The following is a 56761-nucleotide window of genomic DNA, read 5'->3' on the forward strand; positions in this document are numbered from 1 at the left end:
GTGCAATGGTTGCTGCTTGCGCTGTTGATCCCGCTCAGCCTGGCCTCCGGGAACGTGTATCGCACGCTGGACTGGCCGCCGGATGCGGCACCGAACGTATTGGCCTTCTGGGGACAGGTTTGCTCAAGCGTGGTGTTCGTGTCTGTACTGATGGCGACCGAAGGACGTATCCCGGTCGCCGACGTGGTGCCGGCCGGGTCTGCCGCCGTTGTTCAGATGGTCGTGGCGGCCATGACTTTTCCGGTGGTCTTTCGTCTCCAGCGGCGCGGCGGGCCGGTGTTGTTCAGCCAGGTCGGGTATGTTGCGGCTGCGGTCGGGCTGATCGTGGCCACGCTCGCGCTTGGCGAGCGCTATGCGCCGCTGACCTGGGTGGGCGCCGGGGTTATCGGTGCGGGCATCGGCATTACGGTGCTGGCGCAATGGAAGGAAGGACGCGTACTCAGGGCTCCCAATACGGTGGGTCCTGGATCTGTTCGGTCATGAATTCGACGAAGGCGCGAATCTTCGGTGACAGGTGCTTGCGTTGCGGGTAGACCGCATATATGGATATCTCCATTGCCGCGTAGTCGGTCAGCACCGCCTTGAGCCGGCCCGCGCGGATGTCGGCGCCAACCACGAAGGTGGGGGTGAGCATGACGCCCGCCCCCTGAAGCACGGCCTCGCGCAAGGCGAGGCTGTTGTTCATGCGCAGCCGGTGGGCGAGGCTCACACGGACTAAACCGCCGTCGGGGGCGGTAAAGCGCCATTCGTCCGGTGAATCGTGGTAGCGGAACACAAGGGCGGCATGGCGGGCCAGGTCCTCCGGGGTCTGCGGAACGCCACGGCGCGCAAAGTAGTCGGGCGTGCCACAGACCACATGCCGGCAGGGGCCAAGGCGACGCGCCACCAGCGACGAATCGGGCAAGTCGCCGATGCGGATGGCCAGGTCGAAGCCTTCTTCCACCAGGTCCACCTTGCGGTCATCGAGCACCATGTCGACCGTCAGTTCCGGATAGCGCAACTGGAAAGCCGACAGTTTCGGCGCGATGTGAAGGATGCCGAACGACATCGGGCTGCTGATGCGCAGTTCGCCCCGCGGCGTGCCCTGCAGACGCGAGACCTCGGCCTCTGCCTCTTCGATCTCCAGCAAGCCACGCTGACTGCGCTCGAAGAATGCGCGCCCGACCTCCGTGAGACTCAGGCGGCGCGTGGTGCGATTGAGCAGGCGCGCGCCGAGACGATCCTCCAAACGGGTGACGTACTTGCTCACCACGGATTTGGACAGGTCGAGCTTGTCGGCGGCGGCGGTAAAACTGCCGCTGTTGACCACCTGAACGAACACGGCGACATCGTTGAGGGCGTCGATGGTGCTCCAGATTGGTGTTTATATGCGAACAATAGTAGTGCTTTTTCTGGAATTGTGACTTCGTGTGAGGGTGACGTGCTCCGGACTTCATAGGTACCTTCTCCCTCACAACGAGTCTTCATGGAGGTCGTGATGGAAACGAAGAAGGCGCAGCCGCGCTTTACCGAAGAGTTCAAGTTCAAAGCGGTCAAGCAGGTGACCGAACGGGGGCATGCGGTCGCTGAAGTGGTGTGTGCCTCGGTGTAAGCGCCCATAGCCTTTACACCGGGATCAAGCGCTATCCTGTTCCTGCACAGCTGCGCGCTCAGTACGACAGCAGGCTGAAAAGATCTGGCGCCTGACAGCCGAACTGCGGCGCGCGGCCTCCGCCCCGCAAGTCGTCAGCTTCCTGGAAACAACGCCCTGTTCGCCTCGACCGTCTGCCGAAACGCGGCAACGATAGGTGAGGTGTCGTCGCGGCGGTAGATGCAGCACAGGTCGACGGAACTGCCCGCGGGGGTGTCGGTGAGCGGTCGGTACACCACGCCGGGCAGTTGCAGGGTGGTCGCCGATTCCGGTACCAGGCAGACACCGAATCCCGCTGCCACCAGCGCGACGCCGGTGACGGCATCGCCGACTTCCTGGGAGATGTGCGGTTCGAAGCCGCTGTCCGTGCACAGCCCGATCACCTTGTCCATGAAGTTGGGCCGTGCGCCGGTGGGGAAGAGCACCATCGGCTGCCCCTCCAGTTCGCGGAAGGGGATGGATTCGCGCTGTGCCAGGGGGTTGCTGGTGGGGACGGCCAGCAGCAGGCGCTCGACCATGACCGGCTGGACGTCGATGTCGTCCTGCGGCGCCAGCATGCGGTTGAAGCCGACCGAGATGCGGCGCTGGCGCAGCGCTTCGATCTGCTCGGCCTTGGTCATCGTGTGCAGCACCACCTTGACCTCCGGGTAGTTGCTGCGGAAGGCGAGCAGCACCTTGGGGATGGCATCGAGGATGGCCGAGCCGAAGATCGCCACATCGAGCCGCCCGAGCTTGCCCTGGCCGGCACGCTGGGTGCGCTCGGTGGCCTGTTCCACCACCGAACGGATATTGCGCGCTTCTTCCAGAAACAGCTGGCCCGCTTCGGTGAGTTCCACGCCGCGCGGCGTGCGGTTGAACAGACGTGCGCCGAGTTCTTCTTCCAGTTGCTGGATCTGGCGGGTGAGCGGGGGTTGCGAGATGTGCAGCCGGGCCGCCGCACGGCCGATGTTCAGCTCCTCGGCGACGGCGATGAAATAGCGCAGATGGCGGAGATCCATGGCGTACTCCTGTGGCGGTGGTTTGCGGTGAAGCATACCTCAAAGGTATCGAGTGGCGTCTTCAATGGTATTGGACGGTAAGGATGCGGCTGGATAAGGTTCGCCCACGCCCCCCGGTCAGTGCGTTGTGCAGGGGGAGACAACAAAACGAAACCGCATCCAGGAATGAGGAGGAAGACATGGATCAAGGATCCCTTTGCCGCGTGGGAGCAGAGGTGCCGAAGCGTTGGCGGCTTGCCGGCGTGCTCGCACTGTCCTGCGTCGGGCTGTCGGCGCCGGGTGTCGCGAGCGCGTTCCAGATCGACACGGACAACCCGGACCTGCGCATCACCTGGGACAACACCTTCAAGTACAGCGCCGCCTGGCGCGTGCGCAAGGTCGACAGCGCCGTGGCCGACAACTCGATCGGTCCGCAGGCGAACACCAACGACGGCGACCTCAACTTTGGCCGCGGGCTGATCTCGAACCGGCTCGACCTGCTGTCCGAACTCGATGTCCGCTACAAGCGTGACTACGGCTTCCGTATCAGCGGGGCGGCGTGGTACGACGACGTCTACAACCGCTCGAACGACAACCCGGGTGCGCTTGGCGGCGCGTTGCTGAACCACCGTTCCACCGACTACGACGAATTCACCCGCGACACCGAGAAGCTGCACGGCCGCAAGGCGGAGTTTCTCGATGCCTTTGTTTACGGCAACTTCGCCCCGGGCGGCAAACGCCTGAACGTGAAGGCAGGCCGCTTCACCCAGCTCTATGGCGAGAGCCTGTTCTTCGGCAGCAACGGTATTGCCGGTGCGCAGACGCCCCTGGACCTTGCGCGCGCACTGTCGGTGCCGAACTCGCAGTTCAAGGAAGTTGCGCGCCCGGTCGGTCAGGTGTCGGCGCAGTTGCAACTCAGCCCGGACGTGACGATCGGCGCGTACTACCAGGTTGAATGGCGCAAGTCCCGTCTGCCGGCAGCCGGCAGCTACTTCAGCTTTGCGGACTTCGTCGATGATGGCGGCGAGACGCTGATTCTCGGACCCGGGGCGGTCGCGTTCCGTGGCAAGGACCTGGAGGCCAAGAACTCCGGTCAGGGTGGTGTTCAGGTTCGCTTCAAGAGCGAGGATGCCGAGTTTGGCCTCTACGCCGCGCAGTACCACGACAAGATGCCGCAGTTCTACGCGCGTCCCGGTGTCAATGTGCGCCCGGGCAGCGTCGGCGACTACGTACAGGTGTTTGCCGAGAACATCCGCACGGTCGGCGCCAGCGTGAGCACGCTGATAGGCGAGACCAACGTGGCGGCCGAACTTTCCTTCCGCGACAACATGCCTTTGGTGGCCAGCGGTAATGCCGTGATCACCGGCGCCTCGTCCGATGGCGACGACAACGCGGCGTTTCCCAAGGGGCGCACGCTGCACCTGAACCTGTCGGCGATCAGTGTGCTTGGTGCCAGTCCGCTGTGGGACGGTGCCTCGTTCATCGGCGAGTTCGCCTACAACCGCCGCCTCAAGGTTACCGACAACCGCGACCAGCTCGACCCGCTGGCGACGCGCGACGCCGGGGCCATCCAGTTTGTGTTCACGCCGGAGTACTTCCAGGTCATGCCGGGTGTCGACCTGCAGGTGCCGATTGGCCTGTCCTACGGCCTGTTCGGGCGCTCTTCGGTCAATGGCGCGCTGTTTCCGGCGCACCACGGCGGCAACTTCAGCATTGGCGTGAAAGCGGACTACCAGAAGACCTGGCAGGCCAGTCTGAACTTCACCCACTACTTTGGCTCGGCCGGGGCGGTGGTCAAGTACGGCACCGCGGTGCCCGAGCTGTCCTACGACAACTTCCACCGCGATCGCGACTTCGTCTCGCTGTCCATCCAGCGCACCTTCTGACGCAGCCGACCGTTCGCGAAAAAGAAAGAGGAGACACCCATGTACAAGCAATCGATTCTGCTGACGGCAATGCTCACCGCGCTTGCCGGCAGTGCCAGTGTTTTCGCCGCCGTGACCGCCGAAGAGGCGGCCGCGCTCAAGACCACGCTCACCCCGCTGGGTGGGGAGCGCGCCGGGAACAAGGACGGCAGCATTCCGGCCTGGGATGGCGGTCTGGTGAAGCCGGTGCAGGGCAAGAAGATGGGCGACATCCCGCTCGAAGTCTTCGCCGGCGACAAAGTGAGCTACCAGGTCACCGCCAAGAACATGGGCGAACATGCCGCCCTGCTGTCCGATGGCACCAAGGCGCTGCTGCAGAAGTACCCGGACAGCTTCCGCCTCGACGTCTATCCGACCCGGCGCACCGGTGCCGCACCGCAGAAGGTTTACGACAACGTGGCGAAGAACGCCACGCGCTGCAAGACGACCGACAACGGCTACTCGCTGGAAGGCTGCATCGGCGGCACGCCTTTCCCGATTCCGAAGAGCGGTGTCGAGGTGATGTGGAACTACCTGCTGCGTACCGAGGCGCCGTCCATCGAGTACCGCTTCAAGAACATCGTGGGCAATGCAGACGGCTCGCACACGCTGGCCACCCGCAACGAAATCGCCTTCCAGTATCCGCCGTACTACGCGGACGCCACCCCTGAGAGCTGGTCCGGCGAGTACGCGATCCTGCGTTTCAACACGCTTGAGCCGCCTTTCAAGGCTGGTGAGTCACTGGTGATCCGCGACAGCATCGACCAGAAGAACGCCCGTCAGGCCTGGCAGTACCTGGTCGGCCAGCGCCGTGTGCGCCGCGCGCCGACGGTGGCCTACGACACGCCGGATTTCGTTGCGTCGGGCGCCAACTACTTTGACGAGGTGCAAGGCCTGTTCGGCTCGCTCGACCGTTACGAGTGGAAGCTGGTCGGCAAGCAGGAAATGCTGGTGCCCTACAACACCAACGGCTTCATTGCTGCCCCGGTCAAGGAGGCGCTTGCTGAGCACCACCTCAACCCGGATCACCTGCGCTGGGAGCGTCACCGCGTGTGGGTCGTCGAGGCCACGGTCGCGTCGGGCAAGCGTCACGCCGTGCCCAAGCGCCGCTATTACGTCGATGAGGACACCTGGCTGGTGGTCCTGATGGACGGCTACGATGCCGAAGGCAAACTGTGGCGCACCACCCAGGTCACGCCCTTTGTCGTGCCCTCGATCCCGGCCACGCTGATCAAGACCGCCACCGTGTTCAACCTGCAGGCGAACACAATGAGTGTGATCCAGGCGCTCAATGAGGAGGACTTCCGCGTCGTGGAGCCCAAGCCGGAGACCTACTTCACCGGCGACGCGGTCGCCGCCGAAGCCTCCCGTTAAGCCGCCACCGGCATCCTCTGTTCCCGCTACCGCGCCGGCTTGCAGTACAGCCGGTGCGGCGGGTGGATTCGCGAGTCAAGACGATGGTCATTACAGTTTCCGGCGCGCGGCGGCTCTTCCGGCTCTCCGCGGTTGCTCTCCTCTCCTGCTGTCTCGGCAGCGCCGTCGCGCAGGCCGGAACCCGTCAGGTACCTGATCTTCTCGATTTGCCCGCACGTGTCGATGCGCGGGCGCAGCATGGACTGCAGCTTGCCGTGGCACGGGCCGGCGACCGCCTGGTCGCGGTCGGTGTGCGAGGCAATGTCGTGCTTTCCGACGATGCCGGGCGCAGCTGGCGTCAGGCGCGTTCGGTGCCGGTCAGCGTCGCGCTGACCAGCGTGCACTTCGTATCGGCCAGCGAAGGCTGGGCGGCCGGACACGGGGGCATCGTGCTGCACAGCGCCGATGGCGGCGAAACCTGGAGCCGCCAGCTCGACGGCCGCCAGGCCGCCGCCCTGGTGCTGGACGAAGCGCGTGCCCGGCTCGCTGCCGGTGAAGAGCGTGCGGCGCGGGCGGTGCGCGACGCCGAGCGCATGGTGGAGGAGGGGCCGGACAAGCCGCTGCTCGGCGTGTATTTCGTCGATACGCAACGCGGCTACGTGGTTGGCGCCTACGGTCTGGCCTTTACCACTGCAGACGGCGGCAAGAGCTGGCAGTCGATTACCGGCCTCATCCCGAACCCGCGTGGCAAGCATCTTTACCAAGTGCAGGTCGAGGGCGACGATGTGCTGATCGCCGGCGAGCAGGGCGCGCTGTTCCGCTCCACCGACGGCGGGACACAGTTCGCCGCACTGCAGACGCCGTATGCCGGCACCTTCTTCGGCGCGGTGATGGTCGATCACGAGCGTTTGCTGGCCTTCGGCTTGCGCGGCAACGCCTGGCTGAGCGAGGACGCCGGCCTGAGCTGGAACCAGGTGCCGATTGACCAGGACATCACCCTGACCACCGGCGCCCGCCTGCCCGACGGCAGCGTGGTTCTCGCCGACGAGAGCGGCCGTCTGCTGCGCAGCACCGACGGTGCGCGCAGCTTCCGCGCCCTGCCGCTGCCTGCGGCCACCGGCCTGACCGGCTTTGTGCCGGCCGCCGACGGCGCGCTGGTGGTGGCCGGGGCGCGCGGTCTGGCGCGCGTCGAGCAAAACCGGATTCTTGCGGAAGCCAAGCAATGAGCCTAGCCCATACCCTTCCCGCCGCGCCGGTCTTCGTGCGCGAGTTGCAGGACTTCGACCCCCGATCGGGATCGCTGCTCGAGCGCCTGCTGTTCAACAACCGCGCCGTGGTGCTCATCTTCTGCGTGCTGGCCACCGTGCTGCTGGGCTACCAGGCGCTCGGACTGCGGCTGAATGCCGCGTTCGAGAAGATGATCCCGACCGGGCATCCCTACATCGTCAACTTCCTTGAGCATCGCAGCCAGCTTGCCGGCATGGGCAACAGTTTGCGCATTGCGGTCGAGGCGACCGATGGCGACATCTTCGATGCGGACTACCTCGACACGGTGCGCAAGCTCAGTGACGAGCTCTTCCTGATGCCCGGCGTCGACCGCCCCTACATGAAGTCGCTGTGGGCGCCCGCGGTGCGCTGGACCGGCGTCACCGAAGAAGGCCTCGACGGTGGGCCGGTGATCCCCGACGACTATGACGGCTCGCCGGAAAGCCTAGAGCAGGTGCGCCTGAACGTGGAGCGTTCCGGTGAAATCGGCCAACTGGTCGCTGCCAACTTCAAGTCCAGCATCGTGCTGGTGCCGCTGCAGGACCGCATCGCCGACACCGGCGAGCGCATTGACTACCACGCGCTGTCCATGCGCCTGGAAGAGCTGCGCGCCAGGTACGAGTCCGAAGGTATCCGCATTCACATCACCGGCTTTGCCAAAGTGGTCGGCGACCTGATCGACGGCCTGCAGCAGGTGATGGTGTTCTTCGCCGCCGCGATCGCCATCTGCACCGGCGTGCTGTTCTGGTACACCCGCTGCCTGCGCAGCACGCTGCTGGTGATGCTGTGTTCGCTGACTGCGGTGGTGTGGCTGTTCGGGCTGTTGCCCACGCTCGGCTACGAGCTTGATCCCTATTCGATCCTGGTGCCCTTCGTGGTGTTCGCCATCGGCATGAGCCACGGTGCGCAGAAGATGAACGGCATCATGCAGGACATCGGCCGCGGCACCCACCGGCTGGTGGCGGCGCGCTATACCTTCCGCCGTCTGTTCCTCACCGGCATGATTGCGCTGATCACCGATGCGGTCGGCTTCGCGGTGCTGATGGTGATCGACATTCCGGTCATCCAGGATCTCGCCGTCACCGCCAGCATTGGCGTCGCGGTGCTGATCTTCACCAACCTGATCGTGCTGCCGGTGCTGCTCTCCTACACCGGGGTGAGCGAGGCCGCCGCGCGCCGCAGCCATGAAGCGGAGCGACTGGAGCGGGGCGACACCGAGCACCGGCGCCACCCCTTCTGGGCCTTCCTCGATCTCTTCACCCAGCGCAAATGGGCCACCATCGGCGTTGCCGTGGGTGTGGCGCTCGGCGCGCTGGGCGTGGTCGGAGGCGCACAACTGCGCATCGGCGACACCGACCCCGGTGCGCCCGAGCTGCGTCCGGACTCGCGCTACAACCGCGACAACGCCTTCATCGGCGCCAACTACGCGGCCAGCAGCGATGTGTTCATCGTCATGGTGAAGACGCCGCAGTACGCCTGCGGGCAGTACGACACGCTGATGGCGGTCGATGCGCTCGAACGCGAATTGCAGCAACTGCCGGGCGTGGAAGGCACGAGCTCGCTGGCAGGGCTGGCCAAGGTCGCCAACGCGGGCATGAACGAAGGTAGCCTGAAGTGGTTCGAGATTCCGCGCTCGCAGGACATGCTGAACGCGATCATCACCCGCGCCCCGCGCGAGATGTTCAACCAGGACTGCAACCTGCTGACGGTGTACGCCTACCTGAAGGACCACAAGGCCGACACCCTGGCCAGCGTGGTTGCCACGGTCGAGGCGTTTGCGGCGCAGTACGGTACGGATGACGTGCGCTTCCTCAACGCGGCGGGCAATGCCGGCATCGAGGCGGCGACCAACATCGTCGTCGAGCGCGCCAACACGCAGATGCTTATCTTCGTGTATGCCGCGGTGATCATCCTGGCCTTCGTCAGTTTCCGCTCCTGGCGTGCGGTGGTGTGCGCGGTGGTGCCGCTGATGATCACCTCGGTGCTGTGCCAGGCGCTGATGGTGTGGCTCAACATCGGCGTCAAGGTGGCGACGCTGCCGGTGATCGCGCTCGGCGTGGGCATCGGCGTCGATTACGCGCTGTACGTGATGACCGTGGTGCTCGCACGCATGAAGGACGGCATGAGCCTGTCCGAGGCCTACTACAAGGCGCTGATCTTCACCGGCAAGGTCGTCGTGCTAACCGGCATCACGCTGGGCATCGCGGTGTCCACCTGGGCGTGGTCGCCGATCAAGTTCCAGGCCGACATGGGCATCCTGCTCGCGTTCATGTTCGTCTGGAACATGCTGGGTGCGCTCATCCTGCTGCCGGCCCTCAGCCACTTCCTGCTGCGGCCCACACGTGCCGCCGCGCTCTGAATCGGGGAACAGGACATGTACCGACATTTGCTGGTGCCGCTGGACGGCTCGGAGCTTGCCACGACCCTGGTGAGCGGCGCGCTGGAACTGGCCTGCGTGTGCGGGGCGCGCATCACCTTCTTCACCATGCGCGACGACTACGGTGCGAGCGACGAGGGCGCGCTGGTTCGCGCCATGGCGCCCGACACATTCAACGAGGTGGCCGCTGGACACGCCAACGCGATCATCGCCAAGGCGATCGCGGCGGCTGAGTCTTACGGCGTGCAGTGCGACGGGCTGGTGCGCACCGGCAGTCGCCCGTATGAGCTGATCGTCCAGGTGGCGCGCGAGCGAAGCTGCGACCTGATCTACATGGGGTCGCACGGTCGCCGCGGGCTGCGTGCCCTCCTGCCCGGCTCGCAGACGCAAAAGGTGATCGCGCATGCGAGTGTTCCGGTACTGGTGGCGACCGTCGAGACCAACAGCGTGGGCAATGCCTGCGATGCAGCGATCGCGATCATTCTTGACGAGCACCGTGCGATCGCAGCCGTTTGCAACGGGCTGCGCGGCATGGCCACGCAACTGCGCACCGGTGCTGCGGTTGATCTCGCCTTCCTCGATGCGATGCTGCACTACCTGCGGAACTTTTCGGACGAACTGCATCATCCGAAGGAGGAGCAGTACCTGTTCGCCCGTCTCGCAGGGCGGAGCGTGGAGCTAGACGACGTGCTGGCCGTACTGGCACGCGAACACAGTGACGGCGCGGCTCAGCTCGCGCAGTTGGAGGAGCGCGTCGGACAGTGCCGCGGCGATGCTACCCGCAGGGCTGCGCAGGCACTCGCAGCGGACCTCGATGACTTCGTCGACGCACAATGGCGCCACCTCAGCGCCGAGGAAAAGATCGTGCTACCTGCCGCGCGGCGTCAGCTCAACGAAGTGGATTGGCAGCAGATCGGCGACGCATTCCGTCTCAATGGAGAGCTCTCGCTCGGCGGCGAGCGAGGTGTCGCCTTCGAGCGCCTGTTTGCCCGGTTGATGAACCAGGCGGCCGACGCGGCTTCCTGCTGACTGATGCGTCGGAGCATGGCGATGCGCCGGTGGACGAGTGGCAGGCTTGCTGTGCCGCTGGCCGTGGCGACGACTTCCGTGGCTGCCGCGCAGGCAGGTGCCGCAAGCGGGCCCGAGCGATGGGTGTGGGGGACGCTCGCTGTGCTGGTAGCGATACTTGCACTATGGCGGGCCTCCTGCGAGGAGCGGGCGGTCGCCGTCGCCATCGAGCGCATTCGAGCACAACTCGACGACCATGTGCAGGTTGGAGGTGGCGTAACAGCGTCAATTGCGCGGCTCGAAACCGTGCTGGCGGAGAAGGTCGCATGCGCCGAACGGATGAGCATATTGGCACGCGAGCTGACCGTTGCCACCGGCAGCCTCGTGTCGAGTTTTACCGACATCGTCGCCGCGGCTGATCGTCAGTCGCTCCTCGTCGGGCAGGCGACGGACGAGGTAAAGGCGATGGCCGTGCGCGCCCAGGGGACGTCGGCGCAGGCACAGGGCCTCGCCGCGTCATCCGCTGCGGCAAGCGAGCGCGCCGCTGACGGCGGCACGCAAGTGCATTTCATATCGGGAGTGATGCACGAACTCGCGAGCGCGGTAGCGGCGGCGGGCACGGAGTTCGACCACGTGAGGGCGCAGGTGTCGCGCATAGGCGAAATCGTGGCGATCATCCGCGAAATCGCCGGACAGACCAATCTGCTGGCCCTCAACGCCGCGATCGAGGCTGCCCGAGCCGGTGAGCAGGGGCGCGGGTTTGCCGTGGTGGCCGACGAGGTGCGCAAGCTCGCCGAGCGCACCGGCGCGGCTACCTTGAGCGTGGGTGAGATCATCGGCGCGATCGGTGAAGGCATTGATCGGCTGCATCACGGGATTGCGGCAGCCGGTGCGGGCACTCAGGACGGTGTCGCCCGAGCGACCGATGCGACGCGTGTGCTCGACGATGTTGCAGATGCCGCGAAAGAGACGGCAGTGGCGGTGCGGCGGATCGCCGAGACCGCGAGTACCGAGGCGCAAAGCGCGGGACGATTCGTCGAGGACACCGGCGGTATCGCGCAACTTGCCGGCGAACTCGACGAGCGAGTGAACCTTTGCAACGGCGGGCTGCGTGAGCTGATGATGGGCTTGGTAGACCTGAAGTGCCTTGCGAGCACGCTCGACGTGGGACGCGACGCCATGGCCGCGATGCTCGACGCCATCGAGGAGACTCGCGCGCACAACATCCTTGTGCTCAACGCACGCGAGTCGGCGCAGGCGATCCCGCACATGGAGCGCATCGCGGCTCTCGACCTGGAGGTCGATGGGCATCTCGACTGTGTACAGGCCTCCGCGGAAGTCGCGCAAGAGCTTCGGGAGCTAAGGCGTGCGCTTGCGGAATACCGTCGAGCGCGCGACGAACTGCTTGGCGCTGTGCGTGGCGGTACGCTGGAGTCGGTGCGCGAAAGCGGCTCGGCTCGCGTTAGACTGGCTTACCGCGCGCTGAAGGAGGCCTATGCGGCGCTCGCTTCGCGAGCCGCGGCTGCGGCAGCGCAGAAAGGCGCGCGGTCGCCGATCGACAAAGACAAGCAGAACCGGACGCGAGTTGCGGCATTGAACATGCCTCGCCAGTGATCCGGGCGGGAGCGAGACGGATGGCAGGGGATGGACTGATCGAGCGCTTCAACCTGCGCTCGCGCTTGCGTTTCAATATCGACGCAGGGCAGATCTGGCTTGACGAGAGCCGCATGTTGCTGATGCATGCGAAGGCAGTCGGCGCGTTGCGCAGTGAGCTCTTCGACACGCTCGGGCCTCGGCGCGCGCAGGGTCTGCTGCTGCGCATGGGTTTTGCGTCCGGCCAGCAGGATGCCGACCTTGCCGCCAAACTCTATGGAGAGGGTGACAACTACGACGTGTTTCGCATCGGCCCGGAGCTGCACGCCTTCGAGGGTTTGGTGAAGGCGACGATCACCGAGGCGGACATAGACTGGGAAAAGGGGATCTTCATCGGCGAAGTCGACTGGGAGGGGTCCTGGGAGGCAGAGGCGCATACGCAGCGTTTCGGCGTCGGTGACGACACCGCTTGCTGGAGTTTGGTGGGCTACGCGTCGGGCTACGCCACACGCTTCTTCAAGCGTCTGATCGTTTTCCGCGAGACGCATTGCGTGTCGCGCGGCGATGAACGCTGCCACATCGTCGGCAAGCCAGCGGAGGCTTGGGGCGACGATCCATATCTTGCCTACTTCAAGCCGGAGAACATCGACGGCCAGATGCGCGAGATGGAAGAGGAACTCCTGCGTCTGCGCGGGCGTCTGCGCGATGAGCTATGCCCAGGCAAGCTGGTCGGCAATTCGCAGGGCTTCCGCGCTGCGTTCGCCCTGCTTTCCAAGGCGGCGGCCAGCCCCATCAACGTGTTGCTGCTCGGCGAGACAGGGGTCGGAAAGGAGGTTTTTGCGCGTTGGTTGCACGAGAATGGGGACCGACGCGAGCAGCCTTTCGTCGCAGTGAACTGCGGGGCGATTCCGCATGAGTTGATCGAATCGGAACTGTTCGGTGTGCAGAAGGGCGCCTACACTGGTGCGCAGCAGTCGCGCCCAGGGCGCTTCGAGCGCGCCGACGGCGGCACGCTCTTCCTTGACGAGGTCGGCGACCTGTCGCCATCCGCGCAGGTGAAGCTGCTGCGGGTGCTGCAGACCGGAGAACTCGAGCGGCTCGGCGATGAGCGCACGCGGCGGGTGAACGTGCGGCTGGTGGCTGCCACCAACGTGAACCTGCAGAAGGCCATCGCCGAAGGCAGTTTTCGCGCCGACCTCTACTACCGGCTGGCGACCTACCCGGTTGTGATTCCGCCGCTGCGTGAGCGCAAGAGCGACATTCCGCTGCTCGTCGCGGCGCTGATCGAGAAGTGTGCGCCAAGCTACCACAAGACCATCAAGGGACTGACAGATCGGGCGCTGCAGGCGCTGATGTCCTACGACTGGCCGGGCAACGTACGTGAACTCGAAAACCTGATCGAGCGCGGTGTGCTGCTCGCGCCAGCGGACGGACTGATCGAGGTCGAGCACCTGTTCGCGGGCGGTGTGGCAGCGCCGCCCGAGGAGGTGCAGATTGATCGCTCCGGCACTGTGTGCAGCGCAGACGAGACGCGGCGTGAGCGCCTGTGTGAGGCCTTGTTGGACGAAGGTTTCGACCTGCATGCCCACGAGGCCCGCCTGCTCGAGCTTGCCGTACGGCGTGCCGGTGGCAACCTCACGCACGCCGCCCGCCTGCTGGGCATCTCACGTCGCCAACTGGCCTACCGCCTCAAGCAGGGTACGTCCGACACTAGCTCTGACTAGGGCGTACAGGGCGCGCGCACGGTATCCGCTCGGATACCGCGCGAACGATTGTCCAGTATCGCTTTTCCCGTTCCACATCCACCGTTGCGAGGACGCCCCTGCGCTTGACCCGTAGGGCGATCCGCGAAGGGCTGCCTGCGCTCGTTGTTCAGTTGCCCCGGATTGCTGCATTGCAGCTTGACCAATTTGTAAGCCAGACAGGGTCGATGGACCAAAACGTCATCCAGGGGCGTAGTACAAGATGGTGGGGGAAATCATTCAAGTAATTGAAAGTTAAAGAATGTTATGAACTGGCACGGTCTCTGCAATAAGTAAAATTGAATCGAGAAGAAAAAATGTTGATGCGCAGGCTGGACGAGCATCGACGGCGATTCATCCACGAACGTGAGGAGACCAAGACAATGGCCATGACAGGTGTGCTTCGACCGGGTCACGCGCAAGTGCGTGTGCTCAATCTTGAAGAGAGCGTGCGTTTCTATCGCGACGTGCTCGGGCTGGTGGAGACAGGGCGCGATGCGCAGGGGCGTGTGTACTTCAAGTGCTGGGACGAGCGCGATCACAACAGTTACATCATTCGCGAAGCGGATAGCGCCGGGCTCGACTTCTTCGGCTTCAAGGTGCTCGATACCGCAACCCTTGATCGTCTGGAGGCCGACCTTCGCGCCTACGGGCTTGCCACGACCCGCATTCCGGCCGGCGACCTGCTGGAGACGGGCGAGCGTGTGCGCTTCGAGCTGCCCTCCGGTCACCTGATCGAGCTGTACGCCGAGAAGACCGCAGTCGGCAACGGGATTGACGAGGTCAATCCGGCGCCGTGGTCGCAACAGCGCGAGCATGGCATCGCTCCGGTGCGTCTGGACCATGCGCTGCTCTACGGCCCGAACGTGGCGGAAGTGCAGAAGATCTTCGTCGATGTGCTGGGCTTCTACCTCGTCGAGCGCGTGCTGACGCCGGACGGGGAGGGCAACGCGGCGATCTGGTTGTCGTGTTCGCACAAGGTGCACGACATCGCCTTCGCCGAGTATCCCGAGAAGGGCAAGCTGCACCACTGCTCCTTCATGATGGAAACCTGGGAGCAGGTGCTGCGCGCCGGCGACATCATGTCGATGAACAAAGTCGCGGTCGACATCGGCCCCACCCGTCATGGCGTGACCCGCGGCTGCACGATCTACGCCTGGGACCCTTCCGGCAACCGCTTCGAGACCTTCATGGGCGGCTATCAACCCTACCCCGACTACAAGCCGCTGACCTGGACCTTCGACAACTTCGGCCAGGGGCTCGACTACCCGCAGCGCAAGCTGCACGAGACCTTCCTCACGGTTGTGACCTGAGGGTCTCGCCATGGAACTGAGTCCCGCGGCTCCCGCCGGCTTCGATCTTAGCCGCCGCTTTGTCCGCGTCACCGGCACACGTCCGAACGGCTTCGTCGAATTCGAGTTTGCGATCGGCGAGCCCGAGCTCTTCGTCGAGATGATCCTCGGCAAGGAAGCTTTCGAGGAGTTCTGCACGGCGAACGCCGTGACGATGCTGGACCCCGACGGGAGCACGGTCGTGGGTGGTGCCGACGAGGACTGGAACTGGCGTCTCGCCGACGCCACCCGCACCCGTTTCCGCTGATACCCAAGCCGGCCTTGTCGCCGGTTCCCCCGAATCCGCGTGCCGCAATAGCGGCACGCCAGGAGAACTGCCATGCAGATCGACTTACGCACGGTCACCATCGACCCGCAGCGCAACACTTTCGACCACCTTGCCCGGCGCTTCGGCGACAAGCCCGCCTCGCGCTACCAGGAGGGTAGCTACGACATCCAGGCTGCTGAAAACCTGCATTACCGCCCCACCTGGGATCCGGAGCAGGCGCTCTACGACACCTCAATCACCCGCATCGTGCTGCAGGACTGGTACGTCCTCAAGGATCCGCGCCAGTACTACTACAGCACCTACACCCTGGCCCGCGCCCGCCAGCAGGAAACCGCGGAGGCGAACTTCGGCTTCGTCGAATCGCGCGGCCTGGGCGACGCGATGGCGGAAGAGCTGCGCGACGCTGCCCTGCGCGTGTTGGTGCCGCTGCGCCACGCCGCCTGGGGGGCGAACCAGAACAACGCCTTCATCTGCGGCTACGGCTACGGCACCGCCTTCACCCAGCCGTGCATGTACCACGCCATGGACAACCTGGGCATCGCCCAGTACCTCTCGCGCCTCGGCCTGCTGCTGGGTGACACGGAAGCGCTGGATGCGGCGAAGCAGGCATGGACCGAGGACCGCTCCTGGCAACCGCTGCGCCGCTACGTCGAGGACAGCATGGCGCTGCGCGATCCCTTCGAGCTCTTCGTTGCGCAGAACCTCGTGCTTGACGGCCTGCTGTACCCGCTGGTCTATGGCCGCATCGTAGATGACGAGTTGTCGCCGCGTGGCGCCAGTGCGGTGGCGATGCTGACCCAGTTCATGAGCGACTGGTTCGACGAGACGCGCAAGTGGGTCGATTCGGTCGTCAAGACTGCCGCCGCCGAGTCGGACGGCAACCGTGCGGTGCTCGCCGAGTGGATTCACGACTGGCGCGAGCGTGCCGCCGCCGCCCTGCTGCCGATCGTCGAGCTCGCCCTCGGTGCACGGGCGGACGAAGCCGTTGCCGAACAACTCACCGCCTTCGACGCCCGGGTCGCCAAGACCGGCGTCACCCTCTGAGGAGCCCTCGATGTCCACCGTATTCATTGCGCTGCAGGCCAACGAAGACACACGCCCGATCATCGATGCGATCGCGCTCGACAACCCGGGCGCGGTGGTGAACCGCCAGCCGGCGATGGTCAAGATCGACGCGCCCAACCGTCTGGTGATCCGCCGCGAGACGATAGAGGAGCAGGTCGGCCGCGCCTTCGATCTGCAGGAACTGCAGGTCAACCTGATCACGCTGTCGGGCAACGTCGACGAGGACGAAGACGAACTGACCCTGACCTGGCACAGCTAAAAGACAGAACGAGGAGACCGCATCATGGACATGAAGGTGCAGAAGAAGAAGCTTGGCATGAAGGAGCGCTACCGCGCGCTGACCCGCGACCTGGGCTGGGAGCCGAGCTATCGCACGAAGGATGAGCTCTACCCCTACGTGAAGTACGAGGGCATCCGCATCCACGACTGGGAGAAGTGGGAAGACCCCTTCCGCCTGACGATGGACGCGTACTGGAAGTACCAGGCGGAGAAGGAGCGCAAGTTCTACGCGATCATCGACGCACACGCGCAGAACAACGGACATCTCCACATCACCGACGCCCGTTACCTCTCCGCGCTGAAGATCTTCCTGCAGGCGATCAGCCCGGGCGAGTACTGCGCGCACAAGGGTTTTGCCCGCGTGGGCCGCGAGTTTGCCGGGGTCGGCACCCAGGTGGCGTGCCAGATGCAGGCCATCGACGAGATCCGCCACGCGCAGACGCAGATCCACGCGATGTCGAACTACAACCGTTACTACGACGGTTTCCACGCCTTTGCCGATGCGCGTGACCGCATCTGGTACACCTCGGTGGCGCGTTCCTTCTTTGACGATGCGATGTCGGCCGGGCCGTTCGAGTTCATGATCGCCATCGGCTTCAGCTTCGAGTACGTGCTGACCAACCTGCTCTTCGTGCCCTTCATGTCGGGCGCCGCCTACAACGGCGACATGGCCACCGTGACCTTCGGCTTCTCGGCGCAGTCCGACGAGGCCCGCCACATGACCCTGGGTCTGGAGTGCATCAAGTTCATGCTGGAGCAGGACCCGGAAAACCTGCCCATCGTGCAGGCCTGGATCGACAAGTGGTTCTGGCGCGGCTTCCGCGTGCTCGGCCTGGTCAGCACGATGATGGACTACATGCTGCCCAAGCGCGTGATGTCCTGGCGCGAGGCTTTCGAGATCTACGGCATCGAGAACGGCGGCGCGCTGTTCCGCGATCTGGCGCGCTACGGCATCCGCCCGCCAAAGGGCTGGGAAGACGCCGGCAAGGCCATCGACCACATGTCGCACCAGCTCATGCTGGGCCTCTACCAGTGGAGCTTCGGCACCGCCTTCCACAGCTGGATTCCGTCCGACGAGGACATGGACTGGTTGTCGGCGAAGTATCCGACCACCTTCGACAAGTACTACCGCCCGCGCTGGAACCACATCAAGAAGCTCGCGGCCGAGGGCAAGCAGTACAAGAACTTCGGCCTCGCCAAGCTGTGCCAGTGCTGCCAGCTGCCGACCGTGTTCACGGAGCCGGACGACCCCACGCTGATCTGCCACCGCGAGACGGTCTACAAGGGCGAGACCTACCACTTCTGTTCTGATGGCTGCCAAAGCGTGTTCGAGGACGAACCGGAGAAGTACATCCAGGCCTGGCTGCCGATGCCGGCGCTGTTCCGCGAGCAGCAGGGCGACATTGCCGCGTGGATGGACTGGGTCAGCCTGCGCGACGGCTTCGACAACGGCGACTACGACGGCTCGCGCGACCAGAAGCACTTCAAAGAGTGGCGCGAGATCGCTACCTCCAACCGCTAAGTACCAGGCGGGCACGCCGCGCGGGAGCGGCGGCCCGACCTCTTCAATGAGGAGACATGAACATGGCAGTCAAGTCCATCAAGGAATACATTGGCGAGCCGCGCGACAGCGTTGGTCATTTTCACGGCAACCAACTGCTCTTCGTCAGCTGGGACCGTCACCTGCTGTTCGCCGCGCCCTTCCTGCTTTATGTGAATCCTGAAACGCGCTTCGGCGACGTGGTGTCCGGCCCGCTGACCGCGCTGCTGCAGCCCGACCCCGATGCCGCCGCCATCGACTGGAACCGCGTCGAGTGGCTGAAGGCCAACCAACCGTGGACGCCGGATTTCGAGCGCACGCTGGCCGAGAACGGCATCAGCCACAAGGACCAGCTGCGCTTCCGCACCCCCGGCCCCAATAGCCTGCTCAACCCGGCCTGACGGAGGCGGCGATGAGCTACGAGCTGACGATCGAGCCGCTGGGACACACGATCCCCATCGAAGACGGCCAGACCATCCTCGACGCTGCACTGCGTGCCGGCGTCTACCTGCCGCATGCCTGCTGTCACGGTCTGTGCGCGACCTGTAAGATCCAGGTCACCGACGGCGAGATCGAGCATGGCGAGGCATCGAGCTTCGCGCTGATGGATTTCGAGCGTGAGGAAGGCAAGTGCCTGGCGTGCTGCGCCACCGCGCAGGGCGACATCACCATCGAAGCCGACATCGAGGAAGACCCGGACGCCGAAAACCTGCCGGTGCGCGACTTTGACGTCACGGTGAGCCGCATCGAAAACCTGACGCCGACCATCAAGGGCGTGTGGCTGAAGCTGGATGCGGCCGAGGGCATGCGCTTTCAGGCCGGGCAGTATGTGAACCTGGCCTTCCCGGGCGGGATCGGCAGCCGGGCGTTTTCGATTGCCGGCCCGCCGTCGGTCGCCGGCGAGGTGGAGCTCAACATCCGCCTGGTGCCTGGCGGAGAAGCTACCGGCTACGTTCACAACACGCTCAAGGTCGGTGAGCGTCTGCGCCTGAGCGGTCCCTACGGACGCTTCTTCGTGAAGAAATCGGCCAAGGTGCCGGTGATTTTCGTGGGCGGCGGCTCGGGGCTGTCCAGCCCGCGTTCGATGATCCTCGACCTGCTGGAAGAGGGCTTCACACTGCCGATCACGCTGGTTTACGGTCAGCGCACGCGCGAGGAGCTTTACTACCACGACGAGTTTCTCGCGCTCGCCGAGAAGCACTCGAACTTCCGTTATGTGCCGGCGCTCTCGCACGAACCCGCCGAGTCGGACTGGCAGGGCTTCCGTGGCTTTGTGCACGATGCCGCCAAGGCCGCCTTCGACAACGACTTCCGCGGTCACAAGGCTTATTTGTGCGGCCCGCCGCTGATGATCGAGGCCTGCATCACCACCCTGATGCAGGGGCGGCTGTTCGAGCGCGACATCTACACCGAGAAGTTCATCTCCGCGGCCGACGCCCAGCAGGTGCGTAGCCCGCTGTTCAAGGCTATTTGAAGTACCACGGCAGCGTTCGGGCCCGGTGGCCCGGCGCCGCCCTTCGGCTATGTCTATGTCGATACTGAAAAGGTATCGAATCCGCGATAACAAAGTATTAGACGGTATTCCGGTGCTTTCCTAGACTCGTCTTCACCAGCATTGGCGCCGGTCCGCCGGCGTGATCGAAGGAAAGCCCATCGGCGTGGCTCCCAAGCCCGACCGATACAACAACAGGCGAGGAGACCATGCGTCTTATTGAGAATTTCATCGGCGGCGAATACGTCGCCGCGGCCAGCGGGCGGCGCTTCGACAAGCGTTCGCCGCTGGATAACCGGATCATTGCCTCGATCAGCGAGGCGGGCCGGCCGGAAGTGGATGCTGCGGTGCAGGCGGCGCGTGCCGCCTTGCGTGGCGAGTGGGGCGGGCTGACCACCGACCAGCGCGTGGAGCTGCTCTACGGCGTCGCCAACGAGATCACCCGCCGCTTCGAGGACTTCGTCGAAGCGGAGATGGCCGACACCGGCCAGCCCTCGCACGTGATGCGGCATGTGTTCATCCCGCGCGGCGCGGCCAACTTCAAGGTCTTCGCAGACGTGGTCAAGAACGTGCCCACCGAGGCCTTCCAGATGGCCACGCCGGACGGCGCCGGGGCGCTGAACTACGGCATCCGCGTGCCCAAGGGGGTGATCGGCGTGATCTGCCCGTGGAACGCGCCTTTCCTGCTGATGACCTGGAAGCTTGGCCCCGCCCTGGCCTGTGGCAACACCGTGGTGGTGAAGCCTTCCGAAGAAACCCCCAACACCGCCGCGCTGCTGGGCGAGGTGATGAACGCGGTGGGCGTGCCCAAGGGCGTGTACAACGTGGTCAACGGCTTCGGGCCGGACTCCGCGGGCGCCTACCTGACCGAGCATCCGGGTGTGGATGCGATCACCTTCACCGGCGAGACGCGCACCGGCGCGGCGATCATGAAGGCGGCCTCCGACGGCATGCGCGACGTGTCCTTCGAACTCGGCGGCAAGAACGCGGGCATCGTGTTTGCCGATGCCGACTTCGACAAGGCGGTCGACGGCATCTTCCGCTCCGCCTTCCTCAACACCGGGCAGGTCTGCCTGGGCACCGAGCGGGTGTATGTGGAACGGCCGATCTTCGAGCGCTTCGTCGCTGCGCTGAAGGCCAAGGCCGAGGCGGTGAAGTACGGCCGTCCGGAAGATCACGACAGCAACTACGGCCCGCTGATCAGCCAGGAACACAAGCAGAAGGTGCTCTCCTACTACGCCAAGGCGGTGGAAGAGGGCGCCACGCTGGTGACCGGGGGCGGCGTGCCCGACATGCCGGGCGAGCTGGCCGAGGGCGCCTGGGTGCAGCCCACCATCTGGACCGGCCTGCCGGAAACCGCCGCCGTGGTGCGCGAGGAAATTTTCGGCCCGTGCTGCCACATCCGGCCCTTCGATAGCGAGGACGAAGTGGCGAATCTCGCCAACGACACCGACTACGGCCTTTCCACCACGATCTGGACCACCAACCTGGCCCGCGCCCACCGCATGGCGGCGCGCATCGAGGTCGGCATCACCTGGATCAACAGCTGGTTCCTGCGCGACCTGCGCACGGCTTTCGGCGGTTCCAAGCAGTCGGGCATCGGGCGCGAGGGCGGCGTGCATTCGCTCGAGTTCTACACCGAAACCCGCAACATCTGCGTGAAGCTGTGAGGGCGGCCATGGACGACAACAAGATCCGTCAGTACGGCGACGAGCTCTACGACGCCTGGCGCGAGCGCCGCATGCTTGCCCCCCTGCGCGAGCGCGAACCCGAGATCACCATCGAAGACGCCTACCGCATCCAGCAGCGCTTCGTCGCGCGCCGGGTGGAGGCGGGCGAGCGCATCGTCGGCAAGAAGATCGGCGCCACCAGCAAGCCGGTGCAGGACTTCCTCGGTGTGTATCAGCCCGACTTCGGCATGCTCACCTCCGGCATGGTGTACCAGGAAGGCGACACCATCGACCTGGGCACGCTGATCCAGCCCAAGGCCGAGGCGGAACTCGCCTTCGTGCTCAAGGAAGACCTCAAGGGGCCGGGCGTGACCGCGATGGACGTGATCCGCGCCACCGACTACGTGCTGCCCTGCTTCGAGATCGTCGATTCGCGCATCCGCGACTGGCAGATCAAGATCCAGGACACCGTCGCCGACAACGCCTCCTGCGGCGTGTATGTGCTCGGCAAGACCAAGGGCGACCCGCGCGCGCTGGATATCACCCTGGCCGGCATGGTGCTGGAAAAGAACGGCGAGCTGTTCTCCACCGGCGTCGGCGCCGCGGTGCAGGGTTCGCCCGCCAACGCGGTGGCCTGGCTGGCCAATACGCTGGGCGAACTGGGCATTCCGTTCCGCGCCGGCGAGGTGATTCTGTCCGGTTCGCAATCGGCCCTGGTGCCGGTGACGGACGGCGACGAACTGGTGTGCACCGTGGGCGGGCTGGGCAGCTGCCGGGTGAAATTCAGCGGAAGGAGCGCGGCATGAGCATGAACATCACCCTGGGCCGCGAAGACATCGTGCGCCTGGCCGAACGCGTGGAGGGCGCACAGACCCGCGCCTACGCCATCCCCAAGCTCACTGACGAATACCCGGCGATGACCATCGGCGACGGCTACGCGGTGCAAAGCGAACTGCGCCGCCGCTTCATCGCCAGCGGCCACCGCCTGGTGGGCTGGAAGGCCGGTCTGACCTCGAAGGCGAAGATGCAGCAGATGGGGGTGAACGTGCCCTCGATCGGCTTCCTCACCGACCGCATGGCGCGCCCGGAAAACGGTGCGATCTCGACCGGTGATCTGGTGCACCCGCGCGTGGAGTGTGAGGTGGCCTTCGTCACCAAGTTAGCTCTTTCCGGGCCGGGCTGCACCTGCGAGGCCGTGCTCGCCGCCACCGACTATGTGCTGCCGGCGGTGGAGATCATTGATTCGCGCTTTGCCGGCTTCAAGTTCGACCTCGCCAGCGTGATCGCGGACAACGGCTCGTCGGCGCGCTTCGTCGGCGGCGGCCGCGCGCGCCGGCCGGAAGAGCTGGACCTGCGCACCCTGGGCGTGGTCATGGAGAGGAACGGCGAGATCGTTGGCACCGGAGCCTCTGCCGCGGTGCTCGGGCACCCGGCCGATGCGGTGGCGATGCTGGTCAACATCCTCGCCGAGATTGGCGAGACCCTGCCGGCGGGCAGCTTCGTCATGAGCGGCGGCATCACCGAAGCGGTTGCCGTGAAGCCGGGAGACAGCGTCGTCGCGCGCTTCCAGGAACTCGGCAGCGTTTCGATGCGCTTCGTCGAATGACCCTCGGCCCCCACGGAGAGACTACATGCCAATCATCGAAATGCATCTGATGAAGGGGCGCAGCGACGAGCTCAAACGCAACGTCGCCGTCGCGGTTACCGAGGCGGTGACGCGTACGCTCGCGTGCAGCCCTGACACCGTGCGCATCCTCATCACCGAACACGGCGCCGACGAGTTCTTCGTCGCCGGACAGACCATGGCCCAACGCGCCGAGCGCTTGCGTGCGGCCACGCTGCAGGAGCAGGGACAATGAAGAAAATCCGTTGTGCATTGATCGGTTCGGGCAACATCGGCACCGACCTGATTTACAAGATCCAGCGCAGCCCGGTGCTGGAGCCCGTGTGGATGGTGGGGATCGACCCGGAATCCGACGGCCTCAAGCGTGCCCGCGACATGGGCCTGAAGACCACCGCCGAAGGCGTGGATGGACTGCTGCCCCACGTGCTGGACGACAACATCCAGATCGCCTTCGACGCCACCTCGGCCTACGTGCATGCGGAGAACAGCCGCAAGCTCAACGAGCTGGGCGTGATGATGATCGACCTGACGCCGGCGGCCATCGGCCCCCTGTGCGTGCCGCCGGTGAATCTGCGCCAGCACGCCGACCGCGTCGAGATGAACGTCAACATGATCTCCTGTGCCGGCCAGGCGACGATTCCGGTCGTGAATGCGGTGGCCCAGGTGCAGGACGTGGCTTACGCCGAGATCATCGCCTCGCTGTCGTCCAAATCCGTCGGCCCGGGCACCCGCGCCAACCTGGACGAATTCACCTACACCACCTCCAACGCCATCGTGAAGGTGGGCGGGGCGAAGAAGGGCAAGGCGCTGTGCATCATCAACCCGGCCGAGCCGCCGATGATCATGCGCAACACCATCTACTGCCTCACCGAGGAAGCGCCGCACCAGGCAAGGATCATCGAGTCCGTGCTGGCCATGATCAAGGAAGTGCAGAAATACGTGCCCGGCTACAAGCTGGTGAACGGCCCGGTGTTCGACGAAGTGCCGCAGGGCCATCGCGTGGCGGTGTTCATGGAAGTGGCAGGCCTGGGCGACTACCTGCCCACCTACGCCGGCAACCTGGACATCATGACCGCGGCCGCCTGCCGTACCGCCGAGATGTTCGCCGAGGAAATCCTTGCTGGAAAGATCCAGTTGAAAGCCGTGGAGACCGCGTGATGAGTGAGATCGATCTGAAGGGCCGCAAGGTCATCCTGCACGACATGTGCCTGCGCGACGGCATGCACGCCAAGCGCGAGCAGATCAGCGTCGAGCAGATGGTGAAGGTCGCCCGCGGACTGGACGAGGCCGGCGTGCCCTACATGCAGGTGACTCACGGTGCCGGCATGGGCGGCAACTCCCTGCAACACGGCTTTGCGCTGGCGAGCAACGAGGAATACATCTCTGCGGTGGCGGCGGTGATCAAGCGGGCGAAGATCTCGGTGCTGCTGATCCCGGGCCTGGGCACCATGAAGGAACTGCAGTCCGCCTATGAGGCGGGTGCGCGCAGCGTGCATGTGGCCACCCATTGCACCGAGGCCGATACCTCGCCCCAGCACATTGCCTTTGCCCGCAAGCTGGGCATGGATACCACCGGCTTCCTGATGATGGCCCACCTCAACGACCCCGCCGGCATTGCCCAGCAGGGCAAGCTGATGGAGTCCTACGGTGCCCACACCGTGTATGTCACCGACTCCGCGGGCTACATGCTGCCCGCGGACGTCAAGGCGCGCATCGGCGCGCTGCGCGAGGTGCTGAAGCCGGAAACCGAGATCGGCTTCCACGGCCACCACAACATGGGCATGGGCATCGCCAACTCCATCGCCGCCATCGAAGCCGGTGCCAGCCGCATCGACGGTTCCGTGGCCGGCCTGGGGGCCGGTGCCGGCAACACGCCGCTGGAAGTCTTCCTGGCCGTGTGCGACCGCATGGGCATCGAGACCGGGGTGGATCTGTTCAAGCTCATGGATCTGGCCGAAGACGTCATCGTGCCGATGATGGACCACATGGTGCGCGTGGATCGGGATTCCCTGACCCTGGGCTTTGCCGGCGTCTATTCCACCTTCCTGCTGCACGCCAAGCGCGCCGCCGAACGCTTTGGCGTGCCTGCTCGTGACGTGCTGGTGGAACTGGGCCGCAAGAAGATGATTGGCGGTCAGGAAGACATGATCATCGACACCGCCATGACCATGGCCAAGGAGCGCGGTCTGCTCAAGAACGTGGCCTGAGCAGGCTGCTGGCGGTACCCCGGGGCGGCCCTCGATGGCCGGCCCGTTTAGAAAAACGCTGGAGACAAAGACAATGGCACAGAGTGGCGAAAGGCGGCTCGACGACTGCTGCGCGTGGCCCTGCGAGGCAGGCGCGTTCTCCCGATCCACGCTGCCGGGCCGGCGGTCATGAGCGCGGGCGGCGAACTGGCCGTGGTCGTCGGCGCAACCGGTGCCTTCGGCGGTGTCATCGTCGAACGCCTGCGCGCCCGCGGGCTCACTGTGCTGGCAGTGGCGCGCAATGCGGCCTCGCTCGATGCGCTGGCGTCTCGTGACCCCGGCGTGCGCGTCTGCGCCGCGGACATCGCCTCCGACGCTGCGATTGCCCACATTGCGGACGCACTCGACCGGCCGGTGCGCATGGTCGTGCATGGCCCGGGCGTTGCGGTCGTGGGAGGCATCACCCGGGCGCCGACCGCGGACGTGGTCGATGCGGTCAACATCAAGGTCGGTGGTCTGCTGCGGCTGGTGCGAGCGGTAGATGAACGGCTGGTCAGCGGTGCGCGTCTGGTGGCGATTGGCGGTCACTACGGCCTGGAGCCCAGCGCCTACGCCGCCGGCCCCGGCATCGCCAATGCGGCGCTGGTGAATGCGGTGCGTCAGCTCAGCCTGGCGTATGGCGCGCGTGGAATCACCGCACACCTGATCGCCCCCGGTCCCGCCGATACCGAACGGCTCCGCAAGGTAGCCGCAGATCGCGCGGCCTTGCGCGGCATCACCGTGGAGGCCGTGCTCGACGAGATGCGTGCCGAATCGTCCATTGGCGCCTTCACCACGCCGCAGCAGGTGGCCTGGGCGGTTGCGCTGTTGCTCGATGCCGAGGCCGACGCGCTCACCGGCAACACCCTGATGCTCGACGCCGGCCGCCGTCGCGGTCTGCCCTGAGGAGGGGGCTATGCCGGTCGTCCATTTCCATCTTGTCGAAGGGCGCACGAGCGCGGCGCAGGATGCCGAGCTGCTGCGCGCGGCCTCGCAGTTCTATGCCGAGGTGCTGGAGGCGCCGCCCGAGCGCATCCGCGCCTTCATCACCACCTACCCGCCGGGTCGTTGCGCGGTGGGCGGGGAAATTGTTGGCGAGTACGGCGCGCATGCGCCGCTGTTCGAGTGCATCGTGCTGGCAGGCAGGCCGGCGGAACTGCGCCAGCGCCTGCTCACCGGTTTTACCGACTTGCTCGAACGCATCTTGGGCGTGCCGCGTGGGCTGATCCGCGGCTGTTGCCACCAGATAGCCCCGGAAGACTGGGCAATCGGCGGTGTGCAGGCCAGCGTGCTGCGTGCGGCGGAGATCGACGCACGCGCCCAAGTGGCGCGCGTCGGGGGCGGACGGTGAGCGCGGCATTGTCGAAGTCGTCCTTCCGCACCGCGGTGCCCAGCCTCACCTGGCAGGGCGCGAGCTTGGCAGTAGAGGCAGCCCTGCGGCGGGCGGAAGAACTGGGTATCCGCGTCAATGCGGCGGTGGTCGATTGCGGCGGCACCACACTGTCTTTTCTGCGCATGACCGGCGCCTTTGCGGCTTCGGCCGACATTGCCGTCGACAAGGCCTGGAATGCCGCGACCTTCGGTTTTGCCACAGACCAATGGATGCAGCTGATCGGCGACAGCGAGCGCCTACGCCTTGGTTTGGCGATGCGTCCGCGCGTCTCGGTGATCGGCGGGGGGCTGCCGATTGTGCTCGATGGCGAGCGTGTCGGCGGCATCGGTGTCTCCGGCGGCACGGAGGCGGAAGACATCGACTGCGCACGTGCGGCGCTCGCCGCGCTGGGCGCTGCGGAGGTCACGGTATGAAGCACTACGTCCTGATTGAAGACACCGGTGAGCGGTACCCCTGTGCGGATTCGGAGTCCGTGCTCGAAGGCATGGCACGTCTCGGCCGCCACGGCATCCCGCTCGGCTGCCGTGGTGGCGGCTGCGGGGTATGCAAGGTGCGCGTGCTGAGCGGCGACTATGAAAGCCGCGTCATGAGCCGCCAGCACGTGTCGGCCGAAGAGGCCGCTTCCGGCTGCGTGCTGGCCTGCCGCATCCTGCCGCAGAGCGATTTGCATCTTCAGGTGATAGGCAAACTGCGCAAAGCGGTGTGCCGCGAGATTGGCGCCGCGGCGCCCGTGAACCAGCCCTAAGCATTGTCGATGCGCCCCGCTGCCAGAGCGGGCAGCGATCCGAGATCACCTCCAGATGAAGCTGCTCGTGCCTTCACCGGCGTGGTCGCGCGGTACGGCGCGCGTGGGCGAGATTGCGCGCGTCGCAGGAGAACGCCGTGCGCCGTGCTATGTTCTTCGCGGCGGTCATGCCGGCTTCCCCGGGACACGAAAGGGAGGCGGGTGACACTTTCGGCGCAGACCGTGACATCCATGACCTTGAGATCGGAGGACGATGTGAGCAAACAGAAAGTGCTGGTGACCGCCGGTGCTGCAGGTATCGGCCGGGCGATAGCGCGTGAGTTCTTCGAGCACGGCGCCCAGGTCGGGGTGATCGATGTCGACGAAGTCGCGCTGCGGGCGCTGGCTGCCGAGCTCCCGGGCGTCGAGACTTTTGGGTGCGACCTGTCGAACCGCCACGACATCGAGCGGATCGTGCCCGCGGCCATCGCCGCGCTGGGCGGGCTCGACGTGCTCGTGAACAATGCCGGCATCGCCGGGCCGACCGCCCCGGTGGAGGCGTTCGATCCCGACGAATGGGATCGGGTCATGCAGATCAATCTGGGCGGCACCTTCAACGTGACCCGGCTCGCCATCCCCCATCTCAAGCGTTCGGCGGCCGGCTCGATCATCGTCATGTCGTCGGTGGCTGGCCGTTACGGCTACCCGAACCGGAGCGCGTACTCGGCAAGCAAGTGGGGGCTCATCGGGTTGACCAAGACCTTGTCGCGCGAACTGGGGGAATACGGCATCCGCGTCAACGCCATCCTGCCCGGCGCGGTTGCCGGCGAGCGGATCGAGAACGTTCTTGCCGGACGTGCCGAGGTGAGCGGGCGCACGGTGGAGGAGGAGCGCCGGCGTGCGATGTCGCTGCAGTCGCTGCAGCGATTCGTCGATCCGCGCGACATCGCCGCACTGGCGCTGTTCATCGCTTCGGATGCGGGCAAGTCGATCTCCGGACAATTGCTTCCGATCGACAACGACATGCAGCAGGCGTCTTGATGAGACGCCCGGAGACCGCTTTGGCGCATCGAGTACCTGGCCGAGCGCTTTTTCACCATGGTTCATCCGGCGAAACGGCCCGAAGGCCGTTGTAAGAGCAGCCGGCGTGAGGAAGGCAGCTTGCTGTGCGCCACGGATGGGCCGGGATCGGGCCAATGGCGCACACCGTCTGGAAAGCAAAAAAGCCAACCACTGGTGAAGTGATTGGCTTTAGAGATGAAACTTGGTTGCGGGGGCAGGATTTGAACCTGCGACCTTCGGGCTGCGAGTGCTCATTTAGCATATTCATAACCCGTTGAGTTGATGAACAACTCGCAACGAATCAAAAACTTACGCGCGGACACCAGAGGACATCAAGCGACTCGAAAACCCTCTGCACCCACCAGCGTTACGCCATTTTAAGCCAGTCCAGAAGAATATCCAGTCCCTGTTGTGGCAGATTTTGTGCCTACTGAGAAATGCTCATGTACCCCTTCCGCTCGCCGACTCAGGCCGCCGGATCCATTCTCCCGAGGTCGAAGGCAAGCTGACGCTGATGGCGGATTGCGAGCAGGTGGATGCTCTCGGGCAGCCGCGCGTACAGGATCAGATAGTGCTTCAGTACGTACTCGCGGATGCAGCCCGAGTCGTCCTGAGCCTTCAGGAGTTCGATTACCGTTTCGCGCTTCAACTGCGCTTCTACCGAGTCCGCGGAACAAGCGAGGTAGTCCCGGCCGATGTCAGGATGGCGCTCCAGCGTCGTGATGACTTGTTCCGACAGCTCGTCCAGCAGCTGATCGAACGCGTCAGGCATCTCTACTTCGGTCAGGAAGGCTTCGATCTCATCCAGATTGCGCTCGAAGTTACGGGTAATCCGCACTGCGATCCGTACACTCATGCCCGTTTGCGCGCCTGCCTGCGCTCCATCAGCGCTTCGCGCGCGTCACGCGTGCGGCCGGCGGCAACATCCTCCAGCCCCTGCCGCACTTCGTCGAGGATCACGAGGTGAAGATGGGCTTGTTCCAGTCGGTGGTAGTAGTCCAGCCGGTGTGCGTCGACCAGGGCCACATAGCCCTCACCGTTCTTGGTGATGATCTTCTCGGCGCCGGCCTTCACCTGCTCGGCCAGCTCGGACAGCTGCGCCCTGGCCGTGGTCAGCGAGACGATATCTTGTGCCGTGATCGGCATGGCAGCACCTTAATGTACGGAATTCAGTCCTGAATTCTAGATCATTCGGATCCCAGCCGCCTGCTGCTGTTGCGTCTGGTTGGCGTACGGGGCGGAGCTCTTGAAGTGAGCAACCAAACAGCGCGTGCTCGCGCGCAGCTATACCTGTGCGCGGCCCTCACGCGGCCCCGCGCAGCACTTCCATACACACTGGATGAAGCGCGGGGTCGCCGCAGGCGAGGATCGCGCCGCCGTGCTGTGCGTCCCCGCCTTCCCAAGTGGTGATGATGCCCCCGGCGCCTTCGATGATCGGGATCAGTGCCTGGACGTCGTAGGGCTGTAGCGCAGCCTCGACGACGATATCCACGTGCCCGGCGGCGAGCATGCAGTAGGCGTAGCAGTCGCCACCGAAGCGCCGCAGGCGGACTCTGGCGGCGAGGTCGTCGAAGGCGGAACGTTGCGCGGGGGTCTGGAACATCTCCGGTGTGGTGCACATCAGGCGGGCCTCATCCAGGCGCTCGCAGGGACGTGTGCGCAACGGGCGGGTGCCGAGGCGGGCACTGGTCGGCGTACCGATGAAGCGCTCGCCGGTGAAGGGTTGGTTCATGACCCCGAGCACCGGACGGCTGCCATCGTTCAGGGCGATGAGGGTTCCCCACAGCGGCATGCCGGTGATGAAGGCGCGCGTGCCGTCGATAGGGTCCAGCACCCAGGTAAGCGGGCTGCGTCCGCCGGACCGGCCTTCTTCTTCGCCGAAGACGCCGTGATCCGGATAGCGCTTCTGGATCATCGTGCGCATGATCCGCTCTGCGTCCCGGTCCGCGACGGTGACCGGATCGAACAGGTTCCCGCCTTTGTCCTCCACCGCAAGCGGGGCGCGGAAGTGCGGGCGGATGACGGCCGCCGCGGCCTCGGCGAGTTCCTCCGCGAAGGAAAGGTATTCGGCTATCAGCGTCTCGTCGATCGACATCAGGTACTCCGGTTCTTTGCAGGGGTTGTCAGGATGAACGGGCCGTCAACTGCGCAGCAAGGCCAGTCCGGCCAGCAGGGCGCAACTGGCCGCCAGTCCTATCGCCAGGCGGCCTTCGCGGAACCACAGGCTGCTGATCAGGACCGCGAAGATCACAGAGCTTTCGCGCAAGGCCGCGACGACGGCGATGGGGGCGCGGGTCATGGCCCAGAGGACGGTGGCGTAGGCGGTGATCGAGCACAGACCGCCAAGCAGTCCGAGCGGCCAATGGTTGCGGAAATACGCGAGCACCGGCGCCGGATGGCGGCGCAATCTCAGGGCAAGGACGATCACGGGCTCCAGCGCGCAGAGCAACAACGCGTAGGCCACCGGGTTGCCTGAAAGCCGCGCGCCTTGACCGTCGATGACCGTGTAGGCGGCGATGGCCAGGGCGTTCATCAGTGCGGCCTGGGTGGCCGGGCTGGCCGTGACGCGCACCAGCGCGCCGCCGCTGGCGAAGCCGATCGCCAGGATGCCGAGGCAGATGCAGGCGATGCCCACGGCGGCGGAGGCGCCGAGTACCTCACCGAGCAGGGGTGCCGAGACCAAGGCGATGAGCAGCGGCGGCAGGCCACGCATCAGGGCGTAGCTGAAGGCGAGGTTCCCGCCTTCATACGCGCGCATCAGCCACAGGATGTAGAAGGTGTGCACCAGTACCGAGGCGAAGAGGTAGGGCAGGCTCGCCGGGGCCGGCAAACCGGTCAGCGTCAGGCCCAGCAGTCCGAGCAAGCCGGTGCACAGGTGCAGCAAGAGGGTGTACAGCGCCTTGTCGCCGGCGCCGCGGATCAGCGCGTTCCAGGAGGCGTGCAACAGTGCCGCGGCGAGGACGGCGAGGGTGACGCCGGTCGACAGGCCGCCTTCAGGCACGGCATTCCACCTGCAGCGCCGCCTCGATGCGGTCGAGTGCCCACCACAGATCGCTTTCAGCGATGTTCAGCGGCGGCGCCAGTACGAGGACGTTGCCCTGGCCGATCTTGAAGGACACCCCGTCGCCCAGGCAGCGGTAAAGCACGGCCTCGGCCAGGTCGGCCGCTGTGCGATCACCGGCGTCGCACAGTTCGACGCCGATCAGCAGTCCGGCACCGCGCACCTCGGCGATGGCGGGGAGGTCCCGCGCGCTTTGCGTCAGGCGCTCGACGGCCTGCTGCCCCAGGAGACGGCTGCGTTCGAGCAGGTTTTCCTGCTCGATGACGTCCAGCACGGCCAGGCCGGCTGCGCAGGCAAGCGGACTTTTCTCGTGGGTGTAGTGGCCGAGCGAGATGTGCTGTCCGACGTCCAGACGGGCGTGGGCGATGAGGGCGGCGAGCGGCATGCTGCCCCCGCCCAGCCCCTTGCCGAGCACGATCATGTCCGGTTCGATGCCGTAGCGTTCGACCGCGAAGAGGTGGCCGGTGCGGCCCAGCGCAACCGGAATCTCATCGAGAATGAGCAATGCCCCGTGGCGGTCGCAGGCTGCTCTCAGGCGCTGGTAGTACTCCGGTGGCGGGACCTGGACGTCGGTGCTGCGGATGGTTTCGACGACGACTGCGGCGACGTCGCCTTCCTTGCGCAACATGTAGTCGATGTAATCGACGCAACGCAGCGCACACTGCCCGCCGCAACCGAATACACATTGGCGCGGATCGCAGGGCGGTGCGTGTTCCGCACCCGCCAGCAGGGGGCCGATGCCGCGGCGGAACACCGCTTCACCGCCCAGAGAGATCGCGTCCAGCGATGCACCGTGGAAGGCGTCCCACAGAGAAATGGTCTTGAAGCGGCCGGTAGCAAGGCGTGCGAGCTTGAGTGCCATGCCGATGGCGGCCGTGCCACCGGGTGCGAACAGCAGCTTGGCCTGTTCGATCGGCGCAGCGGTGCACAGGCGGCGTGCCAGTTCGATCGCCGGACCGTTGGTGTAGCGGCGGGGACTGAAGGGCAGCGTATCGAGTGTGGCGCGCATCGCCGCCATGACCTTGGGGTGACCGTAGCCGGTCTGGTGCAGGCTGTTGCCATGCAGGTCGAGAATGCGCCGGCCGGCGGTGTCGGTGAGCCATGCCCCTTGGGCAGCGGACAGTGCGTTGAGGCACGGGGTGGACATGGACTGGTGCAGGAACCAGCGGGCGTCCTCGTTCAGCATCCGGCGGGTTTCGTCGTCGATATGCGCCGCCTGCCAGGCCGTGCGGCGATCGCCCAGGTTGACGTCGCCTTCGCTGCGATCTGCCTGGATCCTCATTGCCCGGTGTCCGCGAGTTCGCCGTCCATCAGCATGCGCTGGCGACCGCCCTGGGCGTGCTCGAATAATGCCTTTGCACAGCCCTCTGCATCCCTGCGGGCGAGCAGGTCGACGATGGCGCCATGTTCTTCGGCGAAATGCGGGATCGCCCGCGGGGCGAGCAGGTTGCGCCGACGGAAGAGGGTGAGCTGTTTCACCAGCCGGCGGTAGGTTTCCCTGAGGGTGCGATTGCCGGTCATCTCGATGATCCGGTCGTGAAAACCGAGGTTCAGCGCATGAAAGCGCTGGATGTCGTCGGTGCCCGCTGCGTCCCGCATGGCAGCGACGAGCGCGCGCAGGATCGCCAACTGTGCGGGGGTGATGCGCTGTGCGAGCAGGCGTCCGGCCGTCGCATCGAGTCCGGCGCGCACGTCGTAGATGTCGGCCGCCTCGGCCAGGGCGATCTCGCGGACGAAGGCGCCCCGGTTCTTCTCCTGGCGGATCAGCCCGTACTCCTCCAGCGTGCGGAAGGCTTCGCGCAATGGGCCGCGTGAGACACCAAGCCGGTCGGCGAGCGCAACCTCGTTGAGCTTGGCGCCGGGCGAGAGTTCGCCGGAGAGGATGAGGCGTTCCAGTGAGTCGGCGACAAGGCGGGTGAGCGAGGTGCGCTGAACCAGCGCAAGAGCGGTGTCCGCAGGGTCGTCAAGCAGGGCTGCCATGGGTGGGTGCTCGTGATGAGGTGTGGTGAGTATAACGCGGCAAGCTGAATTGTATATTGTCAACAATCTGCAATATGCAAAAACTAGACTGGCGCCAGTCTAGAGCGAGCCGATGACCGTTCGATGAAATCGTCGGTGTCGTCCGGACGAAGTCTCCTCACCTCAAATGGAGTTCGACATGCACCTGAAACGCCTTGCGAAACTCATCGTCGCTGGCAGCGTCGCCCTGGTGGCAGCGCTTCCGGCCCATGCGGAAAAGACGGTCCTCAATGTCTATACAGCGCTCGAGACCGACCAGCTGAAGGCTTACCAGGAGTCCTTCAACAAGTCGCATCCGGACATCGAGATCAAATGGACGCGTGACTCCACCGGCATCATCACCGCCAAGCTGCTCGCCGAGAAGGGCAAACCGGTGGCCGACGTGATCATGGGTGTGGCCGCTTCGAGCATGGTGGTGTTCGACCGCGAAGGCATGCTCCAGCCCTATGCCCCGGCCAACCTCGATGCGATCGAGTCGCGCTTCCGCTCCGCCGCCAATCCGCCGAGCTGGGTCGGCATGGACGTCTGGGGGGCGGCGATCTGCTACAACGTGCCGGAGATGCAGAAGCAGAATCTGCCGCCCATCGAGAGCTGGAAGGACCTTCTCAAGCCCGAGTTCAAGGGCAAGGTGGTGATGCCCAATCCGAACTCGTCCGGGACGGGCTTTCTGGATGTGACCGCCTGGCTGCAGATCTTCGGCGAGCAGGAGGGCTGGGCGTTCATGGACAAGCTGCATGAGAACGTCGCGGTCTACACCCACTCCGGTTCCAAGCCCTGCGTCATGGCAGGCGCTGGGGAGTTCCCGGTGGGCATTTCCTTCGAGTACCGCGCCAACACCGTCCGCGAGAAGGGCGCCCCGGTCGACATCATCTTCCCGAAGGAAGGTCTTGGCTGGGATGTCGAGGCAATCGGCATCGTCAAGGGAACGCCGCGTTTCGAGGCGGCGAAGAAGCTTGCCGACTGGGCGTCGTCGCGTGAAGCGAACGAGCTGTACGCGAAGAACTTCGCGGTGGTGGCCATTCCCGGTATCGCCAGCCGGCTGAAGCACATTCCGGAAGACTACGAGCAGCGTCTGGTCAAGAACGACTTCGAGTGGATGGGCAAGAACCGCGAGGCGATCCTGGCCGAGTGGCAGAAGCGCTACGCGAACAAGTCCGAGCCCAAGAAGTAAGGCGGGACATTGCTTGCCGGGCGCCGCTTCCGCGCGCCCGGCGATTCAACTCATTGCGGGACGCATCATGGCCCACCTCGACATCGCCCGGTTAACGAAACGCTACGGCCACTTCCTCGCCCTGGACGGCATAGACCTGTCCGTGGAACGCGGGGAATTCCTGGTTCTGCTCGGCCCCTCGGGTTGCGGCAAGACGACGCTGCTGCGCGCCATCGCTGGCCTCGATCGCCAGGACAGCGGGCGAATCGTGCATGGCGGACGCGATATCTCCATGCTGTCGCCGGCGCTGCGCGACTACGGCATCGTGTTTCAGTCCTACGCACTGTTTCCCAACCTGACGGTTGCACAGAACATCTCCTACGGGCTCAAGAGCCGGAAGGCGGAGCGCGGCTGGATGCGCCGACGGGTCACGGAAATGCTCGAACTTGTCGGTCTGCCGGGCATCGAGCAGAAGTATCCCGCGCAGCTCTCCGGCGGGCAGCAGCAGCGTGTGGCGCTTGCCCGTGCGCTGGCCACTTCGCCCGATCTGCTGCTGCTCGACGAGCCGCTGTCTGCGCTGGACGCCATCGAGCGTGTCCGCCTGCGTGCCGAGATCCGCCAACTGCAGAAGCGCCTTGGCGTGACCACGATCATGGTCACCCACGATCAGGAGGAAGCCCTTGCGATGGCCGACCGGGTTGTGGTCATGAAGGCCGGTTGCATCCAGCAGGTCGGTGATCCGCAGAGCATCTACCGTGCACCGGGCAACGATTTCGTCGCGGATTTCATCGGGCGGGGAAATCTGCTGGAGGCCGAGGCGATCGGCAGCAGGCATATCCAGCTCGGCGACCATCTGATGCGATGCGCCGAACCGCTGATGGAGGGCATGCGCTACCGCTTTTATGTGCGCCCCGAGGACATCTGCCTGCTGGACGTGCTCGATCAGCGCGAAAACAGTTTCTATGCGCATGTGCTCAAGCAGGAGTTCCTGGGGCCGTACTCGCTGGTGAGCCTGCGCGCGAATACCGGGCAGACCACGCCGCTGGTTGCCCAGTTTTCGAGCAACTATCTGGCCGGGAGACCGCTCAAGTCCGGCGCCACCCTGCGTATCGCGATTCCGCCCGAGCATCTATACCGCATGCCCGAAGCCCCGGCCGGATGCTCGCCGGGGGCTGTCGCTTGTCCCGCCGCGTGGCAGGGGTTGGCCGTAGACGCGAGGGCGGCGCGGTGAGTGCGACTGCCGGCATGTTCGCGGCACGCTGGACCGGTGCGACGGCGGGTGAGCGTGTCTCCGGCGCGCTGCTCGTCCTTGGGGCGCTTGCCTTGTGCGTCTTCCTGCTGCTGCCGCTCGGTACCCTGCTGGCCAACAGCGTGCGGGACGACGAGGGGGCACTGAGCCTGACACGCTTCATCGAGTTTGCCGCCACGCCGGGGATGGGAACGGCGATCTGGAACACGGTCTGGATCGCTGCCGTGGTCACGGCCATCACTGTTCCGCTCGCCTTCCTATATGCCTACGCGATCCAGCGCGCCTGCATTCCCTTGCGGGGGGTGTGGCGGGTGCTGGGGCTCTCTGCTCTGCTGGGGCCGTCCCTGGTGGGAGCTATCTCCTTCATACAGTGGTTCGGCACCCAGGGCGTGCTCAAGTCCTGGTTGGGCGACACCTCGGTCTATGGGCCGGTGGGCATCGTCATGGCCTCCGTCTACGCGAGCTTTCCGCACGCACTGATGATCCTGGTCGTGGCACTGGCGACCGCCGATGCGCGCTTGTTCGAGGCCGCAGACGCGCTATCGGCCTCGCGCTGGCGCAAGTTCCTGACGGTGACCTTGCCGGGGGCGAAGTACGGGTTAATCAGCGCGGCGATGGTGGTGTTCGCCTATTCGGTCAGCGAGTTCGGCATTCCCAAAGTGATCGGCGGAAACTACCCGGTGCTGGCCGTGGAGGTTTACGTCCAGGTGGTCGGCATGCACAACTTTGGCCGTGGCGCCGTGGTGGCGCTGCTGCTGCTCGCACCGGCGCTGGTCGCCTTCTTCGTCGACTGGCATGTCCAGCGTCGCCAGCAGGCAAGCCTGACCGCGCGCGCCGTGCCCTATGTTCCGCGTCCGGACTGGCGGCGCGATCTGCCGCTGTTGATCTACGTGGCCTTGATTGCGCTGGCGATGCTCGGCGTCCTGGGGATGGCGGTATATACCTCGTTGGTCAAGTTCTGGCCTTACAACCTGGAACTCGGCTTCGGGCATTACACCTACGGTCTGGCCGAGGCGGGCGTGCTCGACGCCTATCTGAACAGCCTGCGGATCTCGGTGCTGACCGCGCTGTTCGGCACACCCTTCATCTTCATTACCGCCTACCTGCTGGAGAAGACGCAGGGCGGTCCTGCCGGCCTGCGGCCGGCGGTGCAGGCCCTGGCCGCGCTACCGATGGGCGTGCCCGGACTGGTGCTGGGCATTGGCTACATCCTGTTCTTCAACCACCCGGACAACCCGCTTGGCGGTCTGTATCACACCCTGGCCATCATGGTGATCGCCAACGTCGTGCACTACTACACCGCCTGCCATCTGACGGCGCTGACCGCGCTCAAGAGCATCGACCGGGAGTTCGAGGCCGTGTCCGCCTCGCTGAAGGTTTCGCAGTTCGTCACCTTCTGGCGGGTCACCCTGCCGGTGTGTCTGCCCGCCGTGCTGGAGATCGCCCGCTATCTCTTCGTCAATGCAATGACCACGGTCTCGGCGCTGGTCTTCCTCTATGCCCCGCACACGCTGCCTGCCTCGGTGTCCATCCTCAACCTCGACGAGGCGGGTGAGATCGGTCCGGCGGCCGCCATGGCCACGCTGATCGTGCTGACCACCGCGCTGGCCAGCCTGCTGCATTCGCTTGCCACCCATTTCCTGCTTCGCCGGCATCAAGCCTGGCGTAACCCCAAACGCTGAATCCCGCGAGAAAACATGTATCCGCTCGACCGCGACCCGCTGCTGCTGACGCCGGGGCCGCTCACCACTTCGCTACGTACCAAGCAGGCCATGCTGCACGACTGGGGCTCCTGGGATGCTGCGTTCAACCGCATCACCGGTGAGCTTTGCGAGCAGATCGTCGGCATCGTCAACGCTGCGCAGACCCATGTCTGCGTGCCCTTGCAGGGCTCGGGCACGTTTTCGGTGGAAGCGGCTCTGGGCACTCTGGTTCCGCGCCAGGGCAAGGTACTGGTGCCCAACAATGGCGCATATTGCGCTCGTATCCTGAAGATACTCTCCTATCTCGGGCGCGAGGCGGTCGAGCTCGCGATTCCAGAAGACCGCCCTGCCGACCCGGCGGCGATCGAGGCCGCACTGACGGCCGATCCGTCCATCACCCACGTGGCCCAGGTCCATTGTGAGACCGGAACCGGCATCCTCAACCCCCTGCCGGAAATCGCCGCCGCGGTGGCCCGGCAGGGGCGCGGACTGATCGTGGATGCGATGAGCTCGTTCGGCGCCATCGACATCGATGCGCAACGCATGCCCTTCGATGCCCTGATCGCAGCATCGGGCAAGTGCCTGGAGGGCGTGCCCGGCATGGGGTTCGTCATCGCGCGCCGCGAAGCCCTCGAGGCGTCTGCCGGCAACGCCCACTCGCTCGCCATGGATCTCCACGACCAGTGGGCCTACATGCAGAAGACCACCCAGTGGCGATTCACGCCGCCGACCCATGTGGTGGTGGCACTTTACGAGGCGCTTGCCCAGCACCGTGAGGAAGGTGGCGTTGCCGTGCGCCATGCGCGCTACGCGGCCAATTGCGCCGCTTTGGTGTCCGGCATGCAGGCGCTTGGCCTGCGCCCGTTTCTGGATGCGGGCGTGCAGGCACCGGTGATCGTGACCTTCCATGCCCCCGCGCATCCGGCATATGACTTCAGAACGTTCTACGACGGTGTTCGGGCGCGCGGCTTCATCCTTTATCCCGGCAAGCTGACCCAGGTCGAAACCTTCCGCATCGGCTGCATCGGGGCGCTGACTCCAGCCGATATCGAGAAGGTTGTCGACGCAGCGGGCGCGACGCTGCGGGACATGGGCATTCCGGCAGGGATGCGATGAGCGGCAGGGATGCGGGTGTGCGTGACATCGTCGTCATTGGGGGCGGCGTGCTGGGTGCCGCCGTGGCCTGGGCCTTGAGCCGCCGGGGGCTGGGCGAAAGGGTGCTGGTCCTAGAGCGTTCGCAGCCAGCCAGCGGCGCCACCAGCCGTGCTGCGGCGCTGGTCACGCTGCTGCGCGATGACCCGGCAATGGTCGAACTGGCGCGGGAAACCCTGCGCGCAATCGCCGTGCTCGAGGACGAGGCCGAGGAGGTGGGGCGTCGCCAGGTCGGCTCCCTGCATGTGGGCGCGGCCGGGCAGGGCGAGGCACTCGATGCACTGGCCGCACGCTGTTCGTCGCTGGGAATCGAGGTATGCCGGATCGGGCGCGATCAGGTACTGGCGCGCGCCGGCTGGCTCGAACCCGACGCCATCGAGGGTGGGGTCTTTGTTCCGGACGACTGCTACGTCGAGCCCTATCTGCTGTGCACCGCCTACCTGCGTGCGGCCTCTCGTCGCGGCGTGAGGCTGATGACAGGCGTCGAGGCGCGTGCCATTCATCATGCGGACGGCAAGGTGGAGGGTGTGGAGCTGACCGACGGTAGCCGGATCGCCGCGCGCGTGGTGGTGAACGCGGCCGGCCCCTGGGCCAACCTGTTGAGTGCGGACGCGGGATTGCCGCTACCGATGGCGCCGGTGCGCAGCCATTACTGGATCACCGAGCCCACGTCCGCCGTGGAGCGGGGCGGGCCGATCGTGTTCTTGTCCGAGATCCGTGCCTATGCGCGCCCGGAAGTCGGCGCACTGCTGTTCGGCATCCGTGAGCAACGGCCAGTCGCCGCCGATCCCCGCGGTCTGCCGGCTGATCTTGGTGGTTTCGTCTTCGACGCCCGGGACCCGGAAGGCTGGGAATCCCTGGCCGAAGGGGCTGCGGACCTGGCGCGCTACTTCCCCGGCGTGGAAACCCTGGGCATGGCGCATTACATCAGCGGTCCGAGCAACTACACGCCAGACGGCAAGCTCATTGTCGGGGCCGATCCGGCGCTTGATGGGCTCTACGTGGCCTCCGGCTGCAATGGTTCGGGCATCACTTTTTCCGGCGGCATCGGCCGATTGATCGCCGAGATGGTCTGCCAGGAGCCGACCTTCGTGCCCGCCACCGCATTCGCGCCTGCCCGCCTCGGGATGTTCGACCCATTCTCGCCGCAGTTCCTTGCCGCCTGTGCGGCTGCGCGAGCACGAAAGAGCGCCGGCTAAGTCGGCGGATCACTGGAGAAAAGCTAAATGCAAGCAAAACTTGAGGCAGTCATCTTCGACTGGGCAGGCACTATCGTGGATTTCGGGTCCTTTGCCCCCACACAAATCTTCGTCGACGCCTTTCGGCAAGCCTTCCGTTTCGACCTGAGCCTGGCCGAAGCGCGCGGTCCGATGGGACTGGGCAAGTGGCAGCACATCGAAGCCCTGGGGCGCGACGCACAGATCGATGCACGCTGGCGTGCGCAGTTCGGCCGCGCGATGAGCAACGAGGACATCGATCACATCTATCGAACCTTTCTGCCGCTTCAGGCCGAGCGTGTTGCCGCACATGCGGATCTCATCCCCGGCGCGCTGGAAGCGGTCGACGCCTTGCGCAGGCGAGGGCTCAAGATCGGGTCCACCACCGGCTATCCGCGGCAAGTGATGGAAAAACTGCTCGATGTTGCCGCCCGCAACGGCTACGCGCCCGACTGCGTGGTCTGCGCCGATGACCTGGCCGCCGGTTCGCGCCCTGGGCCGTGGATGGCCCTGCAATGTGTACAGGACCTCGCGATCGGTGCCGTTTCACATTGCGTCAAGGTGGATGACACCGTGCCGGGAATCGCCGAAGGTCTGAACGCCGGCATGTGGACGGTCGGCGTTGCGCTGTCCGGCAGTCCGGCGGGTATGACGCTCGACGAGTACCGCGCGGCATCACCGGAGAAGCTCAACGGCGTGCGCGAACGTGTCGGCACGGAGCTGCGTGCGGCTGGCGCGCATCATGTGGTCGATTCGGTTGCGGACCTGGCACATGTGCTCGACCGGATCGAGCAGCAACTGGCCGCCGGAGTTCGGCCCTGAGGCATGCCCCGGGGCGGGCATCGTGGGAGTGGTGCAGGGCAACATGCGGGGAGTCGTTGCGGCTACAATCCGTTTTCACCAAATAGATCTCGAGATCATGGCGCGAGAAATCGAACGCAGGTTTCTGGTGCGCGATGCCCGGATTCTGGACGGCCGCAAGGGCGAACGGATCGTGCAGGGCTACATCGCCAAGGAGTCGGGGGCGATGTCGACGCGGGTGCGTATCCGCGGAGAGCGGGCGTATCTCACGCTGAAGTCGCCAAAGGAAGGCTTCAGCCGTGACGAGTTCGAGTATCCGATTCCGGTGGCTGATGCCCGCGCGATGCTCGCTCATCACTGCGCCGGCCGCATCGTGCGCAAGACGCGCTACCTGGTCGATCATGCCCATCATCTGTTCGAGGTCGATGTCTTCGAAGGGAGGCATGCGGGCTTGGTCGTTGCCGAAGTCGAGCTGCCCCACGAAGGGACCCCGCTGTGCCTTCCCGAATGGGTCGGTGATGAGATCACCAGCGACTCCCGCTACAGCAACTTCACGCTGGCTCTGGCCGAGAGCGTCGTCACAGGTAGCGCGGTAGCCGACGTACCCATGGTTTCCGAAGTGCCCTTGGGCGATGCTCACGGGCAGTCACCCCACTAAGTTCGGCTACGGTTTCGCCATGCTGCCGGCGGCCTGAACAGCGACCGGCTTGATGCGCTCGATCAGGCGGAAATGCGTCGCTTTGCCGTCGTTTGGCGTTGGAGCGGATCGAGCGGCGGTTTCCTTGCCATCGAGTGCAGGCGATAGCCCCGCTCAGTCATTGCCGCATTGGGAGCCAGACTGATGGTTTCGAGCGCCTTGGAGATCGTCGATGGCTTTGCGCCCCCCATGTGCTGCATGCGGTGATCCGCGAGTCCGCTGGGCACGCCGCAAGGTTCAACTCGGCCGGGGTGTAGTCAATGTCGCCGAGGCAGGAGTTGGAGGAGCGCACTCATGACGAGGGCCGTTTTCAGCTCGTCTCAGGGGTTCTGGGCCACGCTGTTCGGAACAGGTTCTCGATGGATCCGAACGCGCTGCGAGCCGGAGCGCATGGGCTGTATGATTCGCGGTCGGATCAAGGGAGGATCCGTTTCAATCACAAGACCCCAGCGGGGGCATGGAACACAGCATGCGCATCAATCTTGACGGGCTGGGCATCCGGGCGAAGCTCCTCCTGCTTTTCGTCGTTATCAAAGTTGTGCCGCTCGTTCTCCTTGCCGTTCTGGCCTGGGAGGGGGTCACCCATCTCGGCGGGGGGCTGGCCGAGCGCATCTCGACGCTTGCCGAGGAAGTCCGTAGGACGGTGACGGATATGGGGGACACCTTCACCGAGGAGTCGGTGAAGGCTCTCGATGACCGGGCGCGTGAGGAGATCGAGCGCCTGACGACCGACACTGCGCGCGCGATCGCCGATTTCCTTCATGACCGTGACCGTGATGTCCTGCTGGCCGCCCAACTGGAGCCGACGGAGGCGCAGTACCGAGCCTTCGTGGAGAACCGTTCGCGCAGGCTCGTGGCGCGCGGGGAATGGGAATTGTCGGCCGATGGTGCGGGTTGGGTACAGAAGCAGTCTGCGCGGCCTCCTCCCGCCGAGGTGTCGCCGGGCAACGCCGAGAATCAGCAGGATTTTCATTACCGTCCGCCGGAGGAGGTCCTGCGTGCGGTGGAAACCCCTCTTTATCATGAGATCACCTTTGTTGGCCTGGACGGGCGCGAGCGCCTGAAGGTATCGCGTACCGGCATGTTGCCGTCCGATCTGCGCGATGTGTCGGACCCGGCCAATACCTGGAGCAAGGCCGAGACGTATTTCGAAGCGTTACGCGAACTGAAGCCAGGCGAAATATATGTCTCCGAGGTGATCGGTCCCTATGTCTCCTCGCGCATGATCGGCACGGTCACGCCAGACAAGGCCCGCCGCCAGGGCGTGCCCTTCGAGCCCGAAAACGAGGCGTACGCAGGAAGAGAAAACCCGCTAGGAAAACGTTTCCAGGGCATTGTGCGCTGGGCCACGCCCGTGACCCGGAACGGCATCATCATCGGCTATGTGACGCTCGCGCTCGACCATACGCACGTGATGAGCTTTACCGACAACCTGCTGCCGACCGCCGAGCGCTACGCAGCAATCGCCGATGCCGCAGACGGAAACTATGCGTTCATCTGGGACTATCTGGACCGCAACATTGCGCACCCCCGGCACCACTCCATCGCAGGTTTCGACCCGGAGACGGGCGAACGCGCCGTTCCCTGGCTGGAGCAGGGGCTGTATTCGGACTGGCAGCGCAGCGGACTGCCGCTGCGCGCCTTTCTGGACACGGTCAAGCCGTTCGATGCGCAGACGCGCGACAAGAAGCCTGCAGCGGAACTGACACGGGCCGGGATGCTTGGGCTCGAATGCCGTTACCTGAACTTCGCACCTCAGTGTCAGGGCTGGCACGATCTGACCGAACAAGGAGGCTCAGGTTCGTTCCTGATCCTCTGGTCGGGTGTCTGGAAGCTCACCACTGCGGCGGCCATTCCATATCACACCGGGCAATATGCCCGCACGCCCCGCGGCTTCGGTTACGTGACGATCGGCGCTAACGTCGATGATTTCCACGAACCCGCGAGAGCGACGGCGCGGCTCATGGAAGGCAAGGTGGCCGAGTTCGGCGAGCGGATGAAGCAGGCGCAGGCCGGCCTGAAGGCGCTCATCGATGACTCGATGGCGAGGACCGCCTTCAGCCTGAGCGCGTCGACGCTTGTGATGATCGCGTTCGTCGTTGTCGTGGCGATATGGCTGGCGTCGATGCTGACGCGGCGCATCACCGACGTGACGGCCGGCCTGACCCGCATCGAGGCGGGTGATTTCGATTACCGATTCCGGCGTGACGCCAAGGATGAACTGGGCCGCTTGAACGAAGCGCTGAACAAGATGGCTGACAGCGTCAGTGAGTCTTTCCAGCGGCTTGAAGAGGCCCGCCGCCAAGCCGAAGACAACAGCCGCATGAAGAGCGACTTCGTGGCGAGCATGTCGCATGAACTGCGCACGCCGCTCAATGGCATCCTGGGCTTTGCCGAGCTGATCCGCTCGGACGCGCCCAACGACGAGATCCGTGAGCAGGCCGACATCATCTACCAGAGTGGCCAGCATCTGCTGTCGCTGGTGAATGACATTCTCGATATCGCCAAGATCGAGTCCGGGCACATGAGTCTGGAGTCGACCGAGTTTGCCCTGAGGCCGCTGCTGCAACAACTGACCGATCTTCACGGGGAGTCGGCGCGACAGAAAGGACTGACGCTGACGACCGATTTTTCACCGGCCCTTCCGGAGACATTCGTTGGCGACCCGACGCGCCTGCGCCAGGTAATGAACAACCTGCTCGGCAATGCAGTGAAGTTCACTCGCGAGGGTGGTGTCGTCTTTTCGGCCCGGCAGGAGGATGGGCGGCTTGTTGTCGGGGTGCGCGACAGCGGGCCGGGGATCGAACAGGATCTTCAGCCAGTCATCTTCGAACGCTTCCGCCAGGCTTCCTCGTTCATCACCCGCGAACACGGCGGTACTGGCCTGGGGCTGGCACTGGTGCGGGAGGTCGTCGCGCTGATGGGCGGCGAAGTGCGTCTGGAGTCCGCGCCAGGCAAGGGCGCTTACTTCGAGTTCCGGGTGCCGCTCGTCAGTCGGAAAAAACGGCCGTAAGAGCGTTTATCGTGACGGGTTTGACGAGGATGTCGTCGAATCCGGCCTGCATGATGCGCGCTTTCTCGAATTCCATGGCATGTGCGGTGTAGGCGATCACCCGCAGGTTTGCGAGTGCTTCGTCCGCACGGATCCGGCGGCAGACCTCTTCTCCGTCCATTCCCGGCATGCTGATGTCCAGCAGCACACAGTCGAATCTCGCTTCGGTCAGGCGCTCGAAGGCTGCCATGCCACTGTCGGCTTCCTCGGTATGCCAGCCACACTTCTTCAGCAGTGCTGCCGCGAGCCTACGGTTGATCTGATTGTCATCGACGATCAGGACGCGTTTCATGGGTGAGCTGAACGAGGGCTGCAAGGAAGGGTGAGCGGTCCTTATACACCAGAAGCCGGCGTCCGTCGTCCAGCGTCCGCTCGCAGGCAGTTCAGCCGTCTACCAGGCGCAGGAGGTCGGCCACCTGAAAGGGTTTGCTGATGAAAGCGTCCATCCCCGCCTCAAGGCAACGCTGACGATCGGACTCGAAGGCATTGGCGGTCATGGCGACGATCCGGGGCTGCCGATGCAGATTCAGAGCACGAATCCTCCGCGTCGCCTCTACGCCGTCCATCTCCGGCATGAGCATGTCCATCAGGACGACGTCGAACGCATGCTCCGTAACCGTCGCCAGGGCTTCGAGCCCGTTGCGGGCGGTATGCACGACATGGCCGGCACGGGTGAGAATCCGCACTGCCAGCAGTTCGTTGATCGCGTTGTCCTCGACTAGCAGTATGGTGCGAGGGCGTCCAGGGGACGTGAGCGGATCGGCCTTCGCTTGGGGTGCGACGCTTTGCGAAGCTCCGATCGCGTCCTCGAGCGGAACGGAGAAACGGAAGACGCTGCCGCGACCCTCCGACGACTCCACTTCGATCGTGCCCCTCATCGCCTCGACGAGTCGCGCGCAGATGGCCAGGCCCAAACCCGTACCGCCGAAGCGGCGCGTCGTGGAACTGTCGACCTGCGAGAACGCCCGGAACAGCCGGTCCCGGCGTTCGGCCGGAATGCCGATTCCGGTATCCCGTACCTCGACCGTCAACCGCCATTGCCCGTCGTCTCCCCGTCTTGCGGCGGCGGAAACAGTGACCGAACCCGCGTCGGTGAACTTGATTGCGTTGGAAACGAGGTTGGAAAGCACCTGGCGGAACCGGGCGCTGTCACCCATCACAAGTTCAGGGAGCGAAGCGTCCAGATGCAAGTCGAGGCGGATGCCGCGCTCTGCCGCAAGAGGATTGAACAGCGCGGCAATGTCGCGAAACTGTCGGGCCGGATCAAAGGCGCAAGTTTCAAGCTCCAGCTTGCCCGCATCGATCTTGGCGAAGTCGAGGATATCGTTGATCAGCGTAAGAAGATTGTTGCCGCTCTCGCGCAGCAGGCGAACGTACTCGCGCTGCTCGTCCGTCGTGGTCGTCACTGCGAGCAACTGGGCCATACCCAGAATGCCGTTGAGCGGGGTGCGGATCTCGTGACTCATGACCGCGAGAAACTCGCTCTTGGCCCGGTCTGCCGCTTCGGCGCGCTCCACTGCCGCGCTCAAAGCCTGAGTGCGTTCGGCTACCTGTGATTCAAGGCTTTCGGCAAACTCCCGAAGCGCCTCGTTGGACTGGTAAAGCGCGAGACTCTTTTCTTCCAGCAACTGCTCTGCCGCCTTGCGAGCCGCACGCTCGCGTTCGGCCCGGCGGTTGAGGCGGGCGATCTCCTCCCACGGATCGGGCGGGACAGCGGCGTTGCTCATGCCTGACGGGTGAGGATGAAGCGCTCGCGCGATGTCTGTGCAGTGCCGGGCATCGGCTCGCGCGCGATGCGGAGTGGCTCGCGGTAGTGGGCCACGCATCCGCGCATCAGACCTTCTGCGAGGTCCGCGAAGTGGCGGCTGGAGGTATAGATCATGCGCAGTTCCGCGTCGTTGCGGGACTCGACCTCGAAGCGCGGCAACTCCGCGTCGGGGTACAGCTTGTGGACCTCGGCGTGGATCACCTCCTCGATGCTGACGAGGAAGTCGAACGCCCCACCGATGTCGGCAGTGAAGAAACGAGGGTAGAGCACGCTGAATCGGCCGAACAGGTATTCGCCGAAGGCTGTGACCAGTGCGTTGGCAGGCATCTGGACAAGGTTTGAAAGCGTCCCGACCAGTGCCACCATTTCGGCATGGTCGTATGTTCCGACCGACGTATACGCGCCACCGGAGGGGAGGTCGGTGGTGTCGAGCATGCGATCGGCGATCTCGGCCGAGAAACGCTGTTCGACCATCTCGATGAATTCCGTGAATACGATGCCTTTCATGATTTGCTTCCAGAGTGCGTGACGGCTCGCAGCGTCGGTGGGCGCGACAGCAATTCTAGTACGGGCGCGGTGTGCTGATGGCAGAATCCACGTCTCCTTGAGACTGCATGGTTACATGAGCGATACGCGTCCCCCCATGAGTGAATCGTCGCCGGACGAACCGCAGTCGGTCGGAGTGCGTTCGTTCGGACTTGCACTCCCGGCCATTGCCTTGGCACTGCTGGTCGGGGCAACCGGAGTGCTGCTGTACCTCCAGGCCGAGATGCGTGAGCACGAGCGAGTGGTAGCCATCGACGACGCCCGCAGCTTTGCGTCCTCAGTCCTTCGCTTCAGGGATTTCTACAGCCGCGAGATCGTCCCCCGGGCTGAGCAGGCCGGCATGTTCGTGTCCCACAACTATCGGCACATTCCCAATTCACTACCACTGCCGGCAACCTTTACCCTGGAGTTCGGCGATTACCTGTCCGGGCAGTCGGATGGTTTTGCGGTGAATCTATACAGCGACCATCCCTTTCCGTGGCGCGCCGATGATCGCCGGCTGGACGAGTTCCAGCGTGCGGCGCTTGATCATCTTCGCAAGGCACCTGATCAGCCTTACAGCCGCGTCGAAGTTCGCGGGGAGGGGGCCGTGCTGCGGCTGGCGGTGGCTGACAGGATGAAGCCCGACTGCGTTGCATGTCATAACACCTATCGTGGATCGCCCAAATCGGACTGGAAGGTCGGCGACATCCGCGGGGTGATGGAGGTCGTGAGGCCGCTGTCGCGTGCGGACGCAGCGCTGGATTCGGGAGTGCGCAACGCCATCCTGATGACGTTCATGCTGATTGGTGCCGCCGTGGTCGTGCTGTGGCTGGTAATGCGCAGGTTGCACCTGAGTGTTGGGGACAGCCAGCGACACGCCGCGCTTGTGTGGCGAGTGAACGAGCACCTTCGCGAGGAAATCGGGCACAGGCGGAGCGTCGAGTCGGCACTGCGTTTCAACGAAGCGAAACTGCGCGCCATTTTCGATGGCGTGCTCGAAGCGGTAGTGGTCATCGATGAGCATGGCTGCGTGGTCGAAGCCAACCAGGTGGCCGCGCAGATGTTCGGCTATCCGATGGAGGAACTCATCGGCTGCAATGTGGGCGCATTGCTGCCGACAAAGGATGCGGCCGAAATGGATGATGGCGAGGCAAAGCTCTTCTCCGACGGTCCCGGACATCAGGTGGTCGGGCGCCGCCGCAACGGGCAGATCTTCCCGGTTAGCCTTGCAGTCAACGATGTTGCGCTTGGCCAGCAAGGTTTCTTCGTCGGCATCATTTCCGATGTTACCGAGCGCTTGCGTCATGAGTCCGAGATGCAGGCCGCACGGGATGCTGCGCTGGCGTCGGCACGGCTGAAGTCGGAGTTCCTCGCAAACATGAGCCACGAGATCCGAACGCCGATGAACGGCGTCATTGGCATGACCGGTCTGCTGCGTGAGACGCAACTCGATGCGCATCAGCGCGACCTGCTGGAAACAGTGGAGCGCAGTTCCTCGGCCTTGCTCGATATCATCAATGACATTCTCGATCTGTCGAAGATCGAAGCGGGCAAGCTGGAGCTGAAGCGCGCGGAGTTCGACCCGGTTGTAACCGTCAATGATGTCGTGAAACTCTTCGCAGGCAAGGCGCGCGAGAAAGGGATTGAATTGACCTGCAGCTGCGAACCCGGTCTGTCGCGGTGGGTGTCAGGCGACGAAGGGCGTTTCCGGCAGGTTTTGAGTAATCTGGTGGGCAATGCCGTAAAGTTCACCGATGCGGGGAAAGTACACGTCCGAATGACGGCCCTGCCTGGGGATGGTGAATGCGCGATCCATGTCGAAGACACCGGTATCGGCATCCCCGAGGAGCATCGCGATCAGTTGTTCGAGCCCTTCATGCAGGTCGATGGGTCGACCACCCGGCAGTACGGTGGTACCGGCCTGGGCTTGGCGATCAGTCGCGAACTGGTGCACAAGATGGGAGGACGTATCGACTTGGAGAGCCGTGAAGGAGAGGGATCGGTGTTCAGCTTCACAGTGCGCTTCGAAGCGCCTCTCGCGCCGCAGCCTGCCGCGTCGTGCGACGACTTGCCACCGATGCTGCAGGCGCGTCCTGCGCGCATCCTCGTTGCGGAGGATAATGCGGTGAATCAACGGCTGATCCGGATACTGCTCGAAAAGGACGGTCACCAGGTTGATGTTGTCGATAACGGGGTCAAGGCGATCGAGCATCTGGCCGAAGGGCGCTGCGATATGGTGCTGATGGATTGCCAGATGCCCGAAATGGACGGTTTTCAGGCAACCGAAGCCTGGCGCAGTCAGGAAGGGGTGCGCGGAAAGGGGCGGGTGCCCATCGTCGCGCTGACGGCGAATGCCATGGAGGGCGATCGCGAACGCTGCCTGGCCGCGGGTATGGATGACTATCTCACCAAACCGGTCGACCGGCGTCGCCTGGCTGAAGTGATCAGCCGGTTGTTGCGCCGGGACGCGGCGAACGGTCAGGATACTTAAGCATCTGGAGGTGGAGGCGGCCATGACCAGCGTCGTCATCATTGAAGACAACGAAGTGATGCGAATGACCATCCGGTCCTTGCTGCGTCACGCCGGCTACCAGGTGTTGGCCGAAGGTAGGGACGGCCGCGCGGGGATGGAATTGGTCCGGCAATGGACGCCCGATGTGGTCTGCCTCGACATCATGCTGCCGGATATCAGCGGCGTGGAGGTGCTCTGTGAGCTACGCAAGGAGTTCCGTGAGCTACCGGTGGTGATCGTATCCGCTTACGCGGACCGTGCCACCCTGGAAAGGCTGATGAACTGTGCGGCCGATGCAGTGGTGGTCAAACCGTTCACCGAGGGGCGCCTGGTAGATGCCATCGAGAGCGCCCTGCGTACCCGCGGATCCTGCAGTCAATGCCAGCCTTCAGGTGCACCGGAATGATGAATCTCAGTGCCGACAGGCTGCTCGACGTATTGCCGGTTGGGGTGCTGTTGCTGGCCCAGTCCGGCAATAGGTCGTTCGGCGTCGTGCGCTGCAATCCGGTTGCGGCGGCCATGCTGGGCAGGCCGGGCGAGGAACTCTCTGGGGTAGATCTTGCGGCGTTGTGGCCTGCTGCCCAGGCTCATCTGGCTGGCGGAGCCGTGCCAAATGCCTCCGTCGAACTTCTCGCGCCGCATGGCACACAGATGCTGCGGCTTCAGCGCTTCGAGCTATCCGATGGGCTGTCCGGCCTTCTCGTGCAGGCATCGGCGCAGGGTGGTGAAGGAGATTCGAGTCCGGGCATGCACCGGGTTCCGGATACCTCAATGCGGGAGGAAGAGGGCAAGGGTCGGGCCGCTCGGGCGACTCGGACGCAGCGTGTATTGGTGGTGGAGGATCACCCGGTCAACAGGATGCTCGCCATCCGGATTCTGGAAGATGCCGGTTTCGACGTCGTCACGGCGGACGATGGTGTGCAGGCGCTCGAATACCTTGACGGGCACACTGTCGATCTAGTGCTGATGGATTGCCACATGCCTCGTATGGACGGACTGGAGGCGACTCGCCAACTGCGGGAGCGGGAGCGCAAGTCTGGTGCGCGGACGGTGCCGGTTCTTGCGCTGACCGCTCACGGCAGCCATAGCGAACGTGCGGCCTGCCTTGCCGCGGGCATGAACGATTTCATGAGCAAGCCTTATGTCGCGGCGGAGTTGGTTGCGATGGTAGAGCGTCATCTGCTTGCCGGGCCGGCTGAGATGGAATCACCGCTGCCCGACGAGGGTCGTGCGGAGCAGGTGTCTGACGCGCTGCTCGACATGGGAGTGCTGGCTGAGTTGCGGGAGGCTCTGGGTGACGACCTCAAGGAAATCGTCGATCACTTCCTCTTTCAGCTGGACGACCAGCTTCGGGATATCCACGGTGCGCTCGCAAGGGGCGATGCGCAGGCCGTTACCATGCACGCACACACACTGAAGGGCAGTGCGTCAAACCTTGGCGTGACCCGGCTCGCTGCCCTGGCCGCCGAGATCGAACAGGATGGGCGGCGCGGCGACCTCGAGGCGGCAAGGGAGCGATGTGAGGCTTTGCAGGGGTGCGCCGCGGCTACCTGCGAGCAGCTTGGGGTGCTGGGCTACGCAGCCAGGCAAGGGCGCATCTAGGCGCTCTTCCATTGCCCGGCTCTATTGCTCAGGCTCCCTGCCGGGGCGGCGGAAACTGACGATCAGGTGCTCGATCTCGCGTGGCGACATGGGTTTGCCGATCAGATAACCCTGGATCTCACCGATACCCAAGGCTTCGACGAAATCACACTGACGCATCGTTTCGATGCCCTCCGCGATGGTGTTGATGCCCAGGGTACGGGCAATCACCGTGATCGCGCCGACGATGGCCCGGTCGGCTTGCGAATTGGTGATGTTGCGCACGAACGCGCGGTCGACCTTGATGGTGTCGATCGGAAAGCGCAACAGATACTCCAGCGACGAGTAACCGATGCCGAAGTCGTCGATGGCGATCTTGTAACCCAGTCCGCGAAGCCTGGTGAGCAGCTCGATTGCCCGCGTGGGGTCCTGCATCGCAAGGCTCTCGGTGATCTCCAGTTCGACACGTTTCGGGGATACGCCCCTCCGTTCGGCCGTGCCTACGATGGTGTCGAACAGACGCGGATCAAGGAACTGCTGCGGCGACAGATTGATACCGACCCGTAGCGGGGTGCCAGCCAGTTCCCAATGGCGAGCCTGACTGCACGCTTCGTCGATCACCCAGGCGCCAACCGCGTCGATCATGCCGGATTCTTCGAGCACCGGAATGAACTCGACCGGGGAAACGAGACCACGTTCAGGGTGCTTCCAGCGGAGCAGCGCCTCGACCCCGACGATACGGCCGAAGCGAAGATCCATCTGGGGCTGATACACAAGATGGAACTCCTGGTTCTCCAGGGCGCGCCGCAACGCGTGCTCCACGTCGAGTGTGGGACTGCGCTTCTGCGTGGTGAGCTCATCGTACTGGACGACGCGTCGCCCTTGGCCGCGGCCAACGCGTTGCGCCTCCTGTGCCAGCGTCAGCAACTGTTCGGCGTCGGCACTGTGCTCGGGATACTGCGCTACGCCTGCCGAAACGCCCAGGAAGGCTTCCTTTTCGCCGACCCTGAACGGTTGCGTCAGTGCGTCCATCAGGTGGTCGAAGCGCTCCCGCAGATCGGATGTGCCTGCATCCTGCAGCAGCACGGCGAATTCGTCGCCCCCCACGCGCGCCACGGCGCCGTCGATGGCGAGCAACCGCAGGCGCTGCGCCACCTGGCTCAACAGGATGTCGCCGTTCTGCTCGCCCATGGCGTCGTTGTGCCGATGGAAACGAGTCAGATCAATCCAGCCAACCAGTACGCCCCCGTGCCCTTCGCTGCGTCGTTGCTCGAGGGCCTGGCGCAGTGATTGGCTGAACAGGCGGCGGTTGCCGAGGCCGGTGAGGTCATCGTGCAACGCGAGGTAATCGACCAGGGCTTCAGCCTTGCGGCTGTCCGTGATGTTCTGCGCTGCGCCGTAGAGCCTGTCGAGATCCCGCCCTTCCACGCCGCGTTCGCCCGTCATGCGCAGGATTCGTTCGCCGCTGTTGCCGACCAGCCGCATTTCCAGGTCGATGCGCAGATCGGACGCTGCCGCGCCGCGAAAGGCTCTGCGGACTCGTTCGCGATCATCCGTTTGCACGTGATCGACAAGATCATTCAGCGTGGTGATCTCGTCCATCGGATAATTCAGCAACTCCGCGAGCTCGGTCGACCACTCGAAGTGGTCGGTAGCGGGGTGCCAACTCCAGAATCCGATCTGCGCGATGCGCTGCGCAGAGGCTTCGTGCAATCGATTTTGCCGTACTTGTCGCACAAGCTGACCGCCCCGTATCGCGTAACGGATGCGCTGCGAGAGCAAGGGCCAACTGATCGGCTTCGTAATAAAGTCGGTCGCGCCGACCTCGAAGGCCCGCGAGATGGCGTCGATGTCTTCGGCACCGGTCAGCATGATGATGGGTGTGCCCTCGTCGCGGTCGAGGGCACGGATCCGTTGGCAGGCTTCGAAACCGTCCATGACCGGCATCATCACGTCCATGAGGACGGCGTCCGGGTGCTCACGTTCGAAAATCTCCACCGCCTCGGCGCCATTTTCTGCGAGCAGGATGTTGTAGCCTTCCTTGCCCAGTACGCCCTTGATGAGCATCCGTGTCGACGGGACGTCTTCAACGATCAGCAGTTTGCGGGAAGATTTCTCATTCAAAGGGCGTATTCGCTATGAGCTTAGTAATAGGTGTGGCGGGACGAATTATGCACCCGTTTGGAGTATCGGTCAGCAATCGAATGCGCCACTTTCGTCACGACTTCCAGGCAATAGGAAGCTGAAGCAGCATCCACGCCCCGCGCCTTCCGACCGGACCCCGATCCGTCCGCCATGGCGTTCGACGATGCGTCGGCAAAGCGCCAATCCTATGCCGTCTCCGTCGTAGCGCGAGCGGCCGTGCAGACGCTGGAAGACCTTGAACAAGCGCTCTGCCTGCTCGGTCGACTCGATGCCGATACCGTTGTCGCGAATGGAGAAACGCCAGCCGCCCGCGACCGCCTCTGCGGTGACCGAGATGTGCGGAGTTACTTGAGGCTGGCGGTACTTGAGCGCGTTGTCGAGAAGGTTCTGGAAGAGTCGGACCAGCTCGTTCTCGCTCGCGGTGAGCGTAGGCCACGACCCGCTGATGTCGATCAGCGCACGGGTGTGCTCGATCTGCGGCACCAGGAAGAGCAGGGCTTCATCAAGTGCGGCACGCACGCTGACCGGCTTCAGCGGTTCGCCGCCTCGTCCGACACGCGAGTACTCGAGCAGGCCGATCAGCATCTTGTCCATGCGCAAGGTGCCCTCGCGGATGAAGCGCATGATCTCCCGTTGTTCATCGCCAAGCATGCCATGCAGATCGTCCTCGAGTATCTGCACGTAGCTGTGAATCATGCGCAGCGGTTGGCGAAGGTCGTGTGAGGCGACGTAGGCGAACTGCTCGAGATCGGCGTTGGAGCGAGCCAGTGCGTCGCTTTTCTCGCGCAGATCGTCTTGCAGCCCGGACTCGGCGCGTCTTGCACGATTTGCGGCGATCACATTGCCGGCGGCGCCAAGCAATGGCTGGAGCAAGTCAGCGATACGGTGATCGTAGCCGCCCGGGCGGTTCGCCAGACCGATCAGGGCGACCGTACTGCCCGCGTATCTGAGCGGCAACGTAATCAGGTTGTGCAGTGAAGGATGTCCGTGAGGCAGAAAAGCGGCAAGCTCGGCCGGAACACCGTCGTTGAGGACAAGCGTGCGACTGCCGGCGAGCGTAGCGGCAAGCAGGGGGCCGGCCTCCTCGCAGTCCGGTGCAGATCCGGGGGCCACCTGATGCGCCATTCCGGTAAGCGCAAATGTCTTCAAGCAGTGGCGACCATCCGGGTGGTGTAGTACTTCGCCAATGAAGCCGAAGCTCGATCCAGTGAGCTCGGCGCACTGTTCAAGTACCTGGGCAAAGCGCGCCTGCATGTTGTGCGAAGCGATGAAATCCGACTGCAGGTCTGCGATCATGCGCAGCGTGGCTTCAGCCTCCTTGCGGGCAGTGATGTCGGCGTGGGTGCCCAGCATGCGCGTCGGACTGCCGTTCGCATCGCAGGCCATCGTGCGTCCGCGACCTTCCACCCATAGCCAACTGCCGTCAGCCTTGCGCATGCGGAACTCGATCACGAAGGCATCGCCGCGCTCAAGCTGACGCTGGACCTCTGTCTGAGTGCGCTCGACGTCTTCCACATGCAGAAGCTCGCTCCAGCGTTGGTAGCTGACCGCAAAAGCGCCGACTGGATAGCCAAGCATCTCAAAGCAGCGCGCATCCCATTCAACCCGATCGGTGATGAGGTCCCAGTCCCAATAGCCGATTCCGGCTGCCTCGAGCGCCAGTTGATGGCGCAGATGTTCGGCACGAGCTCTATCGATCATCGGCGGTGTTGGTCCTCGTAACACACCTCCCGGTCACGCCCCTGGCGTTTGGCGTGGTACAGCGCTTCATCCGCACGCGAAATGCAGGACTCGGTAGTGTCGTCGGCTGCTCGAAGCTCGGTAATGCCGACGCTGATGCGTATCGGCAGGCTGCGTCCAGTCGGACTAAGCGGACTGCGTGCCAGGCGATCGCGCAGGCGACGGGCGAATTGCAGTGCTGCATGTGCGCCGGTATCCGGCAGCATCACCGCGAACTCCTCCCCTCCAAGGCGCCCACAAACATCCGATTCTCGCTGCGTGTTGCGCAGGGTGTCGGCGAAGTGCCGCAGGGCCTCATCTCCGACCTGATGCCCCCATGCATCGTTGATCGCCTTGAAGTGGTCGAGGTCGATCATCAGCAACGCTGACGTAGTGTCGGGCCGGCGGCGCAGGCGAGCGAGTTCGTGCTCGAGCTTCTGCAGAAACACCCGTCTGTTGTCGAGCCCTGTGAGCGAATCCGTGGTCGCCAGGCGAAGCAGATCGGCCTCCAGCCGCTTGGTGTCACCGACATCTTGCATCGTTCCCACCGCACGCAGCGGGGTGCCGTCGGGCTGACGCTGCAGTACCTTGCCGGCGGCCTGCGTCCACACCCAGTGGCCGTCGCGGTGGCGGAGCCTATGTGCGAAGCGGAATCCGGGGGTATTGCCCCGGAAATGGTCGTGCAGGGACGAAAGGGCTGCGCCCAGGTCCTCTGGATGGACGCGGGCAAGCCAGCCGTCCCCCCCGACTTCCCGTACGCCTTCGTCCTCGCCGACCATGCCGGCCCAACGACGGTCAATAGTGAGCAGACCGTCCGGTATGTTCCAGTCCCACAAGCCCAGTTCTGCGCCGGCGAGCGCGAGTGACATGCGCTCTTCGGATTCGGCAACCCGTTCTTCAAGGCGTGCGCGGGCGAGTGCGTGTCGCATTGCGCGAACCAACTCACGCGGGCTGGCCGGCATCTTGACGAGGTAATCCTGCGCGCCAGCCTCAAGCGCACGGACCGCCGTCTCGTCGTCGTCGTCCCCTGTAAGCACAACAATCGGGGTGCGTCCGGCCAGTGTCCGCAGGCGTTCGACCGTATCCGGTCCGGTTGAGTCGGGCAGCTTGAAATCCAGCAGTATTATTCCCGGCTGCCAGTGACACAGCTGGTTTGCCACCTCGCTGATCGAGCCGGCTTGGCGCAGGTCGAAGCTGCCCGGCCAGTGCGCATCCAGTATCTGCCGGACTTGTCGAGCGTCCGAGGGCGCTCCATCAACGAGCAGGATGCGCAGTTGCTGATTCTGTTGTTCCGTGCCGTCTTCGCCGGTGAGGCTGCGACCACCGTGGCGGCGCAGCGCCCCGAGCAAGCCGGCACCGAAGGCGGCCAGGTCTGCCTGCTTGGTAACGTAGGCATCGGCTCCGAGTTCCATGGCGCGCGACATGTCGTGCTCGCTGGACGACGTACTGAGCATGATTACCGGAATATTTCCGCCCTGCGGGTGGCTGCGCAGGCGGGCAAGGAATTCGTGCCCGTTCATGCGCGGCATGTTGATGTCGAGCAGGATGAGCTGGGGCTGCGGTCGGGCAGTTGCGTCTTCGAGCAACTCAAGCGCAGCGATACCGTCAATGCAGTGACGAAGCTCGGTTCGCATCCCGGCTTTGCGCAGGATCCTGCGTACCAGGAACACGTCGGACGGTTCGTCCTCGACAATCAGGATGTCGAGCGGGGGCGCAGAGGCGTTCATCAAGCCCTCTTGCCGTCATTGGGCGCCATCACGCCATTGATGATGTCACGGGCCTGATCGCCGAGCGGAACGCGCCGGCTGCGGGCCAACCGTCGCAGCTGCTCGAACGCTGCTTCCTCGGACAGCCCATCACGGT

53 protein-coding genes and 1 pseudogene (2 of these 54 cut by a window edge) are annotated in these 56761 nt (G+C 64.6%); 38 read left to right on the top strand and 16 right to left on the bottom strand.

Features of this window, described 5'->3' with window-relative positions:
• Positions 1-483, top strand: partial view of a DMT family transporter gene (locus IAI53_RS02805; protein ID WP_222948144.1) — the 3' end only. It extends 492 nt beyond the left edge of the window; only the last 483 of its 975 coding nucleotides appear in the window; its start codon lies off the left edge, out of view; it ends in the stop codon at positions 481-483.
• On the opposite strand, the gene IAI53_RS02810 is transcribed toward IAI53_RS02805, so the two are convergent.
• Positions 440-1357 (bottom strand): LysR family transcriptional regulator, encoded by a 918-nt coding sequence (locus tag IAI53_RS02810; protein WP_349771907.1) that lies wholly within the window; start codon positions 1355-1357, stop codon positions 440-442. The two genes, IAI53_RS02805 and IAI53_RS02810, sit on opposite strands and share 44 nt — an antisense overlap.
• Before the next feature lie 120 nt (positions 1358-1477).
• Between IAI53_RS02810 and IAI53_RS18555 the strand changes: the two are divergent.
• Positions 1478-1620: pseudogene (locus IAI53_RS18555) on the top strand (transposase); the annotation flags it as partial.
• A 105-nt stretch (positions 1621-1725) separates the two neighbouring features.
• On the opposite strand, the gene IAI53_RS02815 reads toward IAI53_RS18555, so the two are convergent.
• On the bottom strand, positions 1726-2628 hold the full coding sequence (locus IAI53_RS02815) for a LysR family transcriptional regulator (RefSeq protein ID WP_187716627.1): 903 nt from the start codon (positions 2626-2628) through the stop codon (positions 1726-1728).
• A gap of 179 nt (positions 2629-2807) precedes the next feature.
• Between IAI53_RS02815 and IAI53_RS02820 the strand changes: the two genes are divergently transcribed.
• From IAI53_RS02820 to IAI53_RS02940, 25 genes are all read left to right on the top strand, one after another.
• Complete coding sequence (locus IAI53_RS02820) at positions 2808-4493, top strand: DUF1302 domain-containing protein (protein WP_187716628.1); 1686 nt, start codon at positions 2808-2810, stop codon at positions 4491-4493.
• A 39-nt stretch (positions 4494-4532) separates the two neighbouring features.
• A complete protein-coding gene (locus IAI53_RS02825; RefSeq protein ID WP_187716629.1) occupies positions 4533-5885 on the top strand; it encodes a DUF1329 domain-containing protein in 1353 nt (450 codons plus the stop codon).
• A gap of 254 nt (positions 5886-6139) precedes the next feature.
• Positions 6140-7090: a WD40/YVTN/BNR-like repeat-containing protein gene (locus IAI53_RS02830; protein ID WP_349771882.1), complete on the top strand. Its 951-nt coding sequence runs from the start codon at positions 6140-6142 to the stop codon at positions 7088-7090.
• Complete coding sequence (locus IAI53_RS02835; RefSeq protein ID WP_187716631.1) at positions 7087-9489, top strand: efflux RND transporter permease subunit; 2403 nt, start codon at positions 7087-7089, stop codon at positions 9487-9489. Before IAI53_RS02830 ends, IAI53_RS02835 begins: the two co-directional genes overlap by 4 nt.
• A gap of 15 nt (positions 9490-9504) precedes the next feature.
• Positions 9505-10536 carry a universal stress protein gene (locus IAI53_RS02840; protein WP_187716632.1) on the top strand — a complete coding sequence of 344 codons (1032 nt, stop codon included), beginning with the start codon at positions 9505-9507 and terminating at the stop codon, positions 10534-10536.
• Positions 10537-10551: 15 nt separating this feature from the next.
• Positions 10552-12129, top strand: coding sequence for a methyl-accepting chemotaxis protein (locus IAI53_RS02845; protein WP_225433125.1), 1578 nt, complete (start codon positions 10552-10554; stop codon positions 12127-12129).
• A gap of 20 nt (positions 12130-12149) precedes the next feature.
• Positions 12150-13832 carry a sigma-54-dependent Fis family transcriptional regulator gene (locus IAI53_RS02850; protein ID WP_187716633.1) on the top strand — a complete coding sequence of 561 codons (1683 nt, stop codon included), beginning with the start codon at positions 12150-12152 and terminating at the stop codon, positions 13830-13832.
• Positions 13833-14233: 401 nt separating this feature from the next.
• Positions 14234-15163 (top strand): catechol 2,3-dioxygenase, encoded by a 930-nt coding sequence (locus IAI53_RS02855; protein ID WP_187716634.1) that lies wholly within the window; start codon positions 14234-14236, stop codon positions 15161-15163.
• A gap of 10 nt (positions 15164-15173) precedes the next feature.
• The gene (locus IAI53_RS02860) at positions 15174-15449 is read left to right on the top strand and encodes a phenol hydroxylase subunit (RefSeq protein ID WP_187716635.1); all 276 of its coding nucleotides are present in this window, start codon (positions 15174-15176) and stop codon (positions 15447-15449) included.
• A 72-nt stretch (positions 15450-15521) separates the two neighbouring features.
• Complete coding sequence (locus tag IAI53_RS02865) at positions 15522-16514, top strand: aromatic/alkene monooxygenase hydroxylase subunit beta (protein WP_187716636.1); 993 nt, start codon at positions 15522-15524, stop codon at positions 16512-16514.
• A 10-nt stretch (positions 16515-16524) separates the two neighbouring features.
• Positions 16525-16794: an MmoB/DmpM family protein gene (locus tag IAI53_RS02870; RefSeq protein ID WP_187716637.1), complete on the top strand. Its 270-nt coding sequence runs from the start codon at positions 16525-16527 to the stop codon at positions 16792-16794.
• A gap of 24 nt (positions 16795-16818) precedes the next feature.
• Complete coding sequence (locus IAI53_RS02875) at positions 16819-18336, top strand: YHS domain-containing protein (protein WP_187716638.1); 1518 nt, start codon at positions 16819-16821, stop codon at positions 18334-18336.
• 62 nt (positions 18337-18398) lie between these two features.
• Complete coding sequence (locus IAI53_RS02880; protein ID WP_187716639.1) at positions 18399-18755, top strand: phenol hydroxylase subunit P4; 357 nt, start codon at positions 18399-18401, stop codon at positions 18753-18755.
• Between the two features lie 11 nt (positions 18756-18766).
• Positions 18767-19828, top strand: a complete 1062-nt coding sequence (locus IAI53_RS02885; protein WP_187716640.1) for an NADH:ubiquinone reductase (Na(+)-transporting) subunit F — start codon at positions 18767-18769, stop codon at positions 19826-19828.
• Positions 19829-20055: 227 nt separating this feature from the next.
• Positions 20056-21516, top strand: a complete 1461-nt coding sequence (locus IAI53_RS02890) for a 2-hydroxymuconic semialdehyde dehydrogenase (protein WP_187716641.1) — start codon at positions 20056-20058, stop codon at positions 21514-21516.
• An 8-nt stretch (positions 21517-21524) separates the two neighbouring features.
• Positions 21525-22322, top strand: a complete 798-nt coding sequence (gene dmpE / locus IAI53_RS02895; RefSeq protein ID WP_187716642.1) for a 2-oxopent-4-enoate hydratase — start codon at positions 21525-21527, stop codon at positions 22320-22322.
• The gene (gene dmpH / locus IAI53_RS02900; RefSeq protein WP_187716643.1) at positions 22319-23122 is read left to right on the top strand and encodes a 2-oxo-3-hexenedioate decarboxylase; all 804 of its coding nucleotides are present in this window, start codon (positions 22319-22321) and stop codon (positions 23120-23122) included. The genes dmpE and dmpH overlap by 4 nt, the downstream gene beginning before the upstream one ends.
• 25 nt (positions 23123-23147) lie before the next feature.
• Entirely contained in the window at positions 23148-23375 is a 228-nt protein-coding gene (locus tag IAI53_RS02905) for a tautomerase family protein (RefSeq protein WP_187716644.1), read from the top strand.
• The gene (locus IAI53_RS02910) at positions 23372-24298 is read left to right on the top strand and encodes an acetaldehyde dehydrogenase (acetylating) (RefSeq protein ID WP_187716645.1); all 927 of its coding nucleotides are present in this window, start codon (positions 23372-23374) and stop codon (positions 24296-24298) included. The genes IAI53_RS02905 and IAI53_RS02910 overlap by 4 nt, the downstream gene beginning before the upstream one ends.
• Positions 24298-25347 (top strand): 4-hydroxy-2-oxovalerate aldolase, encoded by a 1050-nt coding sequence (gene dmpG, locus IAI53_RS02915; protein ID WP_222948146.1) that lies wholly within the window; start codon positions 24298-24300, stop codon positions 25345-25347. The genes IAI53_RS02910 and dmpG overlap by 1 nt, the downstream gene beginning before the upstream one ends.
• Positions 25348-25515: 168 nt before the next feature.
• Complete coding sequence (locus IAI53_RS02920) at positions 25516-26271, top strand: SDR family NAD(P)-dependent oxidoreductase (protein WP_187716647.1); 756 nt, start codon at positions 25516-25518, stop codon at positions 26269-26271.
• A 10-nt stretch (positions 26272-26281) separates the two neighbouring features.
• Positions 26282-26716, top strand: a complete 435-nt coding sequence (locus IAI53_RS02925) for a tautomerase family protein (RefSeq protein WP_187716648.1) — start codon at positions 26282-26284, stop codon at positions 26714-26716.
• A gap of 8 nt (positions 26717-26724) precedes the next feature.
• Positions 26725-27171, top strand: coding sequence for a GlcG/HbpS family heme-binding protein (locus IAI53_RS02930; protein WP_187716649.1), 447 nt, complete (start codon positions 26725-26727; stop codon positions 27169-27171).
• Complete coding sequence (locus IAI53_RS02935; RefSeq protein WP_187716650.1) at positions 27168-27503, top strand: 2Fe-2S iron-sulfur cluster-binding protein; 336 nt, start codon at positions 27168-27170, stop codon at positions 27501-27503. The genes IAI53_RS02930 and IAI53_RS02935 overlap by 4 nt, the downstream gene beginning before the upstream one ends.
• A 255-nt stretch (positions 27504-27758) precedes the next feature.
• Entirely contained in the window at positions 27759-28523 is a 765-nt protein-coding gene (locus IAI53_RS02940) for an SDR family oxidoreductase (RefSeq protein WP_222948147.1), read from the top strand.
• A 487-nt stretch (positions 28524-29010) separates the two neighbouring features.
• Here IAI53_RS02940 and IAI53_RS02945 read toward each other — a convergent pair whose 3' ends face one another.
• The 6 genes from IAI53_RS02945 to IAI53_RS02970 form a co-directional block, all read right to left on the bottom strand.
• Positions 29011-29400 (bottom strand): type II toxin-antitoxin system RelE/ParE family toxin, encoded by a 390-nt coding sequence (locus IAI53_RS02945; RefSeq protein ID WP_187716651.1) that lies wholly within the window; start codon positions 29398-29400, stop codon positions 29011-29013.
• Positions 29397-29690 (bottom strand): type II toxin-antitoxin system Phd/YefM family antitoxin, encoded by a 294-nt coding sequence (locus IAI53_RS02950; RefSeq protein WP_187716652.1) that lies wholly within the window; start codon positions 29688-29690, stop codon positions 29397-29399. Before IAI53_RS02950 ends, IAI53_RS02945 begins: the two co-directional genes overlap by 4 nt.
• 157 nt (positions 29691-29847) lie before the next feature.
• Positions 29848-30639, bottom strand: a complete 792-nt coding sequence (gene hisN, locus IAI53_RS02955) for a histidinol-phosphatase (protein ID WP_187716653.1) — start codon at positions 30637-30639, stop codon at positions 29848-29850.
• Between the two features lie 45 nt (positions 30640-30684).
• Positions 30685-31545 (bottom strand): DMT family transporter, encoded by an 861-nt coding sequence (locus IAI53_RS02960; protein ID WP_187716654.1) that lies wholly within the window; start codon positions 31543-31545, stop codon positions 30685-30687.
• Complete coding sequence (pbfA, locus tag IAI53_RS02965) at positions 31538-32887, bottom strand: (R)-1-hydroxy-2-aminoethylphosphonate ammonia-lyase (RefSeq protein WP_187716655.1); 1350 nt, start codon at positions 32885-32887, stop codon at positions 31538-31540. The genes IAI53_RS02960 and pbfA overlap by 8 nt, the downstream gene beginning before the upstream one ends.
• Positions 32884-33585, bottom strand: coding sequence for a phosphonate utilization associated transcriptional regulator (locus tag IAI53_RS02970; protein WP_187716656.1), 702 nt, complete (start codon positions 33583-33585; stop codon positions 32884-32886). Before IAI53_RS02970 ends, pbfA begins: the two co-directional genes overlap by 4 nt.
• A gap of 178 nt (positions 33586-33763) precedes the next feature.
• Here IAI53_RS02970 and IAI53_RS02975 point away from each other — a divergent pair, with 178 nt between their 5' ends.
• The 7 genes from IAI53_RS02975 (at position 33764) to IAI53_RS03005 (ending at position 41554) form a co-directional block, all read left to right on the top strand.
• The gene (locus IAI53_RS02975) at positions 33764-34795 is read left to right on the top strand and encodes a putative 2-aminoethylphosphonate ABC transporter substrate-binding protein (RefSeq protein ID WP_222948148.1); all 1032 of its coding nucleotides are present in this window, start codon (positions 33764-33766) and stop codon (positions 34793-34795) included.
• A gap of 67 nt (positions 34796-34862) precedes the next feature.
• The gene (locus IAI53_RS02980) at positions 34863-36005 is read left to right on the top strand and encodes a putative 2-aminoethylphosphonate ABC transporter ATP-binding protein (RefSeq protein ID WP_187716658.1); all 1143 of its coding nucleotides are present in this window, start codon (positions 34863-34865) and stop codon (positions 36003-36005) included.
• Complete coding sequence (locus IAI53_RS02985) at positions 36002-37705, top strand: putative 2-aminoethylphosphonate ABC transporter permease subunit (protein WP_222948149.1); 1704 nt, start codon at positions 36002-36004, stop codon at positions 37703-37705. The genes IAI53_RS02980 and IAI53_RS02985 overlap by 4 nt, the downstream gene beginning before the upstream one ends.
• A 15-nt stretch (positions 37706-37720) precedes the next feature.
• Positions 37721-38842: a 2-aminoethylphosphonate--pyruvate transaminase gene (locus IAI53_RS02990; protein WP_187716659.1), complete on the top strand. Its 1122-nt coding sequence runs from the start codon at positions 37721-37723 to the stop codon at positions 38840-38842.
• Between the two features lie 17 nt (positions 38843-38859).
• Complete coding sequence (locus IAI53_RS02995) at positions 38860-40077, top strand: NAD(P)/FAD-dependent oxidoreductase (protein ID WP_187716660.1); 1218 nt, start codon at positions 38860-38862, stop codon at positions 40075-40077.
• A gap of 27 nt (positions 40078-40104) precedes the next feature.
• Positions 40105-40917 carry a phosphonoacetaldehyde hydrolase gene (gene phnX / locus IAI53_RS03000; protein WP_187716661.1) on the top strand — a complete coding sequence of 271 codons (813 nt, stop codon included), beginning with the start codon at positions 40105-40107 and terminating at the stop codon, positions 40915-40917.
• 97 nt (positions 40918-41014) lie between these two features.
• Positions 41015-41554, top strand: coding sequence for a CYTH domain-containing protein (locus tag IAI53_RS03005; protein ID WP_187716662.1), 540 nt, complete (start codon positions 41015-41017; stop codon positions 41552-41554).
• Positions 41555-41616: 62 nt separating this feature from the next.
• Here the strand turns inward: IAI53_RS03005 and IAI53_RS03010 are convergent, their stop codons facing one another.
• On the bottom strand, positions 41617-41793 hold the full coding sequence (locus IAI53_RS03010; RefSeq protein ID WP_187716663.1) for a hypothetical protein: 177 nt from the start codon (positions 41791-41793) through the stop codon (positions 41617-41619).
• A gap of 269 nt (positions 41794-42062) precedes the next feature.
• Between IAI53_RS03010 and IAI53_RS03015 the strand changes: the two genes are divergently transcribed.
• Positions 42063-44606 carry a sensor histidine kinase gene (locus IAI53_RS03015; RefSeq protein ID WP_187716664.1) on the top strand — a complete coding sequence of 848 codons (2544 nt, stop codon included), beginning with the start codon at positions 42063-42065 and terminating at the stop codon, positions 44604-44606.
• On the opposite strand, the gene IAI53_RS03020 is transcribed toward IAI53_RS03015, so the two are convergent.
• The 3 genes from IAI53_RS03020 to IAI53_RS03030 all read right to left on the bottom strand — a co-directional run bounded on the left by IAI53_RS03020 (position 44584) and on the right by IAI53_RS03030 (position 46920).
• Positions 44584-44937 carry a response regulator gene (locus IAI53_RS03020; protein ID WP_187716665.1) on the bottom strand — a complete coding sequence of 118 codons (354 nt, stop codon included), beginning with the start codon at positions 44935-44937 and terminating at the stop codon, positions 44584-44586. The genes IAI53_RS03015 and IAI53_RS03020 overlap by 23 nt on opposite strands.
• A gap of 91 nt (positions 44938-45028) precedes the next feature.
• Entirely contained in the window at positions 45029-46372 is a 1344-nt protein-coding gene (locus tag IAI53_RS03025; protein WP_187716666.1) for an ATP-binding protein, read from the bottom strand.
• Positions 46369-46920: a heme NO-binding domain-containing protein gene (locus IAI53_RS03030; protein WP_187716667.1), complete on the bottom strand. Its 552-nt coding sequence runs from the start codon at positions 46918-46920 to the stop codon at positions 46369-46371. The genes IAI53_RS03025 and IAI53_RS03030 overlap by 4 nt, the downstream gene beginning before the upstream one ends.
• A gap of 136 nt (positions 46921-47056) precedes the next feature.
• Here IAI53_RS03030 and IAI53_RS03035 point away from each other — a divergent pair, with 136 nt between their 5' ends.
• Genes IAI53_RS03035 through IAI53_RS03045 form a run of 3 tightly spaced genes read left to right on the top strand, consistent with a single transcriptional unit; the run spans position 47057 to position 51055 of the window.
• The gene (locus tag IAI53_RS03035) at positions 47057-49432 is read left to right on the top strand and encodes an ATP-binding protein (RefSeq protein ID WP_187716668.1); all 2376 of its coding nucleotides are present in this window, start codon (positions 47057-47059) and stop codon (positions 49430-49432) included.
• A 22-nt stretch (positions 49433-49454) separates the two neighbouring features.
• Complete coding sequence (locus tag IAI53_RS03040; RefSeq protein ID WP_187716669.1) at positions 49455-49859, top strand: response regulator transcription factor; 405 nt, start codon at positions 49455-49457, stop codon at positions 49857-49859.
• Positions 49856-51055, top strand: coding sequence for a response regulator (locus tag IAI53_RS03045; RefSeq protein ID WP_187716670.1), 1200 nt, complete (start codon positions 49856-49858; stop codon positions 51053-51055). The genes IAI53_RS03040 and IAI53_RS03045 overlap by 4 nt, the downstream gene beginning before the upstream one ends.
• A gap of 21 nt (positions 51056-51076) precedes the next feature.
• Here the strand turns inward: IAI53_RS03045 and IAI53_RS03050 are convergent, their stop codons facing one another.
• The 4 genes from IAI53_RS03050 to IAI53_RS03065 form a co-directional block, all read right to left on the bottom strand.
• A complete protein-coding gene (locus IAI53_RS03050; RefSeq protein WP_187716671.1) occupies positions 51077-53158 on the bottom strand; it encodes a putative bifunctional diguanylate cyclase/phosphodiesterase in 2082 nt (693 codons plus the stop codon).
• Positions 53159-53227: 69 nt separating this feature from the next.
• Positions 53228-54880: an ATP-binding protein gene (locus IAI53_RS03055; protein ID WP_187716672.1), complete on the bottom strand. Its 1653-nt coding sequence runs from the start codon at positions 54878-54880 to the stop codon at positions 53228-53230.
• Complete coding sequence (locus IAI53_RS03060) at positions 54877-56625, bottom strand: diguanylate cyclase (RefSeq protein WP_187716673.1); 1749 nt, start codon at positions 56623-56625, stop codon at positions 54877-54879. Before IAI53_RS03060 ends, IAI53_RS03055 begins: the two co-directional genes overlap by 4 nt.
• On the bottom strand, positions 56625-56761 hold the 3' end of the coding sequence (locus IAI53_RS03065; protein ID WP_187716674.1) for an ANTAR domain-containing response regulator. It continues 481 nt past the right edge of the window; only the last 137 of its 618 coding nucleotides appear in the window; its start codon lies off the right edge, out of view; the stop codon is at positions 56625-56627. Before IAI53_RS03065 ends, IAI53_RS03060 begins: the two co-directional genes overlap by 1 nt.

Source organism: Thauera sedimentorum (assembly GCF_014489115.1).
GTDB lineage: Bacteria > Pseudomonadota > Gammaproteobacteria > Burkholderiales > Rhodocyclaceae > Pseudothauera > Pseudothauera sedimentorum.

Coding starts and splice junctions, on each gene's coding strand:
- IAI53_RS02865 (WP_187716636.1), top strand. CDS start 15,522: ATGCAGATCGACTTACGCACGGTCACCATCGACCCGCAGCGCAACACT.
- IAI53_RS02845 (WP_225433125.1), top strand. CDS start 10,552: ATGGCGATGCGCCGGTGGACGAGTGGCAGGCTTGCTGTGCCGCTGGCC.
- IAI53_RS02880 (WP_187716639.1), top strand. CDS start 18,399: ATGGCAGTCAAGTCCATCAAGGAATACATTGGCGAGCCGCGCGACAGC.
- IAI53_RS02975 (WP_222948148.1), top strand. CDS start 33,764: ATGCACCTGAAACGCCTTGCGAAACTCATCGTCGCTGGCAGCGTCGCC.
- IAI53_RS02890 (WP_187716641.1), top strand. CDS start 20,056: ATGCGTCTTATTGAGAATTTCATCGGCGGCGAATACGTCGCCGCGGCC.
- dmpE (WP_187716642.1), top strand. CDS start 21,525: ATGGACGACAACAAGATCCGTCAGTACGGCGACGAGCTCTACGACGCC.
- IAI53_RS02815 (WP_187716627.1), bottom strand. CDS start 2,628: ATGGATCTCCGCCATCTGCGCTATTTCATCGCCGTCGCCGAGGAGCTG.
- IAI53_RS03055 (WP_187716672.1), bottom strand. CDS start 54,880: ATGATCGATAGAGCTCGTGCCGAACATCTGCGCCATCAACTGGCGCTC.
- IAI53_RS02850 (WP_187716633.1), top strand. CDS start 12,150: ATGGCAGGGGATGGACTGATCGAGCGCTTCAACCTGCGCTCGCGCTTG.
- IAI53_RS02885 (WP_187716640.1), top strand. CDS start 18,767: ATGAGCTACGAGCTGACGATCGAGCCGCTGGGACACACGATCCCCATC.
- IAI53_RS03010 (WP_187716663.1), bottom strand. CDS start 41,793: ATGCAGCACATGGGGGGCGCAAAGCCATCGACGATCTCCAAGGCGCTC.
- IAI53_RS02860 (WP_187716635.1), top strand. CDS start 15,174: ATGGAACTGAGTCCCGCGGCTCCCGCCGGCTTCGATCTTAGCCGCCGC.
- IAI53_RS03020 (WP_187716665.1), bottom strand. CDS start 44,937: ATGAAACGCGTCCTGATCGTCGATGACAATCAGATCAACCGTAGGCTC.
- phnX (WP_187716661.1), top strand. CDS start 40,105: ATGCAAGCAAAACTTGAGGCAGTCATCTTCGACTGGGCAGGCACTATC.
- IAI53_RS02825 (WP_187716629.1), top strand. CDS start 4,533: ATGTACAAGCAATCGATTCTGCTGACGGCAATGCTCACCGCGCTTGCC.
- IAI53_RS03015 (WP_187716664.1), top strand. CDS start 42,063: ATGCGCATCAATCTTGACGGGCTGGGCATCCGGGCGAAGCTCCTCCTG.
- IAI53_RS02855 (WP_187716634.1), top strand. CDS start 14,234: ATGGCCATGACAGGTGTGCTTCGACCGGGTCACGCGCAAGTGCGTGTG.
- hisN (WP_187716653.1), bottom strand. CDS start 30,639: ATGTCGATCGACGAGACGCTGATAGCCGAATACCTTTCCTTCGCGGAG.
- IAI53_RS02950 (WP_187716652.1), bottom strand. CDS start 29,690: ATGCCGATCACGGCACAAGATATCGTCTCGCTGACCACGGCCAGGGCG.
- IAI53_RS02835 (WP_187716631.1), top strand. CDS start 7,087: ATGAGCCTAGCCCATACCCTTCCCGCCGCGCCGGTCTTCGTGCGCGAG.
- IAI53_RS02945 (WP_187716651.1), bottom strand. CDS start 29,400: ATGAGTGTACGGATCGCAGTGCGGATTACCCGTAACTTCGAGCGCAAT.
- IAI53_RS03040 (WP_187716669.1), top strand. CDS start 49,455: ATGACCAGCGTCGTCATCATTGAAGACAACGAAGTGATGCGAATGACC.
- dmpH (WP_187716643.1), top strand. CDS start 22,319: ATGAGCATGAACATCACCCTGGGCCGCGAAGACATCGTGCGCCTGGCC.
- IAI53_RS02870 (WP_187716637.1), top strand. CDS start 16,525: ATGTCCACCGTATTCATTGCGCTGCAGGCCAACGAAGACACACGCCCG.
- pbfA (WP_187716655.1), bottom strand. CDS start 32,887: ATGAGGATCCAGGCAGATCGCAGCGAAGGCGACGTCAACCTGGGCGAT.
- IAI53_RS03025 (WP_187716666.1), bottom strand. CDS start 46,372: ATGAGCAACGCCGCTGTCCCGCCCGATCCGTGGGAGGAGATCGCCCGC.
- IAI53_RS02840 (WP_187716632.1), top strand. CDS start 9,505: ATGTACCGACATTTGCTGGTGCCGCTGGACGGCTCGGAGCTTGCCACG.
- IAI53_RS02990 (WP_187716659.1), top strand. CDS start 37,721: ATGTATCCGCTCGACCGCGACCCGCTGCTGCTGACGCCGGGGCCGCTC.
- IAI53_RS02820 (WP_187716628.1), top strand. CDS start 2,808: ATGGATCAAGGATCCCTTTGCCGCGTGGGAGCAGAGGTGCCGAAGCGT.
- IAI53_RS03005 (WP_187716662.1), top strand. CDS start 41,015: ATGGCGCGAGAAATCGAACGCAGGTTTCTGGTGCGCGATGCCCGGATT.
- IAI53_RS03045 (WP_187716670.1), top strand. CDS start 49,856: ATGATGAATCTCAGTGCCGACAGGCTGCTCGACGTATTGCCGGTTGGG.
- IAI53_RS02970 (WP_187716656.1), bottom strand. CDS start 33,585: ATGGCAGCCCTGCTTGACGACCCTGCGGACACCGCTCTTGCGCTGGTT.
- dmpG (WP_222948146.1), top strand. CDS start 24,298: ATGAGTGAGATCGATCTGAAGGGCCGCAAGGTCATCCTGCACGACATG.
- IAI53_RS02925 (WP_187716648.1), top strand. CDS start 26,282: ATGCCGGTCGTCCATTTCCATCTTGTCGAAGGGCGCACGAGCGCGGCG.
- IAI53_RS02935 (WP_187716650.1), top strand. CDS start 27,168: ATGAAGCACTACGTCCTGATTGAAGACACCGGTGAGCGGTACCCCTGT.
- IAI53_RS02905 (WP_187716644.1), top strand. CDS start 23,148: ATGCCAATCATCGAAATGCATCTGATGAAGGGGCGCAGCGACGAGCTC.
- IAI53_RS02980 (WP_187716658.1), top strand. CDS start 34,863: ATGGCCCACCTCGACATCGCCCGGTTAACGAAACGCTACGGCCACTTC.
- IAI53_RS03035 (WP_187716668.1), top strand. CDS start 47,057: ATGAGTGAATCGTCGCCGGACGAACCGCAGTCGGTCGGAGTGCGTTCG.
- IAI53_RS02875 (WP_187716638.1), top strand. CDS start 16,819: ATGGACATGAAGGTGCAGAAGAAGAAGCTTGGCATGAAGGAGCGCTAC.
- IAI53_RS02910 (WP_187716645.1), top strand. CDS start 23,372: ATGAAGAAAATCCGTTGTGCATTGATCGGTTCGGGCAACATCGGCACC.
- IAI53_RS03060 (WP_187716673.1), bottom strand. CDS start 56,625: ATGAACGCCTCTGCGCCCCCGCTCGACATCCTGATTGTCGAGGACGAA.
- IAI53_RS02920 (WP_187716647.1), top strand. CDS start 25,516: ATGAGCGCGGGCGGCGAACTGGCCGTGGTCGTCGGCGCAACCGGTGCC.
- IAI53_RS03030 (WP_187716667.1), bottom strand. CDS start 46,920: ATGAAAGGCATCGTATTCACGGAATTCATCGAGATGGTCGAACAGCGT.